The organism is Brachybacterium sp. GCM10030268 (assembly GCF_042666305.1).
Lineage (GTDB): Bacteria > Actinomycetota > Actinomycetes > Actinomycetales > Dermabacteraceae > Brachybacterium.
Window position 1 is genome coordinate 1 of sequence record NZ_JBHTCW010000008.1, and the last position, 56157, is coordinate 56157.

Here is a 56157-nt window from a genome sequence, read left to right on the forward strand (position 1 = left end):
CCCCGTTAGTATCCCGAATCACCCACCTCGACCCACAAACCTCCAGGTCAACGGGTTGATAGCTCGCCAGCGACATCACCGTGCATCAAGTCAGGTCTAAAATGGGGGAGTTTCCGGGTCCTCCTGCCGCACCCGAGGAGGCTTGGTTTTCCATTGCTTCCAGATCTCCGCCAGTTCCGGATCGTTCACAAGCGCCTCGTCCATGATTTTCTCTTTATAGTCGCTTAAGAGTCGCCGCCGCCGCCTCGGATGGAGGGTGTTGCTCTCAAAGGCGGGATCCAAGTAGTAGGGGTTCTCTTCGTCAAACTCGTCCGGGATAGGTATTCCAATTGTTCCAGCGAGTGATACCTCTACTGCCTCGTACGCTTTGGCAAGCTTATCTCGAATCGCAAGCTCTTGATCTCGTTCCTCCGATATGCCAGCTAGGTCGAAGTCGAATAGCATGTCAAAAGGGCGAAGGATATCGTCGATCCTGCCGCTGTTATCAATCAAGTGCTTGATGGCGGTGACATGTTCAGGCTTGTATCGCCTACGTAAGGTTGTAGGTGATATTGACTGAGCTTTGGCTAATTCCTTCATTGAAGGTCTCGGATCTGCGATCTCGCGTAAGAATGCGGTCAGCAGTGAGCGTGCGTCCGAAAGTGCTCGGATGGAAAGCGTTGATTCGTCGACCGCCGAGATTGCCCAGTCGTAGCCGATGTCGGCAGGTACTGGGATGCGGAATTGTCGGCTGTGCTCGATGAGGCGGATTGCGGCCTGCGCCACTGCTGGCGGGACCGCTCCGTGGAGCTCGCGAAGCTCGTCGAAGTAGTCGCTTGGTTCCATCTGGCCATGCTACTGGCGGGCGATGGGGTGCTCGTGGGCACGCGATGCTTGCCAAATGGCACGCATCGTGGAACGCTTGCAACCACGACACCGGAAGGGGTGGTTGAGATGGCGACGTTCGCCGTGGACAGCAGCAAGCAGCAGATGATTGGCACGGGTGTGGTGGAGCCCGTCATGGAGTGGGTCGAGGTCGACGGCAAGCGTCGGCCTGGCGACAACCAGGCTCGTCACGAGGACACGGGGATGCCACTGTGGGCGGTGGAGTGCGTCTACCGGTCGGAGGAGTGGGGGCGAGCGTCGACCCTCTCTGAGAAGGTGACGGTCGGTGCGATGAGCAAGCCGAGCGTGCAGCCATTCCGTCCGGTCTCGTTCGATGGCTTGTCGGTATCGGTCCGTGTGGACCGTCGCACGAACTCGATCGCGTGCTCGTGGTCGGCTGAGTCCATCGCCGGTAGTGAGGATGCCAAGAAGGCGGCCGCCTGATGTCGGCCCGGAAGGACGACGACTGGGCGGCGGCTCTCGCCGGTGGATGCCTGGCGGTGCTCTTCATCTCCGCGTCCTGGGTGTTCCGGCGATTCTGGGTCACGCTCGCCTGGTTGACGGCGTTCGCCATGGCTTGGTCGGCGGATGCTGATGCCTACGCGTCATGGCCCGTGCGCACCGTCGTAGTTGCGGGCGTGCTCGTGATTCTGGCGGTGCTGTCGCGGCGTTTCCCCTGGCTGACGAAGGCGCTGCCGGTCGCGTCGGAACTGAGACGGCGCCGTGAGTCTCGGGAGCGCAGTGCGGGAAACCGACTGCTTCGGAAGTTCGGTTTCGTCACGTCCGATGACCCCACTCTCTATCGGACGAGCTTCGCGCGGGGAGTGTGGATGATCGATGCTCCGTTGGCCTCGTTGACGGACCCTCATGCGGTGGAGGTCGTCCTGTGGGATCGGCTCGCGGTCATCGACGGGGCGCAGGACGTGCGCGTGGAGCAGACTGCCGTGGGTGGGCACTTCCGAATCACGTTCTTGAGTGAGCCTAGACGTGACGCGCGGGCTGACCTTGCGCCTCTCGACCGGCCGTTGCCGTGGTCCGGTGACTGGGACGCAGTTCCCTACGGTGTTCGGGCTGACGGAAGTCTCGCCACCCACAGGCTGCGAGAGTGCAGCGGGACGGTCGTTGGCGGGCTTCCTGGTGGAGGGAAGACCGGTGGTCTGACGACTCTTCTGAGCGGGCTCGTCTCGTCTCCTGCGGTGCAGTTCCTGGTCTGGGATGGCAAGGGTGGGCACGACTGGGGGTGGCTCGAGCCGCGGGCAGCTCTCTACAACCGCGACGACGAGGACCGCGAGCGAGTGGCCCTTGAACTCGAGGCGGTGGTGCAGGTGATGCGTTCCCGGCTGGACGGGATGGTCCAGATGCGTGGAGGTCCCTCGATCTGGGAAACGGGCGGGCCCTCGCCGAACATCCCGCTGCTAGTGGTGGTCGTTGACGAGTGCCAGACCGTGCTGGACAAGGAGATGATCCCGAGGGTCGACAAGGACGCCCTGGCGTACCGGCAGCGCACGGAGGCGGCGCTCTCGGTTCTCGTGCGGAAGGGGCGCTCGGTCGGGATCTGGGTCATACCGACGACTCAGAAGCCGACAAGCGATTCGCTCCCGACGACCATCGGTGCGAATGCCGCCAGCGCCATCGCTTTCCGCGTGAAGACCCATGAGGCGGAGCGCGCGATTCTGGGCACGGCGCCGGGGCCGGATGAGCCGTCAGCAACCTCGTTGCCTGCCGTTCCCGGGTATGCGGTGGTCGCGTCCGAGAACGGAGACCGCGAGGTTGTGCGATTCGGCTACCTGTCCAGTGAGGCGGCCGGGCAGATTGCCACCGAACATGCGCATCTTCGTCGGTCGGTGATTGGACCGATTGTCCGTGAGCCGAAGAAGGACCAGGAAGAGAACACGGACTCACCGTCGCCGCCGCGACGCATGGAGGGCTCCTCACGGTCGCGAAGTTCGAGGAGCTCGCGGAAGCCACGGAACGAGGCAGCGTGATGACGCAGACGTGCGGGCAGGCGGTGGCTCGCCATGGATGAGGCCCTGCTCGGTGGATACGTCTCGTCTCGTATGCCGGGTGCGGGTGTGCTTCCGGACCTCGACTTAGCAGACCTCCCTCCGGCGGCTCGTCAGGCTGCGGAACGGTGTGCGCGGAGGGGTCGATGGGCTGAGTGGAGCGAGGCGGCATCGCGCGTCGGGTGGTGTTCGCATCCGGTTCGCCTGCGGGGATCCTCCACAGCAGTGGACACCCGGACTGGACTTGTCGAAAGGTTCAGCTCCTCGAAGGCGCACGATGGAGTGGTCCGGGTCCCCTGTGGGAATCGACGCGCGGACAAGTGCCCGGCCTGCTCTCGCATCTACGCGCGGGACACCTTCGAGCTGATCCGGACGGGCCTGCTGGGTGGCAAGCAGGTTCCCAAGGCGGTGGCGACCAATCCACTGGTGTTCGCGACCATGACCGCTCCCTCATTCGGCCACGTGCATGGGCTGCGAGGCGAAGGGCGCTGCCGTCCTCGGAGCGACGCAGAGGCCTGCCCCCACGGTCGTCTGCGGGGCTGCCATGCATCGCACCCGGAAGGGGATCGCCTGCTGGGCTCGCCGTTGTGCTGGGAGTGCTACGACTGGACATCGGCGGTGGTCTGGCAGTGGCATGCTCCCGAGCTGTGGCGCCGAGCCACTATCGCGCTGCGGCGCGTTCTTGCCGCACACCTGGGAATGACGAGCGCGGGTCTGCGGAAGGTCGCGACGGTGCAGTACGCGAAGGTCGCGGAGTTCCAGGCTCGAGGGCTCGTGCACTTCCATGCGCTGATCCGCCTGGACGGTCCGGATGGTCCCGGTTCCCCATCACCCATTGACGGGCGGATGCTGGCGGTCCTGGTGGAGAAAGCCGTGCGGGGTGTGCGAGTGGAGGCACCTCCCGTGGACGGTGATGACGTGCTGCGGGTTCTGCGCTTCGGGAACCAGTTCGACGCCAAGGTCGTCCGTGCGGGGAGCTCGGGGGACATGCTCGATGACGCACAGAGCAGCGATGAACTGCACGCGGGCCAGGTCGCGGGCTACCTGGCGAAGTACGCAACAAAGTCCACCAGTGGAGATGGGGTGCCGAGTCCCCACCACCAGCGGATGGAGCGGGAGTGCTGGGCACTGTCGAAACGTGCCTATGCCTTCGCGGAGGACTCGCCGTACGTGCTGCTCGGGAAGTGGGCGCGGATGCTCGGATTCCGGGGGCACTTCTCGACCAAGTCACGGGCCTACTCCGTGACCTTGGGGAGGTTGCGCGCGGCGCGGCGCCGGTTCGCTCGGCTGAAGGCTGAGGCAGTGCGCGCGGGTGAACCGCTCGATGTTGCTGATCTGGAGGCGTACCTCCTCTCGGACGAGGAAACGACGTTGGTGGTCGCGTCGTCCTGGGAGTTCGTCGGCAGCGGCTGGGGGAGCCAGGGAGACAAGGAGCTGGCGGAGGCTGCAGCAGCGCGAGCCCGCGAGTATGCACAGCTCAAGGCATCAGCGGTCAGGGCGGAGCAGTGAAGGGAGCGGCACAGCGTGGAGATGGATAAGGAAGACGTTGAGTCTCTAGAACGGGCGTTGATCGTCCAGGCCATGGTCGGCGGCGTGGACGAGGCCGATATCGAGCAGTTGAGCAGAGTGCAGGATCGGAGGCGGAGTCGGTGATGGATGAGTACATGACGAGCGCGGAGGTCGCTCAATGGCTGCGGGTCGACAAATCGACACTGTGCCGGTGGCGTACAGCGGGGATCGGGCCGCGGGTGACCTGGTTGGCGCCGTCGCTTCCTCGGTACGCGCGCGCAGACGTCGAGGCCTGGTTGCGCGAGGTCGCGGCGTGAGCGTGGACAAGCTTCCCTCGGGGAGGTTCCGGGCCCGGGTCAAGCGTGGGCGGCACGTGGTCTCGACGAAGACGTTCGACCGCAAGAAGGACGCTTTGGCGTGGGAAGCTGCTGAGCGCGTGCGTCTTGCTGGAGGGTTCGATCCCCGGCTCGGCAAGAGCACGACCGTTGCCGCTGCGGTGGCAGAGTTCTTGTCCGACCGCGAGGGGCGAGTTGCCGCCTCGACGGTGGCGACGGACCGTCGGTTCCTGAATGCTCTTCCGGTCTCGGTGTCGCGGTCACCGGTGGGGGAGCTGACCCATGCGGAGGTTGAGCGCTACGTTCACCGGCTCCGTGTCTCGGCGGGGACGAAGAGGCGTGCCCTGATCTCGCTCTCGGCGTTCTTCGGGTGGGCCGTACGTCGGGGTTTTCGCATCGACAACCCGGCAAAGGGTGTGAAGATCGCAGGGGAGGCCCCGAATCATGCCGCGACCATGGCGACGTGGGATGACGTGGAGATGATCGCGGCGCAGATCAATGACCCGGGGTACCGCCTGTACGTGCGGGTGATGGCGTACACCGGTCTCCGCCCGGGCGAGATGAGAGCTGTCCGAGTCGGTGACGTGTCCGGGGGCGACTCCGGGTGCTTCGGTCCCATCCTGAGGGGCATCCGGAGAAGGACGTGAAGAACCACCAGGCGCGGTTCGTCCCCGTCGCTGCTGCGGTGCGTGGCGACCTGGAGCAGCACATGTCGGAACGTTCGCCTCGGGAGCGCGTCTTCACAGCGCCCGGGGGAGGTCTGGTCGCATCGCGGAACCTGCGTCGAGACGTGCACTGGTCGGTGATCGCCCCGGAGCTGCGGCTGTACGACCTTCGGCATGTAGCGGTCTCAGAGTGGGTGCGTGCCGGTGTGCCGCTGGCGACGGTACGGACCTGGGCCGGGCACTCTTCGCTGTCGGTCACATCGCGCTACACCCACGTGGCGGGGAGCGAAGATGTCGCGGCGCTGGAGCTGGTGAACGGCAGGGCGGGTGTCACGCGGGGGTCACAGGCGACCCAGGGATCGCAGGAGACCGTCCGATGACGGCCTTCCTCGCTGGTCAGTACGGTGCCCCCGGCAGGATTCGAACCTGCGACACCCGCTTTAGGAGAGCGGTGCTCTATCCCCTGAGCTACGGAGGCGGACCGGCCCCGTGGACCGGTGCCCGCATGTGTCGTCGTGTGGCGCGCTGGTCATCGTCACGACACATGGGCCCGGCCATCGTAGCGCCCCGTGGCAGGATCGACCCATGTCGAGGCACCGTCACGAGATCACCGCCACCGTCACCAGTGTGGTGCTGGCCGGGGGCAGCTCCTCCCGCCTGGGCGGCGAGGACAAGACCCGTCTGCGCATCGCCGGCGCCCCCGTGCTGGAGCGGGTGCTGCGCGCCGCGCCCGCCGGACGGCGCGTCGTCGTCGGGCCGGCGACCGAGGACGGCGCCGACCTCGCGGGCCGCCACGGGGCCCACTTCGTCCGCGAGGATCCTCCGGGGTCCGGCCCGCTGGCCGCACTCGCCCGTGGTGTCGGCGAGCTCACGCGGGCGGACGACGGGGAGTCCGGGGTCGACCACATCGGCACCGCCGGCGTGCAGACGGTGCTGGTGCTCGGCGGGGACATGCCGTTGCTGCGCCCCGAGACCCTCACCGCCCTGTGTGCCGACAGCGCGGCCACCGGGCGCGTGGTGGCGCTCGCCGACAGCGACGGCCGCACCCAGTACCTGTGCGCCGCCTGGCCCCTGGCCAGGCTGCTCGACGCCCTGGCCGCGGTGGAGAACCCGGAGGGCGGTTGGGCGGACGGCAGCCTGCGCAGCCTCTACGCGCAGCTGGGGGAGGGCGAGCTGACGACCCGCGCCGCCATCGGAGCGGAGGCGACCGACGTGGACACCCCCGAGTCTCTCGCCGAGGCGCGTCGCGCCGCCGGCCCGCGCATCGCTCTGGCGCAGATCACCGTCAGTGAGGAGTTCGAGACGACGGCACGCACGGTCCGCCGCGCGGTCGCCGACGCCGCAGCCGCCGGGGCCCACCTGGTGCTGCTGCCCGAGGCGACCCTGACCCCGTTCGGCACGGACCTGCGTCGCGCCGCGGAGGCCCATCACGATGCCTTCGAGTCCCTCCTCCAGGAGCTGGCCGACCAGCACGCCCTCGTCATCGCGGCGGGGTCCTTCACCACCGCCGACGCCGACCGTGTGCACAACACGGTCATCGTCCGCGGCCCCGCTCCGGGCAGCCACGCCACCGCCGCCGCGACCGACGACGCGGGCGGCGCGGCCGACGACCCGATCCATCTCGAGTACCGCAAGATCCACCTCTTCGATGCCTACGGCCACCGCGAGTCCGACACCGTCGCTCCCGGCCGCGAACTCGTGACGATCGACCTCCATGGCACCCGCCTGGGCCTTGCCACCTGCTATGACGTGCGCTTCGCCGAGCAGTTCACGGCCCTGGCCCGTCGCGGCGCCGAGGCGATCCTGCTTCCGCTGGCCTGGGCCGACGGGCCCGGCAAGAGCGAACAGCTGCGGCTGCTGCTGCAGGCCCGTGCGCTGGACTCGACCAGCGTCGTCCTCGCCGCCGACCAGGCACCTCCGACGGATTACTCAGGCCGTGCGGCCCATGGGATCGGCCAGAGCGCCGTCATCGGCCCCCTCGGTCAGATCCGGCAGGAGCTCGGGCGTGAGGAGGGCATGCTCGTGGTCGATCTCGACCTGGCGGAGATCGCCGCCGCCCGCGCCGCCCTGCCCGTCCTGGAGCACGCTGCGGACCTCCCGCCTGCGTGAGCGGGCCCGGCACGTGTGATCGAGGGCATGCTCGGGCTCTCAGAGCTCAGGCGTAGCCTGCTCCCGTGATTTCTCGAGCATCCCGCGACCTGCACACCGTCCCCGCCGCGCTGATCGGGCTGGCCGCCGCCGTGATAGTGGCTCTCACGCTGCTGCCCGCGCCGGCGCACGCCCACGACACGCTGATCTCCACGGATCCGGCCGACGGGGACACGCTGGAGACCTCGCCCGATGACATCACGCTGACCTTCTCCGCCGACGTGCTCGAGGTGAGCCCCGTCGTCCGCATCAGCGACGAGTCCGGCGAGACCCTGAGCGAGATCACGCCGAGCGTCGAGGGGCCGACCGCGACGGCGGAGCTCGAGGAGCCGCTGCCGGCCGGCACGTACACGGTCGAATGGCGGGTCGTCTCCTCGGACGGCCACCCGATCGAGGGCACCTTCGACATCACCGTCGAGCAGGACACCGACGCCGGCGCGGCCGCCGATCCCGCGGCCAGCGACGGTGGCGGCCAGTCGAGCGACGGGGGAGAAGCCGCGTCCAGCGACGCCGGAGGAGCCGCGCAGAGCGATGCCGGCGGGGCCGAGCAGTCCAGCGCAGCATCCCAGGAGGAGCCCGCCGATCAGAACGGGTCGATGATGCCGTGGCTGCTCGGGATCGTCGGTGTCGCCGTCGTCGGCGTGGCCATCGCGGCGTTCTTCACCCTGCGCAAGCGGTCCTGAGGGGGCGTGCGCCGGACGGGAGCGGGGCAGGAGCCGCCCGTCTCCGGGTGATGCCGCCCGCGAACGTCTCGATCCCGTACACAGCCCCCGCGCAGGAAAGAGCCCCCAGTGCTGCAGCACCGGGGGCTCCTCGATCACGACGGGACGGTGATCAGTTCCCGCCCTGGTTCTCGTCGCCGCCGAGGCCCAGCTGATCGCGGGCGGCGTCGGCCCCGCTGTCGACCTGCTCGTCGAACTGATCCGGAGTGCGCTCCTTGATCTGCTCGGCCGCCGCGTCGATACCCTGCTCGGCCTGCTCGGAGTTCTCGCCGGCGAAGTCCTTCGCCTTGTTCAGCGCGTCATCGAAACCCATGATGGTCACCCTTTCGTTCGCGGAACCGCCCCACATCCGGGGCGACGCGGTCAACCTACGTCGCTGTGAAGCGTGACTCAAACGTGACCTTCAAACTGGCCGCGAACTGACCGGTTCTGCCCGAATAACCCCCTCACCGGGACGAGGTGAGCAACAATGGATGCGTGAATCTGCGCAGCTCGCCGGCGGACGGACCCTCCACCCCCTCGAAGCGTCCCCCGCTGCCCAAGGACCGGTCCGCCCGCTGGGACCACGTGCTGAATCTGCTCGCCTCCAGCAAGCGGCTGAGCGTCTCGGAGGTCGCCGCCGAGCTCGGGATCAGCGAATCCACGGTGCGCCGCGACTTCATGGAGATGGAGCGCGCCCAGCTCGTGCGTCGCACCCACGGCGGGATCGTGGCGATCGACGTCGCCTACTCTCTCGCCACCGTCCCCCGGGCCACGGACGAGAACTCGGCGCAGCGCGAGGCGGTGGCCGACTTCGCCGCGTCCCTGGTCGAGCCGGGTCAGATCATCGGCTTCAACGGCGGGCGCACCACCACGGCGACCTCCCGCCGCGCCGTCGCCCGTCCCGACATCGACTCCCGCGACGGCAGCCCGGGCCTGACGGTCGTCTGCGCGGCGCTGAACATCGCCACCGAGGCGGTGCTGCGGCCCTCCGTGCGCACCGTCGTCCTCGGCGGGGTCGCCGAGCCCTACTCCTTCGAGCTGACGGGCCCGCTGGCCACGGCGACCATGCGGGACCTGTGGCTGGACACGATGTTCGTCGGCACCGTCGGGCTCGACATCGATGCCGGCCTGACCTGCAACTCCGACTCGGAGGCCGGCGTCACCCGGATCATGATCGGCCACTCCCGGCGGGTCGTGGGGCTTGCGACGGCCGACAAGATCGGCCACCGCGCCCTCGCCGGCATCTGCCCGGTCTCGGTGCTGACCGACCTGATCATCGCCGGGCCGGTCCCGGACGAGCTGCGAGCCCATCTCGCCGAGGCCTCGGTGCGGCTGCACGAGGTGTGAACCGGCCAGGGCCCGGCCGGACCCGCCGGCCGATGCCGGGGCGCGGGCCGATGTGAGCAGGACCAGCGATGCGCCCGGCACGCCTGCGCGAGCGGAGGCCCCTGTCCCGGTAGCGTGAGCAACCATGTGGAGACTCCTGCGCGGCAAGAACCGCCCGGACGGCACGGCACAGGACGCGGACCCCCGCGACGACGCCCTGTCGGCCCTGGCTCGCGAGCATCGGGCCGCCGGGAAGCCCGCCCGCAGCGGCGACGACCGGCCGGAGACCGCCGCCTCCCGCCGTTCCCAGCGCACCGCATCGGCGAGTACCCAGGACAGGCCCGAGAGTACCGGTGGCGTGGACATCGTCGTGGATCGGCACCTCGACGAGGTCGGGGCCGGGATCGCGCCCGAGCAGGACGAGGACGACCTGCCCGCACCGCCGCGCGAGCATCGCCCGCTCAGCCGGGACGACCTGGTCGCCGACGCCCTGGACCGTTGGGCCCAGCAGATCACCGGCGGCGTCACCGCGCCCTCGTTCCTGACCCAGATCCGGGCCGGTGCGACCGTCCTGGACCTCAGCCACTCCCACCCCTCGGGCCTGGCACAGCTGCTCGCCGGTCGCGGCCCGACCCGACTGTCCTCCCTGGTCCGCGAGGTCGGCGCCCTGGCCGACGCCCGTGCGCACGCCCGCACCATCCGCGAGGTGGCCGAGCGCCACGCGGAAGAGGTGGGCCTGACCACCTGCCATCTCGGCATCGGAGAGGCCACCTGGATCCCGGAGGACGGCTCCGAGCCGATCCACGCTCCCGTCCTGGTGCGCCCCATCACCCTGCGCCTGCGCGGCAACGCCCGCGAGGACGTCGACCTCGAGGTGGACACCACCGCCGACCTGAACCCGGTGCTGCTGCGCTCCCTGCGCGAGGCCGGCGTCGCCGTCGACGCCCGCGCACTGCTGGCGACCACCGACAGCACGCACGGCTTCGACCCCAATCCGGTGCTCGACGCCTTCCGCTCCCTCGGCCAGCCGTTGCCCGGCTTCCGCGTCACCCACGCTCTCGTGGTCGGCAATCTCATGGACGCCGCCGGGTCGGTCGCCGAGGACCTCGCCATCGATCGCAGCGACTGGTCCTCCTCCCCGCTGATCGCCGCGCTCGCCGGTGACGCCGAGGCCCAGGCCGTGGTGCGCCCCGATCCGGGCGAGCGTGACGGCGACGAAGCAGCCCACGCCGGCCGCGCAGACACCCCAGGCACCGCAGACACCGCGGATCACGCCGTTCCCGAGGTCCCCGAGGACGAACTGGTCGCGGCGGTGGACCCCGATCACCGCAAGGTGCTCGCGCGGGTGCTCGCCGGCCAGGACCTCGCTGTGGCGACACCGCCGGGAACCGGCAGCCTCGACCTCGTCGTCGACCTCGCCGAGGAGCTCAACGCCCGCGGCCGCAGCGTGCTGGTGGTCTCCCAGCGCCGCCGCAATCTGGCCCAGCTGGTCCAGCTCGCGCGCGGGCGGGGACTGGAGGAGCTCGTCTTCGATCTCTCCCCGGACCCGTCGTTGCAGCGCAACGCCTCCGCTGCGCTGCTGCGCAGCCTGCGACGCGCCGGCTCCTACGGTCTGGGCGCCGGTGACACCGCCCCGGCGGAACTGGGCGAGACGCGCGAGACCCTGGTCGGCCACGTGGAGGCGATGCATCGCATCCAGCACCCGTGGGGAGCCTCCGCCCACGACGCGATCTCCGCGCTCGCCGCCCTGACCCGGCTGCGTCCGGCGCCCCGCACGCAGGTGCGCCTGCGCGCCGATGTCGCGGCCCAGATGGTCGGCGCCGACCGTGATCGCTTCGCGGCTGCTCTGCGCGAGGCCGCAGAGGTCGGGATCCTCTCCAGCGGGCCGGAGGAGTCCGCCTGGTACGGCGCGCCCATCAGCTCGGACACGCAGGCCGCCCGCGCCGAGGAGCTCGTCTCCGTGCTGCGCGAGGAGATCCTGCCGCAGCTGCGCAGGGCGTGCGACGTGACCGGCGGGAAGCTCGGCCTCGCCGAGCCCACCAGCCTCCGGCAGCTGACCCAGCGGCTGAGCCTGCTGGACCGTGTGCAGGCACTGCTGTCGACCTTCCAGGCCGCGGTGTTCGTCTCCCCGCTGGCCGATCTCGAAGCTGCGACGGCCGACAAGGCCTGGCGCATCGAGCACGGCGTGACCATGGGGTGGGGCACGCGGCGCCGACTGCGCAAGGAGGCCGCCTCCCTGCAGCGCCCCTCCTCCCTGTCCCCGGACCTCCACCGCGACCTCACCGAGGCCCGCCGCGTCGCCGAGGACTGGCGGCGGGTCACGGCTGAGCGCGAGGCCGACGGCGGATCGAGCGCTGCCGCCTCTGCCTCGTCGGCCCCGCAGTCGCCGTCGGACGCCGACTCCTCTTCGGATGCCGTCTCGCCCGCCGGCTCCGGTTCGCCCACCGGCTCGGCCTCGTCCGCGGGCCCCAGGCGGTCCCGGTCGGCCCCCGGCTCCAAGCCGTCCCTCCCGCCGGATCTCGCCGCCGTGCACCGCACCGCGGACCGCGCCCAGAAGGTGCTCGACGAGCTGGCGGTGCTGCTGGATGGCACCGAGGCCGGCAGCGACCTCGCCCGCACCGACCTCGACGAGCTCGAGCGCCGCTTCGAGGCGCTGCACCGCGACCGTGCAGATCTCGAGAATCTGCCGCGCCGCACCGAGCTGCTGCGGCGCCTGTCCTTCGACGGGCTCGGCGAGCTGGTCGAGGATCTCCGCATGCGGCGCGTGCCGATCGACCAGGTCGAGGCGGAGCTGGAGCTGTGCTGGTGGCGCACCGTGCTGGAGCTGATCGCCGGGGCGGAGCCCACCATCTCCCAGTACGACGGCACCTCGCTCTCGCAGGTCGCCGAACGCTTCCGGCGCCTGGACGCCGAATACCTCGCCAGCGCCTCCGCACGGGTCCACGCCGCGGCCGACGAGGCCCGCGTGGAGACCATGAAGACCTACCCGGACACCTCCCGCGCGGCGATCGCGGAGCTGGCCCGCTCCTCGACCGTCTCGATCCGCGACCTGGCCGCGAAATACGAGGACATCCTCTTCGCCGCCCGGCCCACCTGGCTGGCCTCCCCGTACCTGGTCCCGCAGGTGATCCCGCGTGGCCGCCACTTCGACGTGGTGATCGTGGCCGACGGAGGCCGCCTGCCCACTGCCGCCGCCCTGCCCTCGATCGTGCGCGCCGAACAGACCGTCGTCGTCGGCGATCCGCTCGAGTACGGCGGCGACGGCGCTCCCAGCCTGCTGGACGACATGCTGCGCATCGCCCCGCACGTCGAGCTGCTGCGCGACAAGCACCCGGCCACCGACGGGCTGCGCACCTTCGCCCAGCGCCGAGCCCTAGTGGGTGAGGTGGTCGCCGTGCCCAGCCCCATCGCCCCCGAGCAGGACCGCCTGGTGCGGGTGGAGAACGGCCGCGGCGCGGTCACCGAGGGCATGGAGTACGTCGAGAGCACCGAGGCCGAGCTGCGCCGCGTGACCGACCTCGTCATCGAGCACGCCCGCACCCGCCCCGAGCGCTCCCTCGCGGTGCTGACATTCACCGAGGACCATGCCCGGCGCCTGATGGACCGCATCATGAACACCGTCTCGGTGATCCCCGCGCTGCGCGACTACTTCGACCCCGGCGCCCGCGAGGTGTTCACGGTGCTGCCCGCCGCCCAGGCGACCTCGATCCTGCGCGACGACATCATCGTCTCGGTCGGGTTCGGCAAGACGCCGCACGGCCGGCTCCTGCACCGCTTCGGTCCCCTATCCGAGCCCGACGGCCGCAAGGCCCTGGCCACGGTCATCACGCGCGCCCGCGGCCGCACCACCGTCGTCTCCTCGATCGACGTCCAGGACCTCGACCACACCCGCCTGCGCAGCGAAGGCGCCCGTGACCTGCGGGCGATGCTGTGGGTGCTGCGCGGCGGGCCCGACGTCCCCGTGCTGCCCCACGTCGCGGCGCTGACCGGACGCGAGGAGCTCAGCGCCCCGCCGGAGACCGAGGCGCCGCGCCGATCGCCGGCCGCCCCGGGCGAGGACGCCGAGGACACCGCCGCCGCACGTGGCGCCTCGCCGGCATCGGCCGCTCAGACATCCGGCAGCAGCCCCGAATCGGAACTGTCGGACGAGGACCTCGACGCGGCCATCGAGGCGGCCCTGGCCCGGAAATCCGCTGATTCCGCGGGTGGCGGCGACACGGAGCAGCAGGCGAGCGCAGCCGATGCCGCGGAGGCGGGAGCTCCCTCACCGAGCGATCCTGAGCCGGTCGGCGAACAGAGCGTCGAGGATGACGGGGCCGGCGGCACGGCGACCACCGCGGCGGTGACGGACCCTGATGCATCAGGGGACGCAGCGCGCGGCCCCGATGCCGAGGCGACCGCCCAGGCCGACCAGGGCGCGCAGGCTGACGAGGCTGCGGAGCCCGCCGCCCCGCGCGAGCTGGAGACCGATGCACTCGTGCGCGACCTCGCCGACCGTCTGTGGCGACTGGGACTGCTGGTCGAGAGCAACTTCGGCCTGACCTCGGACCGCATCGAGCTCGCCCTGGGGCACCCCGAGATGCCCGGCCGCCTCCTGCTCGCGGTGGACACCGACGGCGCCCGCTACGTGGCCACCTCCAGCCAGCGCGAGCGCGACCGTCTGCGCGCCGAACGCCTCGAGGCCGCCGGCTGGGCGACCGAGCGGGTGTGGTCATGGGCGCTGTTCATCGATCCCGACGGGGAGGCCGAACGCATCCGCCGCGCGGTGGACCGGGCCCTGCGACTGGTCCAGGCCGAGGAGCGCTCCGATTCGCCCAGCGGCGTCGGCACCATCCGCCATCGCCTGCCGCGCCCGCAGATCCCCGCCGGGCATCCGCTGTCCTTCTACTCCAGCGAGGATTTCGACGCCGTGGTGGAGTACATCTGCTCCGACGGCCGGGCCCGCCTCGAGGAGCACCTGGCCACCGAGGTGCGCAGCTTCCTCGGCTTCGAGCACCGGTCCGTGCTGCTGGACGTGTCGGTCTCCAGCGCGATCCGCCGCTACCAGGAACGGCAATGACCCACCGGGAGCGGCGATGAGCCAGCAGGAACAGCGATGAGCCGCCGAGTCGTGATCTCCTCGGTGACGGGCAAGCCCATCGCCTGGGACGAGCCCCAGGACGACGAGCCCGGCGAGTCCGAGCCGGAGCGTCGCCCGATCGTGCCGGACCGCCTGGCCGAGGAGACCCCGGAGCCCGGGACCGACGAATCCAACGATCACCGCATCGCCGGAGACGTCCCGCCCCACTGGGGACCCGGGCGCTGAAGCGCTCGATCCCGACCCCGACACCACCGGGATCTCGCGCGACATGACGGGGCTCGAGACCGGCATTGACCGAGGCCCCAGCAAGCGCCCCGTACGCTAGCGGCCATGACGGACCCCGCCTCTGCCCCCTCGGAGAACGCCGCCTCGGAGAACGCCGCCTCGGCGGAGCCTGGCCGGGAGCCGGCTCTGCCGCAGCACCGCAACCCCCTGGGGAACCTGCTGCGCGGAGCGCTCATCGGTCTGGTCGAGACCATCCCCGGAGTCAGCGGCGGCACGGTCGCCCTGGTCACCGGGATCTATGACGAGCTGATCGACTCCGGCCACCACGTCACCGCTGCCGCCCGCCGGCTGGTCACCGGCCCGGATCGCCTCACCTCGATGCGCCGGGAGCTGCGGGCCGTCTCCTGGATCCTGGTGATCCCGCTGCTGATCGGCATGGGCGCCGCCGTGCTGACCCTGGCCGGCCCGGTCTCACACCTCGTCGAGACCTTCCCGCAGACCATGCGTGCGCTGTTCTTCGGACTGGTGCTCGGCTCGGTCATGGTCCCTGTCCGTCTCTCCGGCGGGGCCTGGCGGGGCGCGGAGTACCTCCGCTTCGCCGGGGGAGCGGTCATCGCGTTCGCGCTGACCTCGCTGCCCGCCGCCAACCTCGAGCCGAGCCTGTGGATCATCGCGCCCGCGGCCGCCCTAGCGGTCAGCGCCCTCGTGCTGCCCGGCCTGTCGGGCTCCTTCATCCTGCTCAGCCTGGGGCTCTACCAGCCTGTGCTGCAGGCCGTCGACCAGCGGGACCTCGGCTTCATCGCCTGGTTCGGACTGTGGGCCTGCGTGGGCCTGGTGGTGATGGTCAAGCTGCTGCGCTACGTGCTGACCCGCTACCACCGCAGCACCATGGTGGTCCTCGCCGGGCTGATGGTCGGCGCCCTGCGCAGCCTGTGGCCGTGGCAGGACGAAGCCGGATCCCTGCAGGCGCCCGACGCCGACTGGCTCGCGCTGCTGGGTCTGGCGGTGCTCGGTGTGGTCGCCGTGCAGCTGCTGATCCTGCTGGAGAAGCGCACCGTCTCCGAGCACAGCTGAGCCCGCGGCGACGGGGCGGGAGGCCGTTCGCTCCCTCCCTGTTCGGGCAGCCGCCGTACCCTGGTCGTCATGACTGCATCCTCCTCGCACCCCGCCGCCCACACCTCTGCCGAGCAGTCCGGTCCGGACCTCTCCGGAGTGCGGATCGCGCTGATCGGAGCCGGCAACATGGGCGGCCCCGTCGCCCGTGCCTTCCTCAGCGCGGGCGTGACCGCCGAGAATCTGCAGATCGTCAACTCGACCTCCGCCAGCAGCGAGCGGGCCGCCGCGGAGCTCGGCGCCACCGCCGCCTCCCGCTCCGAGGCGCTCGAGGGGGCCGACGTCGTCGTCCTCGGGGTCAAGCCGTACCAGGTCCTGGATCTGCTCTCCAAGATCCGCGACTCCCTGCCCGCCGGCGCCGTGGTGATCTCCCTGGCCGCCGGCGTCACGATCGCCGCTATGGAGGCCGCCCTCCCGGCCGGCATGCCCGTCGAGCGGGCGATGCCCAACACGCCGATCGCGGTGGGGGAGGGCGTCGTCGGCCTCATGCGTGGCACCAGTGTCGAGGACGCTCAGCACGCCCTGGTCCACGCCCTGTTCGCCCGCGCCGGCGTCGCCGTGGACATCACTGAGGAGCAGGTGCATGCCTTCATCGGCGCCGCCGGGTCTCTTCCCGCCTTCACCTACCTGATCATCGAGGCGATGACCGACGAGGCCGTCCGCCTGGGCCTCAAGCGCGATCTGGCCGCCTCCCTGATCCAGCAGACCGTCCGCGGCGCCGCGACCGTGCTGAGCGATACCGGTGCCCATCCGGCGGCGGCCAAGAACGCGGTCAGCTCTCCGGGCGGGACCACCGTCCAGGGCCTGGCCGCGATGGAACGCGCCGGGGTCCGTGCGGGCGTGGCCGGTGCGATGGCCGCCGCCGCCGACCACTCCCGGCAGATGGCCGGCGACTGACAGGCGCGCTCAGGGCCGGTTGGAGAACTTCTCGATCAGGTCCGTGTGCCCGGAGACGATCACCAGGTCGTGGGGGTCCACCATGGTGTCCGGCGCCGCGTAGGTGAAGTCCTTGCCCGGGGACTTCACGCCCACCACGGTCACGCCGAAGGTGGCCCGGATATCGGATTCGGCGAGAGTCTTGCCCTGCACCTCGCGCGGCGGCCGCATCTTGACGATGGCGAAGTCGTCGTCGAACTCGATGAAATCCATCAGGCGCCCGTTGACCAGGTGCGCGACCCGCTTGCCGGCGTCGGCCTCCGGATAGACCACGTGGTGGGCGCCGATGCGCTGGAGGATGCGGCCGTGCGCTGTGGAGATGGCCTTCGCCCAGATGATGGGCTTGCCGAGATCGACCAGGTTCGCGGCGATCAGCACGCTGGATTCGATGGAGGTGCCCACGCCGACCACGGCGACGGAGAAGTCCGAGGCGCCCACCTGGTCGAGGACCTCGGGCTGGGTGGCGTCGGCGCGGACGACATGGGTGAGCTGGCCGGAGTACTTCTGGACCAGGTCCTCGTGCTCGTCGATCGCGAGGACCTGGGTTCCCAGCCCTTCCAGCGTGACGGCGATGGCGGCGCCGAAACGGCCCAGGCCGATCACCAGCACTCCCTCATCGCGTGCGCGGCGCGCCATGTCTCCTCCTCGTCCCCGGCAGGTCGCCGCGGGGTCCCGCGGGCCGGGCGGGCACAGTCTACGAGGTCCGCGGTCGGGCCCGCCGGGGATCAGCCGACGATCGGCCGCTCCTCGGGGAACTGGACCATCCGGCGGCGGTGACGCAGGGCGAGGGCGGCGCCGAGGGTCGTCGGCCCCAGACGGCCGACGTACATGCACGCGATGATCACGTACTTCGCCTCGGTGGGCAGCTGCGAGGTGATGCCGGTGGACAGGCCCACGGTGCCGAAGGCGGACAGCGACTCGAACAGTGATTCGTCCAGCGTGAACGTGGTCATCCGCAGCAGCAGGAACGTCGCCATGAACACCCCGGCGGCGCTGAGGACCAGGACGCCGATGGCCTGACGGATGGTCTCCTGGGGAATGCGTCGGCCGAACGCCTCGACGTCGGGATTGCCTCGCAGCTCCGCCCAGATCGACAGCATCAGCAGGGCGAACGTCGTCACGCGGATGCCGCCCGCGGTGGACCCCGAGCCGCCGCCGATGAACATCAGCAGTTCGGTCAGCAGGTGCGACTCGGCGGTCATCTGCCCCACGTCCAACGTGGCGAAGCCGCCCGAACGGGGCATGATCGAGGCGAACCCGGAGGCGAGGATCTTGGTGCCCAGCGGCTGGCCGCCCAGCGTGGCGGGATTGGTCCACTCCAGGATCAGGAAACCGAGCCAGCCGATCACCAGCAGCAGACCGGTGGTCGCCAGGGTGAGCTTGGCGTGCAGGCTCCACATGTGCGGGATGCGGAGCTTCTTGACCACCGCCAGGATCACCGGGAAGCCGAGCGAGCCCGCCAGCACGGCCAGGCCCACCGGCACCGAGAAGAACGGGTCCCCGAGGTACTGGCCGACTCCTTGGGCCTCGGGCACGAAACCGGCGTTGTTGAAGGCGCTGACGGCGTAGAACAGGCCCAGGAACAGGGCCTCGCGGACACCGTGATCGTTGAGGATCATGTACGGGGTCAGCGCGATGAACGTGGCGATCTCGAAGGCGGTCGAGGTGATCACGATGATGCGCAGCACCCCGCCGACCTCCGCCAGGCGCTCGGCCCTGGTCTCCTGCGCGGTGATCATCCGCTGGGCGAGGCCGAGGCGATGCATCACCGACAGGCTCAGCAGCGAGGCCAGCGTCAGCAGCCCCAGGCCGCCCATCTTCATCGCCACGATGATGATGCTCAGGCCCAGCGTCGACCAGTTCGACCCGGTGTCCACCGAGACCAGGCCCGTCACGCAGATGGCCGAGGTGGCGGTGAACAGGGCGTCGACGAAGGCGGTGCGCTGGCCGTCCGCGGAGGCGGCGGGCAGCGACAGCAGGCCCGTGAACAGCGCGATCATCAGCGTGAACACACCGAGGGCGGCTCGTGCCGGCGTGAGCTTGAACAGGGGAGCCAGGCGCTTCCACCAGTCGTCGACCGGGATTCCGAGCGGTCCGAGCACGCGCCGCAGCGCGGCTCTGGCCTGCCGTCCGGTCATCGCTCCCCGTCTCGTCATCGTGCGGCCGGCCGCAGGCCGGCTCCGCTGGCGTCCTCCCGCGGCAGGTCGCCGCGCTCGGGGCAGTCTATGAGACCGCGCCGGGCATCCGGCCGCACCGGGCCGCTCGTGGGTACGCTTCGACGCATGCCCGATGCCGCGCCCCTGTCCGCCCCGACTCCGCACGCCGGCCCCGCCTCCGTCCCGGACGCCACCGGCCTGGTGCGAGACGATGCCCTGTCCGAGTACGACTTCGGTCCCTACCATCCGATGTCCCCGGTGCGGCTGTCGCTGACCTTCGAGCTCGCCCGCTGCGCAGGGCTCCTGGATCGGCCCGGCGTGGAGTTCCTCGAGGCGCCCGTGGCCACCGACGAGCAGCTCGGTGCCGTGCATGAGGCCGCCTATATCGCGGCGGTGAAGCAGGCGTCGCTGCCCCAGGACCTCGGTGCGGCCGACGAGCTGATCCACTTCGGCATCGGCGGGGACGACGTGCCGGCCTTCCCCGGGATGCACACGGCCTCCGCCCGCATCGCCGGAGGCTCGGTCGCGGCGGTCGACGCGATCCGCTCCGGCCGGGTGCGTCGCGCGGTCAACATTGCCGGGGGCCTCCACCATGCCCGGCCCGGCAGCGCCTCTGGGTTCTGCGTGTACAACGACGCGGCCGTCGCGATCCAACACGCCCTGGCCCAGGGGGAGGAGCGGGTGCTGTACGTGGACGTCGACGTCCACCACGGCGACGGCGTCGAACTGGCCCTGTGGGACGAGCCCCGCGCCGTCACCCTGTCGATCCACGAGACCGGCGAGCGCCTGTTCCCCGGCAGCGGCTTCATCCAGGACACCGGGGGAGCGGGCGCGCAGGGATCGGCCATCAACGTACCGCTGCCGCCGCGCACCACGGCCGACGGGTGGGTGCGCGCGATCCGCGCCACGGTGCCCGCCCTGGTGCGGGCCATCCGCCCGACGCTCCTGGTCACCCAGCATGGGGCCGACACCCATCGCGTCGACCCCCTGGGGGACTTCAGCGTCTCCCTCGAGGCCCAGCGCGAGGTGATGATCATGCTGCGCGAGCTGGCCGACGAGGTCTGCGACGGCCGCTGGCTGGCGCTGGGAGGTGGCGGCTATGCGGTGATCGACGTGGTGCCCCGCTCCTGGGCGCAGCTGATCGCGGTGGCCACCGGGGACCCGCTCGAGCCGGACGCCGCGCTGCCGGCCTCCTACCTCGAGGCCGAGGGACGGGCCCGCAGCGCGCACGGGCTGTCCCCGGATCCCGGGATCCGTACCTTCGGCGACGGGCGCGCGCTCTGGGCTCGCGACTGGGCGACGGGCTACGACCCGGCCGACGAGCTGGACCGCGCGGTGCAGGCGGCCCGGCGCGCCGCGTTCCCCGAGTGGGGACTGGACCCGTACCTCGACTGAACCGGCTGGACCAACTGAACCGGCTGGACCGAACCGCCTGAACCGGCCGAACCAGCTGGACCGTCTGCATCAGCCCTGGCCGGGTGACCGCGCGTGCTCTCGCCGCCGGCCCTGCTGCCGGCGTCGCTGCGGGCCCCCCATTCGCGGGGTCCGATCCTGCGACAATGTCGCCACGGCGGCCCGGCACCGGGTCGTGCGCGCACAGCCTTCGGGGAGAACGATGACGACGAAGCCCACCGCGGTGCTCGACACCTTCGCCGAGCACCTGGCCACCGTGGATCTCCCGCTGCCCGTCGACGGCGCCGAGCAGGCCCGCGGGCAGGTCAACTCCGCCCGGTCCCAGCTCGCCGACCACGTCGTCCCGCGGCTGGAATCGCTGGACGCCCCGCTGCTGGTGGTCATCGGCGGCTCCACCGGCGCCGGCAAGTCGACCCTGGTCAACGCCCTCGTGGGCGAGACCGCCAGCCGCTCCGGCGCGATCCGGCCCACCACGCGCCAGCCCGTGCTGCTGCACAATCCGGCCGACGAACCCTGGTTCACCGGCACCCGCATCCTGCCGGGGCTGGCCCGGGTCCGCGCCGGCGGGGAGGCCGGTGGCCGTGGCGCCACGACCGGCGCCGTCGCCGACACTGCGATCGCCGGTGGGCCCGTGCCGGGCGGACCTGCGCCGGTGGCGAGGTCGGGCCCCGATGAGGAGGCTGCCGGCGATGTCCATCCCGCCACCAGCCTCGAGCTGAGCGCGCAGGCCCGCGTCCCCCAGGGCCTCGCCCTGCTCGATGCTCCCGACATCGACTCGGTGGCCGCCGGGAACCGTGAGCTGGCGCGGCAGCTCCTGCGCGCCGCGGACCTGTGGCTGTTCGTGACCACGGCCAACCGGTATGCCGACGCGGTGCCGTGGGAGGTCCTGCGCACCGCCGCCGAGCGCGACGTGAGGGTCGACGTGGTCATGAACCGCATCCCCGACCGGGAGGGCGTCTCCGAGGAACTGGCCACCGACCTGCGAGAGATGCTCGAGCGCCACGGCATCGACGTCACCCACCTCTTCCTGGTCCACGAGACCGAGCTCGACGAGCAGGGGATGCTGCCCCTGGCCGCGATCGCCGAGCTCCAACAGCACTTCTCCGCGCTCGCCGCCGACGCCGGCGGCCGGGGCCGGATCGCCCGCCGCACCCTCGCCGGCGCCATCGCCGGGCTCGCCGGGTCCGCGCGGGAGATCGCGGAGCACGCCCGCGCCCAGGAGGCCGAGCGGCAACGGCTGCGCGACGAGGCCCTGGCGGCGTTCACCGGCGCCCGAGAACGGATCGACGAGGCCCTCGGCGACGGCTCTCTGCTGCGCGGCGAGGTCCTCGCCCGCTGGCAGGACGTCGTCGGCACCGGCGAGTTCTTCCGCGGCGTCGAGAACCTCGTCTCGCGGGTGCGCGACCGCATCGGCCTCGCCATCAGCGGCAGACCGGCCCCCTCGGTCGCCGCCGAGCAGGCCCTGGGCACCGGTCTGGTCCATGTCGTGATCGACGAGAGCGCCCGCGGGGCGGAACGGGCCGACGCCGCCTGGCGCGCCACCCCGGCGGGCCGCTACCTCGCCGAGGGCCGGGGTCTCTCCCGGATCCCGGAGGGGTACCGCGAGCAGGTCTCCACCGCCATCCGCGCCTGGCAGGGCGACGTGCTGGAGCTCGTGCGCTCCGAGGGCGCCGACCGCCGCACCAAGGCCCGCCTGCTCTCCCTCGGTGTGAACGCCGTGGGCGTCGCGCTCATGGTCGTCGTGTTCGCCTCCACCGCCTTCGTGCCGACGGGGCTGGAGGTCGGCGCGGGTGCCGCGACCGCTGTCGTCGGCCAGAAGCTGCTGGAGACGATCTTCGGGGAGGAGGCGGTGCGCCGGATGGCGCGGGTGGCCCGGGAGCGTCTCAGCTCCCGACTCGACGCACTGGTCGCCGAACGCTCCGGACCCTTCCTCGACCTGCTCGACGAGCTCGGCGATCACGGCTCCGCCGACCTCCTGGAGGCCGACGCCGACGCCCTCGACCAGCTCGCCGGAACCATCCGGGAGGATGCATGAGCCGCCGTCCCGATCGCACCGGCCGCCCCGACCGCACCCCGGGTCGCAGGCGTGGCCCGGCCCCGCTCGCCGAGCGCATCGACGCCCTCGAGCGCTCCGCGGATGCCCTCGAGGGCATCGCCCCCGGCGCCGACGTCGAGGCCGTCCGTGACCTGCTGGACCGCATCGACCGGCGTCGGGCGCTGTCCGCCGAGCACACGGTGATCGGCGTCTTCGGCGCTACCGGCTCGGGGAAGTCCACGCTCGTCAACGCCCTGGTCGGCTCGGAGATATCTCGGGCCGCCGTGCGCCGGCCGACCACCGCCCGCCCGGTCGCAGCGGTGCTCGGCGCCGCCGGCAGCGACCCCCTGCTGGACTGGCTCGAGGTCGAGGAGCGCCATCACCTCGACGGCACCGGCGTCACCCTGGAGGCCGCGGCCGCCCCGGTGCCCTCCCGTCGGTGCCGGAGGCGCAGGGTCCGTGGCGCGGACCCTGACGGGGCGCAGAGCAGGGCCGCGAACGGGGACGGCGCCGACGACGGGACCCCCGGGATCGTGCTGCTGGACCTGCCGGATCTCGATTCCGTCCAGGCCGACCACCGCGCCATCGCCGAGCGCATGACGGGCATGGTCGACGTGATCGTGTGGGTCACCGACCCCCAGAAGTACGCCGACGCCGTCCTCCACCACGACTTCGTGCGCCCCTACGCCGGTCACGACGCCGTCACCGTGCTCGTGCTGAACCAGATCGACCGGATCCGCGAGAGCGAGCGCGAGGAGGTCCTGGCCTCCCTGTCGGGCATCGCCCGGGCCGACGGACTGGATCAGGCGCCCGTAATGGGGACTTCCGCGAGCACCGGCGAGGGCGTGGATCAGCTGCGCGAGCAGCTGGTTGCCATCGCCCGCACCCGCGAGGCCGCCGCCGCCCGTCAGCGCGCCGATGTCCGAGGCGGCGCCGAGCGGCTGCTGGAGGCCGCCGACCCGTCCGGGATGCCCGGGCAGGTCCCGCACGCAGAGGTCTCCACGCTGGTCGAGGACCTGGCCACTGCGGCCCGGGTCGAGCCGGTGGCCCAGGCCGTCGGCGCCTCCTACCGCTACCGCGCCGCCGGGCAGGTGGGCTGGCCGCCGCTGCGCTGGGTGCGCCGGCTGCGCCCGGATCCGCTGGGCCGGCTGGGCATCGGCCGCCGCCGTGACGGTGAGGGGCTGGAGCGCACCTCGCTGCCCGAGCCCGATGCGGCCACCCGGGCCCGCGCCTCCGGCGGGGTGCGCCGGTTCGCCGATGCCGCCTCGGTGGGCGGCAGCGATCCCTGGCGGGCCGCGGTGCGCCAGGCAGCCCGCTCTCGGGAGGAGGAGCTGCCCGACGCCCTGGACCAGGCTTTCGCCGGTGCCGATCTGCGCACCACGACGGCCTCGTGGTGGTGGCCCGTGCTGAACATCCTGCAGTGGCTGGCCGTGCTCACCTGGGTGGTGGGCTTGGGCTGGCTGGTGCTGAACGCCGCGCTCGCCTTCTTCGCCATCCCTCCGCCGCCGATGCCCATGATCGAGGAGCTGTGGATCCCGATCCCCGTGCCTACCGCGCTGATCGTGCTGGGGATCGCGGCCGGCGTTCTCCTGGCTCTGGCCGGGGGAGCGATTGCCGCGCTCGCCGGCGCCGGCCACCGCCGCCGGGCCCGCACGGTGCTCACCGCCCAGGTGCGCGAGGTCGCCCTCAGGCACGTGGTGGCGGGCGTCGACGCCGAGCTCGACCGCGCCGAGCGGGCGGCCGGGGACCTCGCGCTCGCGCGCGGCTAGCTGACTGCGTGCGATCTCGCTCACGCGCGCGAGCACGTGCGAGCGATATCGCTCACCCGCGGAGGGATCTGCAGGCTCGCTGTGTAGAATGGCTGGTCGACCGTGGCGGCGGACCGCGCACCACCTCTGTGGAGACCCCGCGGGCCGCGCACTCCTGATCCGCTGCATCATCCCGCAGGCGTGGCCTGCAGAACAGAGGCAACCTATGGGTTCTGTCGTCAAGAAGCGACGCAAGCGCATGTCCAAGAAGAAGCACCGCAAGCAGCTTCGCAGGACTCGTCACCAGCGTCGCAACAAGAAGTGAGCACTGTGTGATGCACGACGGCCCCCGTCCTCGGACGGGGGCCGTCGTCGTCTGCAGGCGTCTTCGGGCGCGCCCTGTAGAGCTCTCAGGCCCGTCCGGTCAGGCGCCGCCACCACGGACGCTTGCGCAGTGTGGCGCGCAGCTGATCAGCCTCGACGCGGTACTTCGCGAACACGGAGCCGTCCACGATCACCACGGGGACGTCGTAGTCCCAGTCGCGGCGGAGGGTCTCGTCCTCATCGATGTCGCGCACCTCGACCGCTGTGCCGGCGCGATCGGCCTCGGCCCGCACCACCGGCAGGGCCTCCTCGCACAGGTGGCAGCCGTCCCGGGTGAGGTACAGGATCCGGGCGTGCGGATCGGCAGGGGAGGGAACGCGCGGCGTGTTCATGGCTGGCACCTTATCGAGCGGACCGGGGACCCGGTGCCGGGGGTGGTGGCACGAACATGTAGCTCAGCGGACCGTGCCCTGCTCTGAGAGGGGGCACGGTCCGCTCAGCTACACCTTTGTGCCAGGCCGTCCCGGGACGAGAGCGCCCGCCCCGCGACGAGGACGGGCCGCCCGCACGAAGCGGACGGCCCGTCATGCACGTCTCGTACATCATTCGCAGGAGGTGCCGGTGCCGGGGTGCCGGTGCCGGCGCCGCCGGCTTCGGGCGGGAATGCTCCTGCGGCCGATGGCTCGGACGCGGCGGATCAGGCGGCGGTCGGTGCCGTGAACTCCGCCTCGATGCTGATCTTGACCTCGTCACCGACCAGCACTCCGCCGGCGGCGAGGGCGGCGTTCCAGGTCAGCCCGAACTCCTTGCGGGAGATGGTGGTCTCGCCGGTGAAGCCCGCGCGGTAGGTGCCGAACGGGTCGGTGGCGGCACCCTCGTAGGAGAAGTCGAGGACGACCGGCTTGGTGACGTCGCGGATGGTGAGATCGCCGTGGAGCTTGTCGCCCTCGAGCTTGGTGGAGACGAACTTGATGTCGGGGTAGGTCTCGGCATCGAAGAAGTCGGCGCTGCGCAGGTGGTTGTCGCGGTCCTCCTGCGAGGTGTCGATCGAGGCCGTCTTCAGGGTGGCCTGGAAGGACAGGTCCTCGGAGTTCTCGCCGACGACGAGGCTGCCCTCGATGTCGGTGAACTGGCCGCGCGCCTTGGAGATGCCGGCGTGGCGCACCATGAAGCTGGCGGAGGTGTGGCCGGGGTCGAGGGTCCAGGTGCCGGGGGTGAGGTCGTTCATGCTTCGTCTCCTTGGGATCGAGGCTGACAAGAGATTCGGGCGTTCACCGAACTCGTGCTTGAAAGATAAACTATACTCGGGCGAGCGGCAACAGCAGTGCCCTCGGAAGAAGGAGACAGTGATGCAGGACATACAGTCAAGCGGTGCGGATCGGGCGTCGACGCCCGAGGAGCTCTGGCTGACCCACGAAGAGCAGGCGGCATGGCGCAGCTTCCTCTACGCCACGGCGCTGCTGAGCGACCGGCTCTCCGAAGCGCTGCAGGCGGATCCGGAGATCGACCTGACCCTCGGCGAGTACGAGATCCTGGTGCGCCTGTCCGAGGCGCAGGACCGCTTCCTGCGGATGTCGGAGCTCGCCGACCAGGTCGTCCACTCCCGCTCCCGCCTCACCCACACCATCGGCCGGATGGAGAAGCGCGGCCTGGTCGAACGGGTGCGATGCTCGGCCGACGGTCGCGGCCGGCAGGCTCAGCTGACCGAGGCGGGGCAGGCGCTGCTGGAGCGCGCGGCGCCGACCCACGTGCGCTCGGTGCGGGATCTGCTGCTGGACGTGATCGGCCACGACGACTTCCTGGAGCTGGGCCGGATCCTGGGCCGCGCGGTGCCCGAGGGGGCGCCCATCGCCCTGGGATGTCCGGCGCCTCACCCGCAGGAGCCGCCGCAGAGCTGATTCGGAGAAACGGTTGGTACCGTGAAGCGGCTCGGAGTAGGGAGGACCTCGCTCTCATGACCACCACCACCGTTCACCTCGTCCGTCACGGCGAGGTGCACAACCCGGATCGCATCCTGTACGGACGCATGCCCGGGTACCGCCTCAGCGAGCGCGGCGCACAGATGGCCGAACGCGTCGCCGGCCACCTGGCCGACTCCGACGTCGCCGTGGTGCGCTCCTCCCCGCTGCTGCGTGCCCAGCAGACGGCCGCGCCCATCGCCGCCGCTCACGACCTCGAGGTCACCTCCGACCAGCGGCTCATCGAATCGGGCAACCACTTCGAGGGCCACCGGATGGGCCACGGCCAGGCGCGGCTGAGGGACCCGCGCAACTGGCGCTGGTTCGTCAACCCGGCCCGACCCTCCTGGGGCGAGCCCTTCCGTGAGCAGCTCCAGCGCGTGATCGCCGCGGTGCACGACGTCCGCGCCGAGGCCGAAGGGCACGAAGCGGTGCTCGTCCTCCACCAGCTGCCCATCTGGCTGATCCGCCGGAGCGCCGAGGGCAAACCGCTCTTCCACGATCCGCGCCGGCGCCAGTGCGCGCTGTGCTCGGTGACCAGCCTGCGTTTCGTCGGCCCCCACCTGGCCGGCGTGGACTACGCCGAGCCGGCCGCCGAGCTCTACGCGGGGGCGGTCGATGCGACCGGAGGTCGCCTGACGTGAGTCCGCGCTCCCTGCCGTCCCCGTTCTCCGAGGAGTCCCGGCCGGCCCTCTTCGCTCTGCCTCCCCGTGCTGTCCACTCTCCCGCGAGTGCTCCGGCTGCCCGCGCGGCGCGGACCGTCCGGCCCTCCCGCCGCGGCCTGCTCGCGGCCGCCGGCGTCCTCTCGGCGGCGGCGCTGTCCGGGTGCGGGAACGACACCAGTGACCGCTACGAATCCGGCTACGTCTCCGGCGACGGCGTGACCACCGAGATCACCCCCGATCAGCGCACCGAGCCCCTCAAGTTCTCCGGCACCACGTACGACGGGGAGGAGTTCTCCGCCGCGGACCAGCGCGGCGAGGTCCTCGTGGTCAACGTCTGGTACGCCTCGTGCCCGCCGTGCCGCAAGGAGGCCCCGGAGCTGCAGAAGATCCACGAGGACTACGCCGACCAGGGCGTGCAGTTCGTCGGGGTCAACGTGCGCGATTCCGAGGGTCCTGCCAGGGCGTTCGAGGAGAACTACGGGATCACCTACCCCTCGATGCCCGACCAGGACGCCCAGATCATGTACGAGCTGCGCGGCCAGGTCGCGCCCAACGCCGTCCCCTCCACCCTGGTGCTGGACCGTGAGGGCCGCGTCGCCGCGCGCATCTCCGGCGCCGCGGATCCCTCCGTGCTGCGCAGCATGCTCGATGGGGTGCTCGCCGAATGATCCTCGCCGAGATCGGAGCGGCCTTCCAGGCGACCGCGCTGTCCGGATCCTTGCTGCTGGCCATCGCCGTGGCCGCCGCCGCCGGACTGGTCGCCTTCCTCTCCCCGTGCGTGCTGCCCGTCGTCCCCGGCTATCTCGGGTATGTCTCGGGACTGGCAGGCCAGAGCGGTGTCGTCGCCGGCACGCGGGGGCGGACCTCGCCGGCCCGGAAGGGCGCCAAGCCCGGCACCGGGCGCATGCTCGCCGGCAGCCTCCTGTTCGTCGCCGGCTTCGCAGCGGTGTTCATGGTGCTCGGCGGCTTCGCCGGCGCTCTGGGGTACCTGCTGCAGGAGTACAGCGTGTGGATCGACCGTGTCGCCGGCGCCATCGTCATCCTCATGGGCCTGGTCTTCCTGGGAGTCTTCCCCGGTCTCGGCGCCAACCGACCCGTCTCCAGCAAGCGCCCCGACGCGGGCCTGCTGGGCGCCCCGCTGATGGGTCTCGTCTTCGGTCTCAGCTGGACCCCGTGCATCGGGCCCACCTATGCCGCGATCGTCGCCCTGTCCCTGAACGGCGGTGGCGACGGCGCCGCGCTGCGCGGCGGCGTGCTGGCCCTCGCGTACTCCCTGGGTCTGGGCATCCCGTTCGTGCTGTTCGCCCTGCTGTTCGAGCGCGCCCTGGGGCTGAGCAAGAAGCTCTCCCGTCACCGCCGCAGCATCGGCCTGGTCTCCGGGGCGCTGCTGATCACGATCGGCGTGCTGCTGATGACGGGGCAGTGGTCGGCCTGGATGGGTGACCTGCAGAGCGTGATCTCGACCTTCGAGCCGGTGGTCTGATGGCCGGCGACGACGATGCGGAGAAGAACCTGAGCACCTCACCACGCCCCGGGGACGAGAAGGGCGGGGCCCCGAGCGCCGCGAAGAGCGCGAGAGCGGACGGCAGCTCGTCCGAGGACGCCGCTTCGCCGGATCCCTGGAGCAGCAAGCGCGACAAGAACGGCCCGCGCGGCGGCACCACCCTGCCCTCGCTGGGACTGCGCGGCACCCTGCTGTTCCTGTGGCGCCAGCTGACCAGCATGCAGACGGCGCTGATCCTGCTGATGCTGCTGGCGATCGCCGCCGTCCCGGGGTCGTTGTACCCGCAGCGCAGCGTGAACCCGGCTCTGACCGACCAGTTCCTCGAGGAGAACGGGCGCTGGGGCGAGCTGTTGGACACCCTCGGGTTCTTCGAGGTGTTCTCCTCGCCGTGGTTCTCGGCGATCTACCTGCTGCTGTTCATCTCCTTGATCGGCTGCATCGTCCCGCGGGTGGGCGTGCATCTCGCCCAGCTGCGCTCGAAGCCGCCTCGCACCCCCTCGCGGCTGACCCGTTTCACGGGCTATACCCGCACCGAATTGCCCGGCGCCGACGCCGATCAGCTCCTGCAGACCGCGCAGCGCTCCCTGCGTCGCTCCCGCTACCGCACCCAGCGCCGCGAGGAGACGGCCGCCGCCTCCGTCAGCGCCGAGCGCGGGTTGCTGCGCGAGACCGGGAACCTGCTGTTCCACATCGCCCTGGTCGGCGTCCTGATCTGCGTCGCCGGCGGCCAGCTGACCAGCTACCGCGGTCAGATCACCGTGGTCGAGGGCTCGGGCTTCTCCAACTCCCTGACCCAGTACGACTCCTTCGACTCCGGGCCCTGGTTCGACCCCTCGAGCCTGCCCCCGTTCCGTTTCACGCTCGAGGACTTCCGCGCCGAGTACGTCCAGGAGGGCCCCGAGGACCGCGTGGGCCAGCCGCTGTCCTTCGAGGCCGACGTCCACGTCGACACCCCGGGGCAGACGGAGGAGGACCGCACCCTGCAGGTGAACAAGCCCCTGCATGTCGACGGCTCCTCGATGTACCTGCTGGGCAACGGCTACGCCCCCGAGGTGACCGTCACCGATCCGGAGGGCACGGTCGTGGCCGAGGGCCCGGTCATCACCGTGCCCTCCGGTGATGTCGGCTACACCTCGCAGCTGGTGATCAAGGCGCCCGATGCGAAGCCGAAGCAGACGGCCGTGGTCGGCTATTTCCTTCCCACCGGGGTGATCGACGAGCAGGGACCGCACTCGATCTACCCGGACCTCGTGGATCCGCAGCTCGCGCTGACCGTCCACCAGGGAGACCTCGGGCTCGACGAGGGGGTGCCGACCAATGCCTACGAGGTCGACGTCTCCTCGCTGGAGCCGGTGGCCGACGAGGACGGCTCGCCGGTGCTGGTGCGCCTGTACCCGAACCAGGAGTACGAGCTGCCCGACGGCACCACCATCAGCTTCGACGGAGTCAAGCGCTACGCCGCGTTCGACGTCGCCCACGACCCGTTCGAGCGCTGGGTCCTGGTCAGTGCTCTGGTCGCCGCCGGCGGGCTCATCCTCTCCCTCTTCGTGCCGCGACGGCGGCTCTGGGTGCGCGTGGGCGAACGGGACGGCACCGCCGTGCTGGAGGTCGCCGGCCTCGCCCGCAGCGACGACCCGGCCCTGCCGGATGATGTGCAGGCACTGGCCGACACGATCATCTCGGCGCAGGATGGGGGCGCGGCCACCGAGCAGACGGCGGCCGGCCGGACGGCGACCGATCAGTCGGCGCCGGATCGCACGGCGCAGGATGGCACGGCGCAGGATGGGACGGCGCAGGATGGGACCGGGTCGCGCGCCGAGCGTGACCCGGCGGCTCCGGAGACGGCAGCCGATGACGATGACACCCCTGGAGGTAGTGCACAGTGATTGACCAGCAGCTGGCGGAGATCTCGAATCTCGCCATCGTGGTGACGATCGTGCTGTACGTGCTCGCACTGATCGGCTTCGCCGCCGACCTCGCGTCCATGTCCCAGCGCCGCAGCGATGCGCGGCTGGCCGCACAGGAGAGCCGCACCTCCGGTGCCGTGCCGGCCGCTGAGCCCGCGACCGTCGGCTCCGGGGCCGGCTCGCGGGCCGAGACCGCCGAGGCGGCGGTTCCCGGCGCCGGGTCCGGGGCCACCACATCGCGGAGAGGATCCGGCGGGACCGCGGGCACCGGTGTCAGCGACGAGGCCGCCGGCTCGGGCCCGCCGGCGGGCCGGGTCTCCGGCACGATGACCGCACAGTCCTTCGCCTTCCTGCTCTCCGGCGCGGCGACGGTGCTGCACATCGCGGGTGTCGCCACCCGGGCCGCCGCCACCCAGCGGGTGCCGTGGGCGAACATGTACGAGTTCGCCACCACCAGCACCGCCGTGGTGATGGCGGCGTTCCTGATCTTCTCGATCAAGCGTGCCGAGCTGCGGGCGCTGGGCACCTTCGTCGTCGGCCCGGTGCTGCTGGTGATGCTGCTGGCGCAGACCTTCTGGATCGTGCCCGCCGCCGAGCTGACCCCGAGCCTGCAGAACTCCCACTGGATCTACATCCACATCGCCGTCGCGATCCTGGCCACCGCCCTGTCCATCCTCGGAGCCGTGGTCGCCGCCCTGCAGCTGCTGCAGTCTCGCCACGAGCGCGCCCTGGTGGTCAAGGCCGAGGCGGGCGAGGAGCTGCCGGAGCACTGGGGCCGCTTCGGGCACGTCCTGGACCGGCTGCCCAGCTCCACCGTGCTGGAGGCGCTGAGCTTCCGGATCCATTCCGTCGCGTTCGTGTGCTGGACCTTCACGCTGATGTTCGGCGCGATCTGGGCGCGCGAGGCGTGGGGCCGCTACTGGGGCTGGGACCCCAAGGAGGTGTGGACGTTCATCATCTGGGTGATTTACGCCGCCTACCTCCACGCCCGCGCCACCGGCGGATTCCGTGGCAGTCGCGCCGCCGGGCTCGCCCTGGCGGGGTTCGTGGCCGTGGTCTTCAACTACACGATCGTCAACACGGTCATCAACGGCCTGCACTCGTACTCGGGGCTGTGACCCGGGGCAGTCCTGCTCGGTCCTGCTGCGGGCTCGTGCGGATCCTTACTCGGAGTTCTGGTCGCCGTCCTGATCGCGGTGACGGCGCTCCCGCCGCTCGCGGCGGATGTCCTCGTCGAGCCGGCGCAGGAAGTCGGGATCCTCGTCGGGCGCCGTGGGCCGGGTCCGGCGCGACCCGCCGCTGCCGCCGTTGCTGCGGTCCTTGCCGACGATCAGCCAGGTGATCGGCCCCACCCACGGCAGCAGCACGATGAGCACCACCCACGCCCACTTCGGGATGCCGCGGACCTTGTCGTTCGTGGTCTGGACGCAGTCAGCGAGCGCGAAGACGGTCAGGGCGATGGATACGAGAGCGAGGATCGCGCGGGGCATGGCGGGAGTCTAGGCAACGCGCCTGATCATTGCGGTGATCGGCGTCATGTCGGTGACCGGGCTCATGGCCATGATCGGCCCATTCCCATGCGGGCGCTCTACTCTGATCCCATGCGAGAAATGGCCCTGTTCGCCGTCATCCGCCTGGCCCTGTGGGTCGGGATCTGGTGGGTACTGACCCTGTTCGACATCGGGGTGATGCTGGCAGGCGTGCTCGCGGCGCTGCTGGCGATGCTGATCTCGATCCTATTCCTGCACCGGATCCGAGAAGCCGCGGCCATGCGCTGGAAGGCTGCCGATGATCGCCGCCGCGCCCGCAAGGGCGAGCCGGTCGACGAGGACGCCGTCGAGGAGGACGCGCTGCTGGACGACTACGGCCGGGCGACCGACGCCGACGGGAAGGACATCGACGGGGATCGCGCCGACGAGCACGCCGCCGACGGGGATGATGCCGACGGGGACGGCGCCGACGCCGACGGCGCCGACGGGGACCGCGCCGACGGGATCACACGGCCAGAGAGATGAGCAGCAGCAGCGCGTAGACCAGCTCGAGCCGACCCGTGGCTCCGAGCACCGGAATCAGGTCCCGGCCGCTCGCGCCGCGCAGCACGGTGCGCAGCGGCGCGATCGCCAGCGGCAGCGCGACCAGCACCGCCACGGTGGGCCAGTGGACGATCATCACCGGCACCAGCAGCGCGAAGGGGGCCAGCATGGTCCCCGCGAACAGCACGCGGGTGCCACGCTCACCCAGCCGCACCGCCAGGGTCTGCTTGCCGGAGACGGAGTCGGTGGGGATGTCGCGCAGATTGTTGGTCAGCAGGATCGCCACCGCCAGCAGCCCGACCCCGACGGAGGCGAGCACGGACACCCATCCCAGCTGCACCGTGATCGCGTAGGCGGTGCCGTTGACGGCGACCAGGCCGAAGAAGAGGAAGACGAACACTTCACCGAGGCCGCGATAGCCGTACGGATTCTTGCCCCCGGTGTAGAACCAGGCGGCGGCGATGGCGGCGGCTCCGACGATCAGCATCCACCAGATCTGGGCGAGGACGATCAGCACCACCCCGAACAGCGCGCCGGCGGCGAGCGCGGCGATGGCGGCTGTCCTGACCTGCCGCGGGGCAGCGGCGCGCGAACCAGTCAGCCGGAACGGCCCCACTCGGTCCTCGTCCGTGCCGCGGATCCCGTCGGAATAGTCGTTGGCGTAGTTGACCCCGACCTGGAGGCACAGGGCCACCGCGAGCGCGAGCAGCGCCCGGGGGATCACCACGGCCCAGTCGACGCCGCCGGTCTGCGTCTCCAGCTGCCAGATCGCGGCACCTGTGCCGGCGGCGACCGGGGACAGGGCGGCCGGAAGGGTGCGGGGTCGGGCGCCCTGGACCCACTGCGACAGGCTGGCCATCGTGCTCCTCGAGGAATCGACAGGCCACCCCGGTGGTGGCCCCGCAGAAGCATACGCCCAGGCCGGAGGGGAAAGAGGCGCCGTGGCCCACGGCACAGCGACGCCGAGCCCGGCGGCCGCGCTCAGCCGGCTGCGAGGCGCCGGGCCGCGGCCCGATCCACCTTCCCGATCCCCAGCAGGGGCAGCTCCTCGACCACATGGACCCGCTTGGGGACCATGTGCGCCGGGACATCGCTGGTACGCAGGGCGGAGCGCACGAGCGACGGCGCTTCTGCGGGCTCCGCACCCGCCTCGAGGGTGACCAGGGCTTCGACCCGCTGGCCCCACTCGGGATCATCCACCCCCACCACGACACAGGAGCGCACCAGCCCGCGCAGCATGAGGGAGCGGTCGATGGCGCGCTCGACATCCTGCGGTAGGACCTTCCGGCCGCCGGTGTTGATGACGTCGTCGGCACGGCCCAGCACGGTCAGCGCGCCGTCCGGGTCGAGCTCGGCGAGGTCCGACGTGCTGAAGGCGCGGGGCTCGTCCTGCGAGAACGCCGCGGTGTCGGTGCCGCCGTCCGCGGTGAGGTAGCCCAGCGCCAGGGTTGGGGAGATGATCGCCAGCCGCCCCGCGCCGTCGCTGTCGGGCGCCTGCACCCGCAACTGCACGCCCGGCAGCGACCGACGGTCGTAGACGCAGCCGCCCGCGGTCTCGGAGGACCCGTAGGTCGTGACCACGCGGATCCGCTGGGCGCGGGCTCGTGCGAGCACGTCACCTCTGGTCGCGGCGCCACCGACGAGCACGGCGTCGAAGCGCTTGAGGACCGCGCGGGCGCGGGCGTCGGCCCCGGAGCCCCCGGTGACGATCCGGGTGAGCTGGGTGGGAACGAGCGAGGTGAACGCGGGCAGCCCGGCCGCAGCGGCCTGCTCGAGCGCGGGCTCGGCCAGCGCGACGAAGGCGGCGGCGCCGAAGTGTCCTCGCAGGTCCGGCAGCGGGTCCGGCAGGGCGGCCTCGGGCAGGCCCAGCACCTGGGCGGTGCGGTGGGCGCGGGCGATGACCTGCACTCCGGCGATGTGGGTCGGCGGGAGCAGCGGGAGCCAGATCCCGTGCCCCCCGGATCCGGCCACAGCGCTCCGGGACGGCGTGGAGGCGCCGGCTCCCGCCGAGACGTCCGCCGCCAGATGGGCGGCCGTGGCGTCATGGGAGGCCAGCAGCGCCTGGCGGGTCAGGGCCACCGCCTTGGCGGTCCCGGTCGACCCGGAGGTCGGGACCACCAGCGCGGTCTCCTCGAACCCCGCGGGCAGAGCCGGCGGAGGATCGAAGGGGCCCAGCCACAGCCTCCCGGTGCCGGCCATGACCTCGCCGATGGCGCGGGCGTGCGCGTCCAGGGAGGCGGCGGAGGCATCGTCGCGGGGCGGGATGAGCCAGGGACGCTCGGGCGGGGGAGCCGCTGCGCGCTGGGACGGGGGAGTCACGGCGCGCTCAGCCCTGGGGGTGGGGGAACGGCGACCAGTCGGGGGAGCGCTTCTCGAGGAAGGCGTCACGGCCCTCGGCGGCCTCGTCGGTCATGTAGGCCAGTCGGGTGGCCTCACCGGCGAAGACCTGCTGGCCCATGAGCCCGTCGTCGGCCAGGTTGAAGGCGAACTTCAGCATCCGGATCGCCTGCGGGGACTTGGTGGCGATCACCGCGGCCTGCCGCAGCGCCTCCTCCTCGAGGTCCGCATGGTCCACCACCCGGTTCACCGCGCCCCAGTCGAGGGCGTCCTGGGCGGAGTACTCCTCGGCGAGGAAGAAGATCTCCCGCGCCCGCTTCTGGCCCACCTGCTTGGCGAGGTAGGCCGAGCCGTAGCCGCCGTCGAAGGAACCCACATCGGCGTCGGTCTGCTTGAAGCGCGCGTGCTCGCGGGAAGCGATGCTCAGATCGGCGACCACATGCAGGGAGTGCCCGCCGCCGGCCGCCCATCCGTTGACCACGGCGATGACGACCTTGCCCATCGTGCGGATCAGACGCTGGACCTCGAGGATGTGCAGCCGCCCGCTGGAGCCGGCGCGCACCTGCGAGGTCTCGCCCAGCTCCTCCTGCTCGGCGTACTCGTAGCCGGAGCGGCCTCGGATGCGCTGGTCACCGCCGGAGCAGAAGGCGCGGCCGCCGTCCTTGGGCGAGGGGCCGTTGCCGGTGAGGAGGATGACGCCGACGCCGGGATCCAGGCGGGCATGATCCAGCGCCCGGTACAGCTCATCGACCGTTCGGGGACGGAAGGCATTGCGCACCTCGGGCCGATCGAAGGCGACCCGGACGCAGGGCAGGTCGCGGATGGTCGCCTCCCCGTCCGGGCTCTCGATGCGCTCGACGGCCCGGTGATAGGTGACATCGCTGAGGGCCTGCCCACCGTGCTCTGCCGGCGTCACCTCCCGCCACCGACGGGGATCGAAGGTCTCGGAGACCGACGGGGGCAATGACGAAGCAGCGGCGGCGGAGGTCATGGGACTCAGGGTAGTCCGGGCTCGCCTCGGACATCAGCGCCCCGTACCTCAGCGCCGCGGAGGACGGGCCCGCGGCTTCGGCCGGCGGCCCTCGTCCCGTTAACCTCGAGGGATGCGCATCCCCACCGCTCTGCGCGAGCGCGGCATCGATCGTGTCCTCGCCTGGTCGATCCCCCTGACCACACGCTTCCGCGGCATCACCGAACGGGACGGACTGCTCCTGCACGGACCCGCCGGCTGGGCCGAGTTCTCCCCGTTCTGGGACTACGACGCCGACGAGTCGGCGACCTGGCTGCGTGCGGCGCTCGCCGACGCCACCGATCCCCGCCCGGCTCCGCGTCGCGAGCAGATCGAGGTCAATGCCACCATCCCCGTGGTCCCCGCCGTGCTGGCCCACCGCATCGCCACCGTCGGCGGCGCCCGCACCGCCAAGGTCAAGGTCGCCGATCCCGCCTCGACCCTGGCCGAGGACGCCGCGCGGCTGGAGGCCGTGCGCGACGCGATGGGACCGGATGCCCGGCTCCGCATCGACGCCAACGCCGCCTGGACCCTGGAGGAGGCGCTGGCCGCCCTGCCGGTGCTGGACCGGGCCGCCGGTGGCCTCGAGTACGCCGAGCAGCCCTGCGCGAGCATCGAGGATCTCGCCTCGGTGCGCCGCGCCCTCGACATCCCGATCGCGGCCGACGAATCGGTGCGGAGGGCCGAGGACCCGCTGCGCGTGGCGCGGGCCGAGGCGGCCGACGTGCTGGTGCTGAAGGTGCAGCCGCTCGGGGGCGTGGCACGGTGCCTGGACCTCGCCGAGCAGGCAGGCCTGCCCGTGGTGGTCTCCTCCGCCCTGGAGTCCAGCGTCGGTCTCAGCGCCGGCCTCGCGTTCGCCGCCGCCCTGCCCGAGCTCACCCATGCCTGTGGCCTCGCCACCGCCGCCCTGCTCACCGGGGATCTGATCACCGAACCGCTGCATGCAGCCGGCGGCACGATCCCCGTCGGCCGTCCCGAGCCCGAGCCGGAGCTGCTGGAGCGGCATGCGGCGCCGCCCGAGCTCGCCGCCCGGTGGCAGGAGCGCCTGGAGGCCTGCGCCGAGCGCTTGTGACGGCTGTGCCGAACTACTCTGGCAGCATGCACCAGACCGCCCTTCCCGCGCCGCCCTCGTCGATCAGCGCACCCCGTCCCGCAGGATCCGGCGCGGTCGAGGAAGCGGTCGCGATCTGGGATGCGCTGGCAGCGCTCGGCGTCCGGGACGCCGTCCTCGCCCCGGGCTCGCGCTCCGCCCCGCTCGTCTATGGGCTCTGCGAGCCTCGTCCGGCCGCAGAGATCCGCTCTCACGTGCGTATCGACGAGCGTGCCGCCGCCTTCACCGCCCTGGGGCTCTCGCGCCACGACCGCGCGCATCCGGCGGTCGTGGCCACCACCTCCGGCACCGCGACGGCGCACCTGCTGGCGGCCGTGATGGAATCCCACCACTCGCGCGTGCCGCTGCTGGTGCTGACCGCGGATCGACCCGCCGAGCTGCGCGACGTCGGCGCGAACCAGACCACGCGGCAGGCGGGCATGTTCCGCTCGCTGGTGCGCTTCGACGCCGATCTGCCCGCCCCCACGGCCACCGGCGCCACGCCGGCCGAACTGCGCACCGCCGTCTCGGTGGCCGCCCGCGCGTTCGCCGTCGCGACGGGCGAGCATCCCGGCCCGGTCCACCTCAACCTCGGGTTCCGCGACCCTCTCGTACCCCGGGCCCCTGCCGCCGACATCCCCGCGGGGGAGCGCGAGCGGATCGTGCTCACCCACCGCCCGGCGCCCGTGCCGCCGCCGGCGCATCCCGTGCCGGTCAGCGCGCGCACCGTCGTCGTCGCCGGTGACGCCGGCGCGGCTGCGCGCGGATTCGCCGAGCGCCACCACCTGCCGCTGCTGGCCGAACCCAGCTCCGGCGCGCGCGGCGGCGCGACGCTCGTACCCGGCTACCCCGCACTGCTCGCGGAGATCATGGCCGACCCGGACCACCCGCTGCGGCCGGAGCGGGCCATCGTGTTCGGGCACCCGACCCTCTCGCGGCCCGTGATCGGCCAGCTGCTCGGCGCCGAGGACGTCGAGGTGATCGTGGTCGACCAGCATCCCGACTGGGCCGACGCCGCACGCCGTGCTCGCCTCGTCGTCCCCGCGGCCGCGGGGGAGGACCCGGCCCTGGCCGGCAGCATCCGATCCGGCACCGGGACTGGCGCTGGGACTGGCGTTGGCACCGGCACCGGCACCGGCACCGGCACCGGCACCGGCGAGGACGAGCAGCAGGACCGGTCCGGGAACCAGCAGGACCGCCGCGAGATCGCGGCGCGCCAGGAGCGCCTGGAGGCGTGGCGCCGCGCCGCCGCGGACCGCACGGCGCAGCTGACGGCTGCCTGGCAGCAGCGGGCCGCCCTCGCCGTCTGGAACGCGACCGGTGAGGACGACCTGCTCGTGCTCGGCTCCTCGAGCCTGATCCGCGACCTCGAGCAGCACGCGGGCGCCACCGCAGGGCGCATCATCGCCAACCGCGGTCTGGCCGGGATCGACGGCACCCTCTCGATGGCCGGCGGCATCGCCCTGGCCCTTCGCGGCTCCGGCGACGTGCCGGGGGCGGGAACCGAGGCCGGGGCCGCACCGGGCCGGGTGCGGGTGCTGGCCGGCGACCTCACGGCTCTGCACGACCTCACCGGGCTGGTCATCGGTCCCCACGAGCAGACCCCCGACCTCGATGTGATCGTCGTCGACGACGGGGGTGGCCGGATCTTCTCCGGCCTCGAGCACGCCGCCGCCCCTCCCGAGCTGCTGCGGCGGTTCTTCACCACTCCGCACGGCGTGGACATCGCCGGCGCCGTGACTGCTCTGGGCGCCGCCGTGCAGCGCGTGGACGCGGACAGCCTGCCCGCAGCACTGGCACAGTCGGGATCCGGGCTACGGGCGTTCCTCGTCCAGGAAGGGTCCAGCTCGCAATCGTCGAATTCGGCAGCAGAGGTGGTCCCATGAATGACATGAAGGACGAGCGCGAACCGTACGAGAACCACGACGACGCCGCGTCGACCCCCGACCATGCCGCCCCGTTCTTCGGGTACGGGGGCCCGGGGGACCCGAACCTTCCCGGCGGGTACCGCGGCGCCCAGGACACTCCGCCGACCGAGCAGTTCGAGCCGACCCCGGACCACGCCGGGTCCGGGCCCGGCGACGACTCCGCGTACCCACCGGCAGCGGAGGACGCAGCCGCGTGGGGTCCCGCGGCCGGCACGTACTCCGACCCCTTCGCCTCCCCGGCCTCATCCGCTCCGGCCGCGACCCCGGCGGCCGGCTCGGCTCCGGCCGCGACCCCGGCGGCCGGCTCGGCTCCGTCCGCGGTCCCGCCGGCCGGCTCGGCTCCGTCCGCGGTCCCGCCGGCCGGCTCGGCACCACGGCGACGCGGCCCCGGCTGGGGCGGGGTGACGGCGCTGGTGGCACTGGGGATGCTGTTCTCCAGCGGCGCGACCCTCGGCGGCGTCGTCGCCTACGACGAGTTCATCGATCCGGAGGCGCCGGCGACGGAGCAGTCGACCCCGTCTCCTGGCACGACGGCCAGCCCCACCGCGGTGTCCTCCACCGAGGATCCGGACTGGACGGCGGTCGCCGATCAGGTCGCGCCGAGCGCCGTCGCGATCCAGGTCTCCTCGGGGGCCGGGACCAGCCAGGGCACCGGCGTGATCCTCGACGAGCAGGGGGCGATCCTGACCAACAACCACGTCGTCACCGACGCGGAGTCCGCGCAGGTGACCACCAGCGACGGCCTGTCCTACTCCGCCTCCGTCGTCGGCACCGACCCCACCACGGACCTCGCGGTGATCCGCCTGGACTCCCCGCCGGAGGGTCTCCAGCCGGCCACCTTCGCCGATTCCTCGACCGTCACGGTGGGTCAGTCGGTGATGGCCTTCGGGACTCCCTTGGGACTGGAGAACACGGTGACCACCGGCATCGTCTCGGCGCTGGATCGGCCGGTCACGGCCTCGGGGGACGAGACGGACGGCTCCGACGCCACGTACACCTCCGCGATCCAGACCGACGCGGCCATCAACCCCGGCAACTCCGGGGGCCCGCTCGTGGACGCCGCCGGCCAGGTGATCGGCATCAACACCGCCATCGCCGGGATCCCCAACGCCTCCGGTCAGGCCGGAAGCATCGGCCTCGGCTTCGCGATCCCCTCGAACACGGCCGCGATGATCGCCGGTCAGCTCCAGGCCGACGGCACGGCCGACCACGCGTACGTCGGTGTGACCAGCACCGACGGGGCGCAGACCGTCGGCGATGTCACCCACCGGGGCGCAGAGGTGGTCAGTGTCGAGCCCGGGAGCCCTGCGGAGCAGGCCGGGCTGCAGGAGGGTGATCTGATCACCGCGGTGGACGAGACGCCCGTGGGCAGCGCAGCCGCCCTGACCGGGGTGGTGCGCGGACTGCCGGTGGACTCCGAGCACACGCTGACCGTGGTCCGCGACCAGGACGTCCAGGAACTCCAGATCACGCTGGGCCAGGCACCCTCCTGAGCGCTGCCTCCTGAGCATTCACTCCTGAGCCGGGCCGCGAGTCCCCGGCTGCGCCCCGGTCAGGTCAGGCGCGCCCGGCAGGATCCTGAGTCGGCTCGCCGCGCAGAGCGCGCAGCATCGGGCGGCACTTGGCGAGGACCTCAGCGTGTTCCGAGACCGGATCCGAGGCGGCCACCAGCCCGCCGCCCGCGTGCAGTCGTGCCGTGTGCTCATCGACCAGATGGGCCATCCGCAGCGCGATCGCCCACTGTCCATCGCCGTGGGCGTCCATCCACCCCACGGGTGCCGCATATCCGCCGCGGTCGTGCGTCTCCAGACGGGAGATGATCTCGTCGGCCGCGTCCCGGGGCGTGCCCGAGACAGCCGCCGAGGGGTGCAGCCGGGAGGCGACATCCAGGCTCGTCACGCCCTCGAGCAGCCTCGCGGAGACGTCGGAGGCCAGATGCTCCAGCCCCGGCAGACGCAGCACGAACGGCTCCGAGGAGACCTCGATGTCCTCGGCCAGGCCGGCGAGACGCTCGACCACGGACTCCGCGGCGAACGCGTGCTCGGAGAGCTCCTTGGCGTCGGCGCGGAAGGCACGACGGTCGGCCTCGTCCAGCTCGCCGTTGTCGGCCACCGGCCGGGTGCCCGCGAGCACGCGGGAGAAGACCCGGCCGTGCTCGGTCTGGGCGAGCATCTCCGGGCTCGCCCCGACCACGTCGTCCAGGTGGTACACCCAGGTGCTGGGATAGTCGCGGGCCAGTCGCGTCAGCAGCACCGCCGGCTCGATCGGGGTCCCGGAACGAACCGTCGTGCGCTCGGACAGCACGACCTTCGCGGCCCCGCCCTGCCGGATCTCCTCGACGGCGTCGCGGACCAGCCACTGGTACTCGTCCGGCGTGTGCTCCGCCTCCACCTCGAGGGCTCCCGGCGTCGCGGACACGACGGGGGAGGAGGGGAACAGATCCCGCCAGGAGGCCGGCATGAGCGGGTCCTCGTCGACCCCGACCACGGTCAGGAACGACTCCCCGTCATGGACCCCCAGCACGGCCCGCGGCACCATCAGCACGGACGACCTCGCCGAGGAATCCGCGTAGGAGAAGCTGCCCAGTGCGAGCAGCCCGCTGGTACGGGTGCGCACCTCATCATCGACGCGGGCACGGGCGGCGACCGCTCGGAAGGCGGCGCTGGCGGCGGCGAAGCGATGCGGGCCGGCCGTGCGCACCGACCATGCCGAGCCGAGCGCGACCATGCCCTGACCGTGCCGCAGCCATGCCGCACTGACCCCGACCGGGATATGGCCCAGCAGGTCGACCGGCTCCTCGATGCGGACTGTGCGGGCGGAGAGCGTCACCGGTTCGGCGGCGGCCTCAGGGCTGGGATTCGGGGCGGACATCCGTGTCATTATGCGGCACCCGCCGCGCCCCGCGCCGTGACCTGTGTCCCCTCCCCGGATGCACGGCCCGGCCGCGCCGAGGTGCGACTATGGACCGGCGACCCCGACCTCGGGGTGCCGGCCCCGGAGCCCCCTCGGCTCCGCTTCCCCGTCGTGACCCGCCCAAGGAGCATCCCGTGAGCAGCAACGGCGACAGCATCGCGACGCCCGTGGCCCGTGGCGCGATCGCCGCGATCCTCTCCCTCGGGACGGCGCTCGCCGTGGTGGTGGTCCCTGCGCTGGCCGCCCAGGTCGCCGGCACCCGGTCCTCCGCGACCGTGCTGGACGCGGTGATCATCGCTCTGAACCTGCTGGTCCTCGGCCACGGCGGCGGGATCGTGCTGAGCACAGGGGTCGTCGAGGGCGCCGTCACCCTGACCCCGTTCGGGCTGCTCATCGTGCTGCTGGCGATCTCGTTGCTGGGCATGCGCCGGGTAGGACGGGCCCTGCGGCTGGTCCGCGACGACGGCGTGCTGCGCGCCCGCGCCCTGCGCGACGCCGGCGGGGCGCTGGGCTCCTATGCGTTCGTCTACGCCGTCGGGCTGGCGGTGCTGGCCGGGATCGGGCGCAGCGCCGAGGCCAGCCCCGTGGTGACCTCGGCGCTGGTCTCCGGCGCGATGATCGCCGTCCTCGGCGGCCTGGCCGGGGTGCTGTTCTCCCTGCGCCGTGACGCCACCTCGACGGTTCCCGGGGTGCGCGTGCTCGACCTCCTGCCCAGCCCGTACGGCGACATCGCCCGGGCCGCGCTGATCGCCGTGGTGGGCCTGCTCGGGCTCGGGATGCTGGTGACCGTGGTGATGCTGCTGGTCTCCCTGCCCGCGCAGTCCTCGCTGTTCGAGTCCCTCTCGCCCGGGATCGTCGGTGGCATCGTGCTGACCCTGATCCAGCTCGCACTGCTGCCGCTGCTGGCTCTGTGGGCGCTGGTGGTCGTCGCCGGCGGCACCATCGGTGTGGGCACCTCGACGGGGATCTCGCTGGCCGGCGCCGAGACCGGCGTGATGCCGGCGCTGCCCATGCTGGGTGCGCTGCCGGGCCCCGGGGACTTCCCCGGCTGGATGTGGGCGCTGCTGGTCCTTCCCGCGATCCCCGTCGCGGCCGGCGCCGTCAACCTCGTCGGCAACGTCGCGGACCTCGAGCTGCGCGACCGCGTCACCGCCTGGATCGCCTACCCCGCGTCGGTGATCCTCGCGGTGCTGCTGCTGGCGGGCCTGTCCACCGGTGGCATCGGAGACGGCCGCCTCGTCCACCTGGGCCCGCAGATGGACAGCCTGGTGCTCCCGCTGACGGGCATCGTGGCGGTCTCCACCGCTGTGGTGCTGGTGGTGATGGCCACCCCGCTGATCGACTGGTCCCGCGCCCTGGTCGCCGCGCTGCGCGAGAAGGTGGAAGGCGCCGAGAAGGCCGAGCGCTCGGAGACGACCCACCTTCGGGGACGCACCGCCCAGAACGACGCGCACCGGCACACCCCGTCGCAGAACGGGTCCGACACGCAACGGGACGTGCCGGAGTCGGAGCCCGGCCCGCGCACCGGCGGGGCCGGCGCTGGCGACGACGACCCGAGCGATGGACAGAGCGAGGCCGACGCTGACGGCGGTGCCGGCGAGGCACCGGGCTCGGCCGACGGACGAAGCGCGACCGACGGAGCGAGCGAGGCCGACGGACGAAGCGCGACCGGCGAAGGGGCCGAGGGCGAGGCCGAGGGCGCCTTCGGTCTCAGCCGCCCAGAAGACCGCTGAGCCATTCGGCCATCGAGTCCTGCGCCTCGACATCGCACTGCGACTGCGCCTGCTCGGTGATCGCCGTCGCGCGGCACTCCTGGATCTCCGCCATCGGCCCGTAGAACAGCAGCGAGAGCAGCGAGCCGGTGATGATCATCAGCGTGGCCGGCACGCCGATCACGGCCGCCATGATCGCCATGCCGCGGCGCCCCTCCCGGAAGGACTGCACGACCAGCAGGATCAGCAGCACCAGCGCGGCCAGGCCCGCCACCCCGGCGAACAGGGAGAACGGCAGGGGAGCGAGCGTCAGCAGCCAGGACGCCAGCAGCGCGAGCGTCAGCCCGCCCAGCAGACGACGGTGCCGCGCCGACCCCCTGCCGCCCGACGCCGTGCCCCGATCGCTGTTCTGTTCGCTGCTCATCGGTCCCATTGTGCCCGCTTCGCCGGGACTGATCCTGATCAGCCCAGCCCAGCCCAGCCCCTCGCCGCAGATCGAGCCGGACAGGCCTCGGCCGGATGGGCGTGGAGCGTCGCGGTCGGTGCCCGCATTACGCTGACCCGGTGATGCGACATCCGGTGACCCGAACCCCCGTGGCCGTCCTCATCTCCGGCACCGGCTCCAATCTCGCCGCCCTGCTGCGCGCCGCCCAGGACCAGGACTGCCCGTACACCGTGGTCGGCGTCATCGCCGATCGCGACGCCTCCGGCCTCGAGCACGCCCGCGCCGAGGGGATCCCCACCGAGGTGGTGCGGCTCGGCGACCATCCGGACCGTCCGGCGTGGGATCAGGCCCTCGCGCGCGCCATGGCCCGCCTGGACCCGCAGCTGGTCGTGCTGGCGGGATTCATGAAACTCGTCGGCCCCCCGCTGCTGGAGGCCTACGGCGGACGCATCATCAACACCCACCCGGCCCTGCTCCCGTCCTTCCCCGGCGCCCACGGCGTCCGCGACGCCCTCGCCCACGGGGTGAAGGTCACCGGCGTCAGCGTCATCGAGGTGGACGCCGGTGTCGACACCGGCCGCATCCTCGCCCAGGCCCCGGTCGAGGTGCTGGACACGGACACGGAGGAGTCCCTCCACGAGCGCATCAAGCGTGCCGAGCAGCCGCTCCTGGTCGACGTCGTGCGGCGGCTGACCGCCGCGTCCTGACCCGGGCCGACTGATCCTGACCGAGCCGGGCACCGCCCGCGAGGTCCGGATACAGTGGCCTCACACGACTGGCGAAGGTGGGAGACCACCGGGGAGTGACGTCTGTGGGCATCGACCGCCTGGGTGCCCGCGGCAAGGAACAGATCCGAACAGGAGCACGCCACGTGAACACCGCTGCACGCCGCCCGATTCGCCGCGCCCTCATCTCCGTCTTCGACAAGACGGGCATCACCGAGCTCGCCCGCACCCTGGCCGATAACGGCGCCGAGATCGTCTCCACCGGCTCCACCGCCGCCACCATCCGCGAGGCCGGCACCCCGGTCACCGACGTCGAGACCGTCACCGGGTTCCCGGAGATGCTCGACGGACGCGTGAAGACCCTCCATCCCCGCGTCCACGCCGGGATCCTCGCCGACCAGCGGCTCGATTCGCACCGCGAACAGCTCAGCACCCACGAGATCGAGGCCTTCGACCTGGTCGTGGTGAACCTCTACCCCTTCAGCGAGACCGTCGCCGCCGGCGGCAGCTTCGAGGAGATCATCGAGAAGATCGACATCGGCGGGCCGTCCATGGTGCGCGGGGCCGCCAAGAACTTCGCCTCCCTCGCCGTGGTCGTCGATCCCCAGGACTACTCCCGGGCCGCCGACGCCGCCGCAGCGGGCGGGTTCACCCAGGCCGAGCGCCAGGAGCTGGCGACCATCGCGTTCACCCGCACTGCCGAGTACGACGAGGCCATCAGCGACTGGATGCTGAGCCGGCTCACCGAGGATGCCGACGAGGGCCAGGGCGCCGGCCCCGGCCGCGCGAGCGAGGACGAGGCCGACGGGCCCAGCGGCTCCGCCGCCTTCGTGCTGGACATGGCCGACGAGGAGGCCGCCGCCTCCGGCTTCCGCACCCTGCGCTACGGCGAGAACCCCCACCAGCGCGCCCGCGTCGCCGTCATCGACGACGACCAGCCCGGTATCGCCGGCGCCGAGCAGCTCGGCGGCAAGGAGATGAGCTACAACAACTACGTCGATGCGGACGCCGCCGTGCGCGCCGCCTTCGACCATGAGCGCCCGTGCGTGGCCGTGGTCAAGCACAACAACCCCTGCGGCATCGCCGTCACGGCCGAGGGCGAGGACATCGCCGGCGCCCATCGGCGTGCCCATGGCACCGACCCGGTCTCCGCCTACGGCGGCGTCATCGCCACCAACCGTCCGGTCACCCTCGCCATGGCCCAGCAGGTCAAGCCCGTCTTCACCGAGGTCATCCTGGCCCCGGCCTACGACGACGAGGCGCTCGACCTGCTGCGCACCAAGAAGAACCTCCGCATCCTCCGGCTCCAGGGCGCCTACCAGCGGCCCGTCGAGATCCATGAGATCTGGGGCGGCTCCCTGGTCCAGGATGCCGACCGCCTCGACGCGGAGGGCGATGATCCCGGCAACTGGACCCTCGCCGCCGGGGAGGCCGCCGACGAGGCCACCCTCGCCGACCTCGCCTTCGCCTGGCGCTCCGTGCGCGCGGTGAAGTCCAACGCCATCCTGCTGGCCGCTGACGGCGCGGCCGTCGGCATCGGGATGGGCCAGGTCAACCGCCTGGACTCCTGCCGCCTGGCTGTCACCCGTGCCAACACGCTCGGCGAGCACGCCGAGGGCGAGGCCGCCCCGGAGCGCGCCCGCGGCGCCGTGGCGGCCTCGGACGCGTTCTTCCCCTTCGCCGACGGCGCCCAGATCCTGCTTGACGCGGGGGTGAAGGCGATCGTCCAGCCCGGCGGCTCCATCCGCGACGAGGACGTGATCGAGGCCTGCCGCGCCGCCGGCGCCACGCTCTATCTCACCGGGACCCGCCACTTCGCCCACTGAGGCCCACGACCGCGTCCGAGCCCCTGCCCTCGGCAGCTCTTGCCTGCGCACATCCGCCCGTCGCGCCGGTGGGTCGTCCCGGTTTGTTCACCGCTCGGTCACGATGGAGACCTAGGGTGGGGTGCATAGACCAGCGACCGAAGGAGCGACCGTGAGGATCCCGGACAACCAGAGCCTGCGCGAGTACATCGAACATCTGCGCGAGGAGGGGTACACGGTCGCGGACGGGCACACCCCCGACCCCGACCTGATCGACCCCCAGGGCAACCCCGTCTACACCTGGCAGGAGGGGTACCCGTACGACACGCGCATGGACCGCGACGAGTACGAGCTCGAGAAGTACCGCCTCCAGGTGGAGCTGCTGAAGTACCAGTACTGGCTGGAGGACAACGACCAGAAGGCCATCATCATCTTCGAGGGGCGGGACGCGGCCGGCAAGGGCGGCACCATCAAGCGCTTCACCGAGCACCTCAACCCCCGCACCGCCCGCGTCGTCGCGCTGAACAAGCCCAGCGACCGCGAGCGCGGCCAGTGGTACTTCCAGCGCTACGTCCAGCACCTGCCCACCGAGGGCGAGATCGTGCTGTTCGACCGCTCCTGGTACAACCGCGCCGGTGTGGAGCGCGTGATGGGCTTCGCCACCCCGGAGCAGTACGAGACCTTCATGAACCAGGTGCCCTACTTCGAGCGCATGCTCGTCGACTCCGGTATCCACCTCACCAAGTTCTGGTTCTCGGTCTCGCAGAAGGAGCAGCGCACCCGCTTCGCGATCCGCCAGCTGGACCCGGTGCGCCGCTGGAAGCTGTCCCCGATGGACCTCGAGTCCCTGGACCGCTGGGAGGCCTACACCCAGGCCAAGGAGGAGATGTTCCGCCGGACGGACAAGAAGTACGCGCCGTGGACGATCATCCGCTCCAACGACAAGAAGCGTGCGCGCCTGAACGCGATGCGCTACTTCCTCTCCCAGTTCGAGTACGAGGACAAGGACCACGAAGTCGTCGGGAAGCCGGATCCGAAGCTGGTGATGCGCGGCAAGATGGAAGAGGCCGACGAGTGAGCTGAGCGCCGCCTCTGCCCGGGGTCAGTCGCCGCTGGACTCCGTGGGCAGGCGGGTGATCTCCCCGGAATCCAGCTTCGCGTTCTCCGGCGCGGGGAACGTGCCGGTGGAGGTGGCCCGCACCGGGGCGGTCATCGAGGCGGGGGAGAGCAGGCTCTGCAGGCGGCGCTCGTCGACCAGGCCGCGCTCCAGGACGAGATCGGCGACCGGGCGTCCCGTCTCCAGCGCGGTGGCGGCCACGTCCGTCGCGGCGGCGTAGCCGATCACCGGGACCAGGGCCGTGATCACTCCGATCGAGCGTCGCAGGTAGCTGTCCAGGACGTGCTCGTTCAGGGTGATCCCCGCGATGCAGCGATCGGCCAGGGTGTTCATGGCACGGATCATGATGCGCGTGGACTCGAGGATGTTGAAGCAGATCACGGGCTCGAACGCGTTCAGCTGGAGCTGCCCGCCCTCGGCCGCGAAGGTCACCGTGAGGTCGTTGCCGATCACCTCGAAGGCGACCTGGTTGACGACCTCGGGAATCACCGGATTCACCTTGCCCGGCATGATCGAGCTGCCCGGCTGCACGGCCGGCAGGATGATCTCCGCCAGGCCCGCCCGCGGCCCCGAGGACAGCAGCCGCAGGTCGTTGCAGATCTTGGAGATCTTCACCGCGATCCGCTTGAGGACCCCCGAGAACGTCACGAAGGCGCCGGTGTCGCTGGTGGCCTCGACCAGGTCCGCGGAGACGGTGAAGGGCACACCGGTGAGCTCAGCGAGCTCCTGCGTGGCCAACTGGGCGTAGCCCGGATCGGAGGTGATGCCGGTCCCGATCGCGGTCGCGCCGAGGTTGATCTCCTGGAAGAGGGTCGCGGTGCGGGTGAGGCGCTCGACGTCCTCGGCGATCGTCGTCGCCCAGCCGTTGAACTCCTGGCCGACCGTCATCGGCACGGCGTCCTGCATCTGGGTGCGGCCCACCTTCAGCACCGAGGAGAATTCCTCGCCCTTGGAGCGCAGCGTCCCGATCAGCGAGTCCATCGCATCCGCCAGCGCGGGGAAGGACAGCATCATCGCCAGACGCACCGCGGTGGGGTACACGTCGTTGGTGGACTGGCCGAGGTTGACGTGATTGTTGGGGTGCAGCCGGTCGTACTCGCCCCGCTGCCGGCCCAGGATCTCCAGCGCCCGGTTGGCGATGACCTCGTTGGCGTTCATGTTGGTGCTGGTACCCGCACCGCCCTGGATCATGTCCACGACGAAATGCTCGTGCAGGGCACCGTCGACGATCTCCGCGCAGGCCTGCTCGATGGCGGCGGCCCGCTCGTCATCGAGCGCCCCGAGCTGGTTGTTCGCGCGGGCCGCGGCCCGCTTGACCTGGGCCAGCGCCTCGATCAGACGGGGGAAGTGACTCAGCGGAACGCCGGTGATGTGGAAGTTCTCCCGCGCCCGCAGGGTCTGGATGCCGTAATAGGCGTCGGCCGGCACATCGCGGTCGCCGAGCAGGTCGTGCTCGCTCCGCGTGCCGGCGTGCTGCGTGGTACCGGGGACGGTCATCGCGGAATCCTCCAGATCGGGCGGACGGCCGACGGCAGTGCCGGCCCCGGCCAGGGTAACCAGCCGCGGCGACTGCCGCGGGCGTATCGAGGCCGTCTCGACGTCGTCGAGCAGTCGGGCAGTCACGTCGTCGAGCAGTCGGCCCCTCGGCCCCTCGGGCAGTCGGGCAGTCGGGCAGTCGGGCAGTCGGGCCGTCGCCCCGCCGGGCCGCCGGCCGATCAGACAGGCAGGCGCGCGGCCGGCGCGTCGGCCGTAGCATGGAGCCGTGCGTGCCGACCGATCCCCGTTCACCCTGCGTGCCGCTTTCCGTCGGCAGGCGGTACTGACGCTCGCCCTGTGCGCGCTCGCCGGGATCCTGGTCGTGGGCACGACGGTATCGACCCCGTGGGCGGGCGCCCTGCTCGCGGCGCTGCTGGGAGTGCTTGCACTGCTGCGCGCTGTGCTGCCGGTGCGCACCGTCGGCGCCCTGGCGGTGCGTTCGCGCGCGCTGGATGTGAGCGTGCTGGCCCTGCTGGCGATCGGGATCGGCGTGCTCTCGAGCGCACCGAATCTCTGACCCGGGTCGGCTCATCGCCGACGCGGGTCGGTCCCGCCGGCTCTCCGGGGGCCAGTCCGGTCGGCTCCCCGGCGGGTCAGCCCCTCGGCTCTCTCGGGGCCGGCCTCGTCGGCTCCGACGGGCTCTGACGCGGGTCAGTCCCGTTCCGGGTGCGCCGTCAGCAGGCGGATGCGGCCGTCGACCAGACCGTAGACCGCGCCGGCGACGGCCAGGCGTCCCTCCTCGTGTGCGCTGCGCACCAGGTCGGAGGAGGCCAGCAGGTCCTCGATCGTGCCGATCACGTGATGGTCCACGCCGTCGGCTGCGGAGCCGTCAGGGTCGAGGTGGCCGCGCACGCCCTCGACCAGCGCGGGCATCGCCCCGGGCAGCTCGCGGCCGTCGGCCAGGTACTGCTGGGCGGCACCGACCGCGCCGCAGGACTCGTGGCCCAGCACCATCGCCGCGGAGACGCCGAGCTGCTCGACGGCGAACTCGATGGAGGCCTGCACCGAGCGGTCCAGCACGTGCCCCGCGGTGCGGACCACGAAGAGGTCTCCGAAGCCCTGGTCGAGGAGGAACTCGACGGTCACCCGGGAATCGGAGCAGGCGAGGACCACGGCGAACGGCTGCTGTCCGCGGGCGAGCGCGCGGCGGTGCTCATCGCTCTGATGAGGGCGCTGCGAACGTCCTTCGGAGAACCGCGTGTTGCCCTCCAGGAGGGCCTCCAGCGCACCGTGAGGAGTATGACGATCGTGGGGGTCGGGCATGGTGTTTTCCACGGCGCCCAGTGTGGCACGATCAGAGCTGTGCCCACCGATTCCGCACGTCTGCATGCCGTATTCGACCTCGCCATGAGGATCGGCGAGGGCCTGCTCACGAACGGGGCCGCGGCCTCGGAGGTCACGGCCACCGTGCTGCGGGTCACCAGCTCCTCCGGCTACCGCAACGTCTCGGTCCAGGTCACTTTCGACGAGGTCACGATCTCCTACCTCGCCGACGAGTCCTCGGCCCCGTTCACCCGGGTCCGCTCGGCGGGCGCCCGGGTCCAGGACTTCGCACGGCTGGCCGCGTTCGAGGACATCACCCACGACTACATCTCCGGTGAGCTGCCGCTGGAGGAAGCCCGCCGCCGGGCCGAGGCGATTCCCCGCGAGGCCCCGGCGTACAAGCTGCCCCTGGTGGTCTCCGGCTTCGCGGTGATGGGCGGATCGGCCGCGCTGAGCTTCGGTGCCGGGGTGCTCGTGGTCGTCGCGGCGACCTTCACCGCCGGGCTGCTGATCGCGGCGGGGGAGTACCTTGCCCGGCTGCACATCCCCCCGTTCTACGGGCAGGCGCTCGGGGGCTTCCTCGGGGTCAGCGCCGCCGTGCTCGTGAACCTGATCGACCCCACCGTGAACTCCTCGATCGTGGTGGTCTCCTGCATCATCGTCCAGCTGGCCGGACTCTCCTCGATCGGCGCGGTCCAGGACGCCGTCACCGGCTGGTACGTCACCGCCGCCGGCCGCATCCTGGAGACGCTGATGATGACCGTGGGCGTCGTGGCCGGGGTGCGCGGCGGCATGCTGCTGGCCGACATGATCGAAGCCGACATCTCGGTCAGCGCCGCCCTGCCGCTCTCTCTGACCACCACCCTCGTCGTCGTCATCTCCGGGATCGGGATGGGTCTGGGCTACGGGGTGGGCACCCAGGTGCCGTGGCGCATGCTGCCCTGGATCTCGCTGGTCGCCGCAGGCTCGGCCAGCATCTCGCACCTGGTCAAGAGCCTCACCCCGGAGGGCGTGTACGCCGTGGCCATCGCAGCCTTCGTCTCCGGTGTCGCCTCGGTCGTCCTCGGTGATCGACTGCGGGCCCCGGGCCTGCTGTTCGTGATGGGCGGGGTCATCCCTCTGGTCCCCGGCAGTCGAATCTACGCGGGCCTGCTCGGGCTCAGCGGGGACATGTCCACCGGAGCGGCCGAGCTGTTCGCCGCCGCCGAGATCGCCGTGGGGATCGCCTCGGGGGCCGTGCTCGGGCAGATGCTGGCCTCCCGCGCGCTGCCCTACTTCCGGCGCAGCGGCATCGCCTACACCCCGAGCATCTCCTCGCCGTTCACCACCCTGCGCCGTCGTCGCCTGACGCTCGGTTCGCGACGCTTCCGCAGGCGCCGCGGGGCGCAGGTGGTCGAACCGTCTACGATGACGGGCGAGATGACAGCGCTGTCTCCCGCGATGTTCGAGGACCTCGAAGATCCCGGGGTCCCGGAGGAGAGCGGGGGCCCGGAGGATCCGCCGGAGAACCACGGGCGGCGCACCGACACCGAGGAGACCCCATGAGCATCCCCGCACTGATCGCCGTCGGCTGCTACTCCCGGAGCGGCACCGGCCGGGGCCCCGGTCTCGAACTGCTCCGGCTGACGACCGAGGGAACCGGCGTCCCCGGCGGAGCGGACGGTGCCCCGGCGCTGACGGTCGAACGCGGGGCGAGTGTGGAGCTGCCGGATCCGTCCTTCGTGCTGTGGAGCCCGGACGGGACGCTCCTGTATGCGGTGCTCGAGACCGATCCGGCCCGCGTGGTGGCGGTGCGCGTAGGGCAGGACGGCCGCAGCGCCGACGTCGTCGCTGATCATCGGCTGGCGGCCGCCGGTGGCTGCCACCTGGCCTTCGGGCGCTCCCCGTCGACCCTGCTGGTGGCCGGCTACGGCTCCGGCACCGTCGAGACCGTGCGCCTGGACGCCGAGGGCCTGCCCGTCGAGTCGGTCGACCGCGATGACCACCATTCCCTGGCCGACGGCGGCCGGCCGCACCCCCACCAGGTGGTGGCGCTTCCCGGCACCGACCTCCTGGCCGTTCCGGATCTCGGCCTGGACCGGGTGTTCCTCTATCGCCAGGACTCCACCGGAGAGGTCGACCTGGCGGGCGAGATCCCCCTGCCGCGCGGCAGCGGCCCGCGCCACCTCGCGCCCGACCATGAGTCCGAGCAGCTGCACATCTCGTGCGAGCGCTCCGGCATGATCGCGACCGCGGTGCGACGGGACGTCCCGGCCGAACGCCCCGGCGCGTCGGCTCCGCAGGGTGCGACGCGCGAGTGGAGCGTGCGCTCGAGCACCGCCGCCAGCGGCCGGGAGGGTGACAACGCGCTCTCGCACGTGGAGCTGTCGGCCGACGAGTCCGTGCTGCTGGTCGCCAATCGCGGGCCGGACACCGTCTCCGCGCTGTCGCTGGCCCAGATGCGGCCGCAGCTCGTCTCGGAGATCGAAGTCGGGGCGCACCCGCGCCACTTCACCCGGCTCGGCGACCTGGTGCTGGTCGCTGCCCAGGAGAGCGACCGCATCGACGTGCTGCGCCTGGAGCGGGACGAGCTCTCCGTGGCCGGGGACCCGATCCCCGCGCCGTCGGTGGCCTGCCTCGCGCTCAGGCCCTGACAGCGGCCGCGGCCGCTGCTCACGCGCGTGAACCTCACGCGCTGACGAGGGCCGCCGACGCCCCGGGGGTTACACTTTCGGTCGCCGTGCCGGGGCCTACCGCGCGGTATGGCCAGTGCCCCGGCCCTCAAGAGTTCCGGAAGGAAGACGATGACCTCTGCCGCAGACGCCGGCACCGCCGAGACCCTGACCGAGGGCGCCCGATCCGTCGGCGCCCGAGCGGCGGACTCCACGGCCGACGGATCCGCCGCGGTCGTGCTGTCCGCCGCCCCCGATCGCACCGAGGCCGCCGAGCGGGCGGAGTCGCTGTTCCTCGAGTCCTTCGGATACCAGCCCGACGGGGTCTGGTCGGCGCCCGGACGCGTGAACATCATCGGCGAGCATGTCGACTACCAGGACGGGCTGTGCCTGCCGATGGCGATCTCGCACCGCTGCTACGCGGCGGCCGCCCGGACGCCCACCGACCGGGTGCGCCTGCGCTCCGCTCAGGACGATCGGGTGCTCGATATCGACGCGCGCGACCTCGAGCCGGGAGCGATCGACGGCTGGCCGGCGTACGTCGCCGGCGTGCTGTGGGCCCTGCGGCCCTACATCTCCGGGGCCACCACCCAGGGCATGGATGTGATGATCGACGGCCAGGTGCCGCTCGGTGCGGGACTGTCCAGTTCCGCCGCGCTCGAATGCGCTGCGGCGGAGGCCATCGAGGCGCTGCTGAGCCTGGGGACCGGTCCGCTGGATCGGGTCAAGGCCGCCATCACCGCCGAGACCTCCTTCGCCGGGGCGTCCACGGGCGGGCTGGATCAGTCCGCCGCGGTGCTCTCCCATGCCGGCCACGCCCTGTTCCTGGACTGCCGTGACTTCTCCACCCGGGCCGTGCCGTGGGACCTCGCCCAGCAGGGCCTCGCGCTGCTGATCACCGACACCCGCGCGGAGCACTCCCATGTCGATGGCGAGTACACCGCGCGCCGCGCGGACAGTGAGCGCGCCGCCGAGGCCCTGGGGGTGGCGACCCTGCGTGAGGCCGATGCCGGTCGGCTCGAAGAGCTGCTGCCGCGCATCGAGGACGAGGTGGTCCGTCGCCGTGCCCGCCACTCCATCACCGAGATCCAGCGGGTCAAGGACTTCGACGCACTGCTCGCCTCCGGCACCGTGCGCGAGAACGTGGCCGAGCTGGGCCGGCTGCTGAATGCCTCCCACGATTCCCTCCGTGAGGACTATGAGGTCACCGTCGCCCAGCTCGATGTCGCGGTCGACGCGGCGCGTGCGGCCGGTGCCCACGGCGCCCGCATGACCGGCGGCGGTTTCGGAGGGTCGACGATCGCCCTGGTCGAGGCCGACGAGGCCCAGAGCGTGGCCGAGGCGATCGCGGCAGCGTTCGCCGAGCGCGGGTTCACCGCCCCGGAGTTCTTCCTGGCCCTGCCGTCCGAGGGCGCCGGCCAGGACCGCTGAGCTCTCCGGGGCCGGCCAGGGCCGCTGAGCTCCCCGGGGCCGGCGGCGCCCGTCTCCCTGCGGGTCCATTGCTCCCCGCGGGCCCATCCCGGTTCTTTCTCCGGGCCTATTCCGGCGGCCGGATGGGTTGGGTTCCGATACGTTCCACTCAGCTGGTACGGATCGGAACCCAACTGGGTCGAGGCCTCGGTCGGGTGGAGGTCAGGCCCGGTCGGGCGGGTCGCCTCCCGGCCAGTCACCCTCCGGCCGTACGCCCTCCAGCCAGTCGCGCACGCCGGCCAGGAGCCGCGTGCGGGTCGCGTCGTCCGCGCCCGAGAGCCTGATGGAGGCGGCGGCGAGATCGGCGAGCTCGGGGTCGGAGAGCCCGACGGCCCGGGCGGTCTCGTACTGGTCCAGGAGGCGGGAGCCGAACAGCAGGGGATCGTCGGCCCCGAGGGCGACCTGCGCTCCGGCGTCGACCAGCTGCCGCAGCGGCACATCGCCGGGCTCGGCGACGACACCGAGCGACGCGTTCGAGGCGGGGCAGACCTCCAGGCCGATATCGGCCTCGACGATGCGCTCGAGCAGGCGAGGGTCCTCGGCCGCACGCACCCCGTGGCCGAGACGATCGGGAGCCAGGTGCTCCACCACCTCCTGGACGTGGTCCGGTCCCAGCAGCTCCCCGCCGTGGGGCACCGAGAGCAGCCCGGCTCCGCGGGCGATGCGGAACGCCGGCCCGTACTCCTCGGTGGTGCCGCGGCGCTCGTCGTTGGAGAGGCCGAAACCGATCACTCTGCCCGCGTGACGCGCGGCGAGGCGCGCGAGGGTTCGGGCGTCCATGGGGTGCCGGGTACGGGAGGCGGCGACGATGATCCCGATGCTCACTCCGGTCGCCGCTTCGGACCGCTCCGCCTGGTCCAGCACGATCTCCATCGCCGCGGTGAGCCCACCGACGAACGGCGCGTAGCTGGTGGGATCGACCTGCAGCTCCAGGCGTCCCGAGCCCTCGGCGGCATCGTCCTGCGCCGCCTCGTGGATGATCCGGCGCATGGCGTCCTCGCCGTCGACGACGGCACGGGCCGCGTCGTACTGCCGCTGGAAGCGGAACCAGCCGCGGTGGGTCGGCTCGACCTGCAGTGCCACCTCATCGGTCAGTGACCGAGGCAGCAGGATCCCGCGCTCGCCGGCGAGGTCCCGCAGGGTCGAGGTGCGCATCGACCCCGTGAAGTGCAGGTGCAGATGCGCCTTCGGCAGAGCGGCGAGGTCGCGCGGGGTGCCCTCGTCCGGGCCCGCGGGGCTCACTCGGACAGCAGCGCGGCCAGACGGTCGATGCCCTCGGCGAGGTCGTCGTCGTTCAGTGCGTAGGAGAAGCGCAGGTGGCCGGGGGCCCCGAAGGCCTCGCCGGGAACGGCGGCGACCTCCGCCTCCTCCAGCATCACGGTCGCCAGCTCGGTGGACGTGGTGACCTGCCTGCCACGGATCTCGCGGCCGAGCACGCCGGAGACGTCCGGGAAGGCGTAGAACGCCCCGGTGGGGGTGGGCACGGTGAAGCCCGGCACGGCCGC

The 56157-nt window shown here is 71.9% G+C and carries 51 protein-coding genes and 1 tRNA gene (1 of these 52 only partly in view); 35 read left to right on the plus strand and 17 right to left on the minus strand.

Translation table 11 applies throughout. The annotated features are described in order from the left end of the window. Nucleotides 1–96: 96 nt before the first annotated feature. A complete protein-coding gene (locus ACFQRD_RS11730) occupies nt 97–825 on the minus strand; it encodes a hypothetical protein (RefSeq protein WP_377804293.1) in 729 nt (242 codons plus the stop codon). A gap of 108 nt (nt 826–933) precedes the next feature. Between ACFQRD_RS11730 and ACFQRD_RS11735 the strand changes: the two genes are divergently transcribed. The 6 genes from ACFQRD_RS11735 (at nt 934) to ACFQRD_RS11760 (ending at nt 5756) form a co-directional block, all read left to right on the plus strand. Further along, nucleotides 934–1308, plus strand: a complete 375-nt coding sequence (locus tag ACFQRD_RS11735) for a hypothetical protein (protein WP_377804295.1) — start codon at nt 934–936, stop codon at nt 1306–1308. Further along, a complete protein-coding gene (locus tag ACFQRD_RS11740) occupies nt 1308–2849 on the plus strand; it encodes a hypothetical protein (RefSeq protein ID WP_377804297.1) in 1542 nt (513 codons plus the stop codon). Before ACFQRD_RS11735 ends, ACFQRD_RS11740 begins: the two co-directional genes overlap by 1 nt. 72 nt (nt 2850–2921) lie before the next feature. Then, nucleotides 2922–4376: a replication initiator gene (locus ACFQRD_RS11745; RefSeq protein ID WP_377804378.1), complete on the plus strand. Its 1455-nt coding sequence runs from the start codon at nt 2922–2924 to the stop codon at nt 4374–4376. A 155-nt stretch (nt 4377–4531) separates the two neighbouring features. Next, a complete protein-coding gene (locus ACFQRD_RS11750) occupies nt 4532–4693 on the plus strand; it encodes a helix-turn-helix transcriptional regulator (protein WP_377804380.1) in 162 nt (53 codons plus the stop codon). Continuing rightward, nucleotides 4690–5358 (plus strand): tyrosine-type recombinase/integrase, encoded by a 669-nt coding sequence (locus ACFQRD_RS11755; RefSeq protein WP_377804299.1) that lies wholly within the window; start codon nt 4690–4692, stop codon nt 5356–5358. The genes ACFQRD_RS11750 and ACFQRD_RS11755 overlap by 4 nt, the downstream gene beginning before the upstream one ends. After that, nucleotides 5355–5756 (plus strand): tyrosine-type recombinase/integrase, encoded by a 402-nt coding sequence (locus ACFQRD_RS11760; RefSeq protein ID WP_377804301.1) that lies wholly within the window; start codon nt 5355–5357, stop codon nt 5754–5756. The genes ACFQRD_RS11755 and ACFQRD_RS11760 overlap by 4 nt, the downstream gene beginning before the upstream one ends. A gap of 25 nt (nt 5757–5781) precedes the next feature. On the opposite strand, the gene ACFQRD_RS11765 is transcribed toward ACFQRD_RS11760, so the two are convergent. Further along, nucleotides 5782–5854: transfer RNA gene (locus ACFQRD_RS11765), tRNA-Arg, on the minus strand. Between the two features lie 107 nt (nt 5855–5961). Here ACFQRD_RS11765 and ACFQRD_RS11770 point away from each other — a divergent pair. Both ACFQRD_RS11770 and ACFQRD_RS11775 read left to right on the plus strand, forming a co-directional pair. Then, nucleotides 5962–7485, plus strand: coding sequence for a nitrilase-related carbon-nitrogen hydrolase (locus tag ACFQRD_RS11770; RefSeq protein WP_377804303.1), 1524 nt, complete (start codon nt 5962–5964; stop codon nt 7483–7485). Between the two features lie 65 nt (nt 7486–7550). Next, a complete protein-coding gene (locus tag ACFQRD_RS11775; protein WP_377804305.1) occupies nt 7551–8207 on the plus strand; it encodes a copper resistance protein CopC in 657 nt (218 codons plus the stop codon). A gap of 151 nt (nt 8208–8358) precedes the next feature. Here ACFQRD_RS11775 and ACFQRD_RS11780 read toward each other — a convergent pair whose 3' ends face one another. Then, nucleotides 8359–8559, minus strand: coding sequence for an antitoxin (locus ACFQRD_RS11780; protein ID WP_377018172.1), 201 nt, complete (start codon nt 8557–8559; stop codon nt 8359–8361). Nucleotides 8560–8723: 164 nt separating this feature from the next. On the opposite strand from ACFQRD_RS11780, the gene ACFQRD_RS11785 reads away from it, so the two are divergent. From ACFQRD_RS11785 to proC, 5 genes are all read left to right on the plus strand, one after another. Continuing rightward, nucleotides 8724–9575 (plus strand): DeoR/GlpR family DNA-binding transcription regulator, encoded by an 852-nt coding sequence (locus ACFQRD_RS11785; protein ID WP_377804307.1) that lies wholly within the window; start codon nt 8724–8726, stop codon nt 9573–9575. A 124-nt stretch (nt 9576–9699) separates the two neighbouring features. Beyond that, nucleotides 9700–14613, plus strand: coding sequence for a hypothetical protein (locus tag ACFQRD_RS11790; protein ID WP_377804309.1), 4914 nt, complete (start codon nt 9700–9702; stop codon nt 14611–14613). Between the two features lie 36 nt (nt 14614–14649). Next, nucleotides 14650–14859, plus strand: coding sequence for a hypothetical protein (locus ACFQRD_RS11795; RefSeq protein WP_377804311.1), 210 nt, complete (start codon nt 14650–14652; stop codon nt 14857–14859). 105 nt (nt 14860–14964) lie between these two features. Beyond that, a complete protein-coding gene (locus tag ACFQRD_RS11800) occupies nt 14965–15933 on the plus strand; it encodes a DUF368 domain-containing protein (RefSeq protein ID WP_377804313.1) in 969 nt (322 codons plus the stop codon). Nucleotides 15934–16002: 69 nt separating this feature from the next. Then, entirely contained in the window at nt 16003–16869 is an 867-nt protein-coding gene (gene proC / locus ACFQRD_RS11805) for a pyrroline-5-carboxylate reductase (protein WP_377804315.1), read from the plus strand. Between the two features lie 9 nt (nt 16870–16878). Here the strand turns inward: proC and ACFQRD_RS11810 are convergent, their stop codons facing one another. Together ACFQRD_RS11810 and ACFQRD_RS11815 are read right to left on the minus strand one after the other, a co-directional pair. After that, nucleotides 16879–17544: a potassium channel family protein gene (locus ACFQRD_RS11810; protein WP_377018166.1), complete on the minus strand. Its 666-nt coding sequence runs from the start codon at nt 17542–17544 to the stop codon at nt 16879–16881. Between the two features lie 89 nt (nt 17545–17633). Beyond that, entirely contained in the window at nt 17634–19046 is a 1413-nt protein-coding gene (locus ACFQRD_RS11815) for a TrkH family potassium uptake protein (RefSeq protein WP_377804317.1), read from the minus strand. Between the two features lie 144 nt (nt 19047–19190). On the opposite strand from ACFQRD_RS11815, the gene ACFQRD_RS11820 reads away from it, so the two are divergent. From ACFQRD_RS11820 to ACFQRD_RS11835, 4 genes are all read left to right on the plus strand, one after another. Next, nucleotides 19191–20459, plus strand: coding sequence for an acetoin utilization protein AcuC (locus tag ACFQRD_RS11820; RefSeq protein ID WP_377804319.1), 1269 nt, complete (start codon nt 19191–19193; stop codon nt 20457–20459). A gap of 220 nt (nt 20460–20679) precedes the next feature. Further along, nucleotides 20680–22512 carry a GTPase gene (locus ACFQRD_RS11825; protein WP_377804321.1) on the plus strand — a complete coding sequence of 611 codons (1833 nt, stop codon included), beginning with the start codon at nt 20680–20682 and terminating at the stop codon, nt 22510–22512. Next, on the plus strand, nt 22509–24281 hold the full coding sequence (locus ACFQRD_RS11830) for a dynamin family protein (RefSeq protein WP_377804323.1): 1773 nt from the start codon (nt 22509–22511) through the stop codon (nt 24279–24281). The genes ACFQRD_RS11825 and ACFQRD_RS11830 overlap by 4 nt, the downstream gene beginning before the upstream one ends. Nucleotides 24282–24486: 205 nt before the next feature. Next, nucleotides 24487–24585 carry a 30S ribosomal protein bS22 gene (locus tag ACFQRD_RS11835; protein ID WP_377018161.1) on the plus strand — a complete coding sequence of 33 codons (99 nt, stop codon included), beginning with the start codon at nt 24487–24489 and terminating at the stop codon, nt 24583–24585. 85 nt (nt 24586–24670) lie between these two features. Here the strand turns inward: ACFQRD_RS11835 and ACFQRD_RS11840 are convergent, their stop codons facing one another. Beyond that, nucleotides 24671–24976, minus strand: coding sequence for a glutaredoxin family protein (locus ACFQRD_RS11840; RefSeq protein ID WP_377018160.1), 306 nt, complete (start codon nt 24974–24976; stop codon nt 24671–24673). Between the two features lie 305 nt (nt 24977–25281). Beyond that, complete coding sequence (locus tag ACFQRD_RS11845; protein ID WP_377018159.1) at nt 25282–25812, minus strand: YceI family protein; 531 nt, start codon at nt 25810–25812, stop codon at nt 25282–25284. A gap of 121 nt (nt 25813–25933) precedes the next feature. Here ACFQRD_RS11845 and ACFQRD_RS11850 point away from each other — a divergent pair, with 121 nt between their 5' ends. The 6 genes from ACFQRD_RS11850 (at nt 25934) to ccsB (ending at nt 31736) form a co-directional block, all read left to right on the plus strand. Further along, nucleotides 25934–26482, plus strand: coding sequence for a MarR family winged helix-turn-helix transcriptional regulator (locus ACFQRD_RS11850; RefSeq protein WP_377793075.1), 549 nt, complete (start codon nt 25934–25936; stop codon nt 26480–26482). 56 nt (nt 26483–26538) lie between these two features. Beyond that, the gene (locus ACFQRD_RS11855) at nt 26539–27186 is read left to right on the plus strand and encodes a histidine phosphatase family protein (RefSeq protein ID WP_377804325.1); all 648 of its coding nucleotides are present in this window, start codon (nt 26539–26541) and stop codon (nt 27184–27186) included. A gap of 137 nt (nt 27187–27323) precedes the next feature. Further along, nucleotides 27324–27875 (plus strand): TlpA family protein disulfide reductase, encoded by a 552-nt coding sequence (locus ACFQRD_RS11860; protein WP_377804382.1) that lies wholly within the window; start codon nt 27324–27326, stop codon nt 27873–27875. Then, nucleotides 27872–28690, plus strand: a complete 819-nt coding sequence (locus tag ACFQRD_RS11865; protein ID WP_377018155.1) for a cytochrome c biogenesis CcdA family protein — start codon at nt 27872–27874, stop codon at nt 28688–28690. The genes ACFQRD_RS11860 and ACFQRD_RS11865 overlap by 4 nt, the downstream gene beginning before the upstream one ends. Beyond that, nucleotides 28690–30597, plus strand: coding sequence for a cytochrome c biogenesis protein ResB (locus ACFQRD_RS11870; RefSeq protein WP_377804327.1), 1908 nt, complete (start codon nt 28690–28692; stop codon nt 30595–30597). The genes ACFQRD_RS11865 and ACFQRD_RS11870 overlap by 1 nt, the downstream gene beginning before the upstream one ends. After that, entirely contained in the window at nt 30594–31736 is a 1143-nt protein-coding gene (gene ccsB, locus ACFQRD_RS11875; protein ID WP_377804329.1) for a c-type cytochrome biogenesis protein CcsB, read from the plus strand. The genes ACFQRD_RS11870 and ccsB overlap by 4 nt, the downstream gene beginning before the upstream one ends. Before the next feature lie 45 nt (nt 31737–31781). On the opposite strand, the gene ACFQRD_RS11880 is transcribed toward ccsB, so the two are convergent. Beyond that, complete coding sequence (locus ACFQRD_RS11880; RefSeq protein WP_377018152.1) at nt 31782–32108, minus strand: PLD nuclease N-terminal domain-containing protein; 327 nt, start codon at nt 32106–32108, stop codon at nt 31782–31784. 111 nt (nt 32109–32219) lie between these two features. Here ACFQRD_RS11880 and ACFQRD_RS11885 point away from each other — a divergent pair, with 111 nt between their 5' ends. Continuing rightward, nucleotides 32220–32633 carry a DUF4229 domain-containing protein gene (locus ACFQRD_RS11885; RefSeq protein WP_377804331.1) on the plus strand — a complete coding sequence of 138 codons (414 nt, stop codon included), beginning with the start codon at nt 32220–32222 and terminating at the stop codon, nt 32631–32633. Here ACFQRD_RS11885 and ACFQRD_RS11890 read toward each other — a convergent pair. The 3 genes from ACFQRD_RS11890 to ACFQRD_RS11900 all read right to left on the minus strand — a co-directional run bounded on the left by ACFQRD_RS11890 (nt 32614) and on the right by ACFQRD_RS11900 (nt 35979). Then, nucleotides 32614–33510, minus strand: coding sequence for a 1,4-dihydroxy-2-naphthoate polyprenyltransferase (locus ACFQRD_RS11890; protein ID WP_377804333.1), 897 nt, complete (start codon nt 33508–33510; stop codon nt 32614–32616). The two genes, ACFQRD_RS11885 and ACFQRD_RS11890, sit on opposite strands and share 20 nt — an antisense overlap. Before the next feature lie 122 nt (nt 33511–33632). Continuing rightward, nucleotides 33633–34970, minus strand: coding sequence for an AMP-binding protein (locus tag ACFQRD_RS11895; protein ID WP_377804335.1), 1338 nt, complete (start codon nt 34968–34970; stop codon nt 33633–33635). 7 nt (nt 34971–34977) lie between these two features. After that, entirely contained in the window at nt 34978–35979 is a 1002-nt protein-coding gene (locus ACFQRD_RS11900; RefSeq protein WP_377018148.1) for a 1,4-dihydroxy-2-naphthoyl-CoA synthase, read from the minus strand. A 112-nt stretch (nt 35980–36091) separates the two neighbouring features. On the opposite strand from ACFQRD_RS11900, the gene ACFQRD_RS11905 reads away from it, so the two are divergent. Genes ACFQRD_RS11905 through ACFQRD_RS11915 form a run of 3 tightly spaced genes read left to right on the plus strand, consistent with a single transcriptional unit; the run spans nt 36092 to nt 40508 of the window. Next, nucleotides 36092–37069 carry an o-succinylbenzoate synthase gene (locus ACFQRD_RS11905; protein WP_377804337.1) on the plus strand — a complete coding sequence of 326 codons (978 nt, stop codon included), beginning with the start codon at nt 36092–36094 and terminating at the stop codon, nt 37067–37069. Nucleotides 37070–37095: 26 nt separating this feature from the next. Further along, nucleotides 37096–38973 (plus strand): 2-succinyl-5-enolpyruvyl-6-hydroxy-3-cyclohexene-1-carboxylic-acid synthase, encoded by a 1878-nt coding sequence (gene menD, locus ACFQRD_RS11910; protein ID WP_377804339.1) that lies wholly within the window; start codon nt 37096–37098, stop codon nt 38971–38973. Then, nucleotides 38970–40508, plus strand: coding sequence for a trypsin-like peptidase domain-containing protein (locus ACFQRD_RS11915; protein ID WP_377804341.1), 1539 nt, complete (start codon nt 38970–38972; stop codon nt 40506–40508). Before menD ends, ACFQRD_RS11915 begins: the two co-directional genes overlap by 4 nt. A gap of 64 nt (nt 40509–40572) precedes the next feature. On the opposite strand, the gene ACFQRD_RS11920 is transcribed toward ACFQRD_RS11915, so the two are convergent. After that, nucleotides 40573–41886 (minus strand): isochorismate synthase MenF, encoded by a 1314-nt coding sequence (locus ACFQRD_RS11920; protein WP_377018144.1) that lies wholly within the window; start codon nt 41884–41886, stop codon nt 40573–40575. Between the two features lie 176 nt (nt 41887–42062). Here ACFQRD_RS11920 and ACFQRD_RS11925 point away from each other — a divergent pair, with 176 nt between their 5' ends. After that, complete coding sequence (locus tag ACFQRD_RS11925) at nt 42063–43661, plus strand: DUF6350 family protein (RefSeq protein WP_377804343.1); 1599 nt, start codon at nt 42063–42065, stop codon at nt 43659–43661. On the opposite strand, the gene ACFQRD_RS11930 is transcribed toward ACFQRD_RS11925, so the two are convergent. Beyond that, nucleotides 43639–44064, minus strand: coding sequence for a hypothetical protein (locus ACFQRD_RS11930; protein ID WP_377018142.1), 426 nt, complete (start codon nt 44062–44064; stop codon nt 43639–43641). The genes ACFQRD_RS11925 and ACFQRD_RS11930 overlap by 23 nt on opposite strands. Before the next feature lie 155 nt (nt 44065–44219). On the opposite strand from ACFQRD_RS11930, the gene purN reads away from it, so the two are divergent. The 3 genes from purN (at nt 44220) to ppk2 (ending at nt 47693) form a co-directional block, all read left to right on the plus strand. Then, nucleotides 44220–44792, plus strand: a complete 573-nt coding sequence (purN, locus tag ACFQRD_RS11935; protein ID WP_377018141.1) for a phosphoribosylglycinamide formyltransferase — start codon at nt 44220–44222, stop codon at nt 44790–44792. Between the two features lie 164 nt (nt 44793–44956). Continuing rightward, a complete protein-coding gene (gene purH / locus ACFQRD_RS11940; protein ID WP_377018140.1) occupies nt 44957–46636 on the plus strand; it encodes a bifunctional phosphoribosylaminoimidazolecarboxamide formyltransferase/IMP cyclohydrolase in 1680 nt (559 codons plus the stop codon). Nucleotides 46637–46787: 151 nt separating this feature from the next. Next, nucleotides 46788–47693: a polyphosphate kinase 2 gene (gene ppk2, locus ACFQRD_RS11945; protein WP_377018139.1), complete on the plus strand. Its 906-nt coding sequence runs from the start codon at nt 46788–46790 to the stop codon at nt 47691–47693. 24 nt (nt 47694–47717) lie between these two features. On the opposite strand, the gene ACFQRD_RS11950 is transcribed toward ppk2, so the two are convergent. Then, a complete protein-coding gene (locus ACFQRD_RS11950) occupies nt 47718–49229 on the minus strand; it encodes an aspartate ammonia-lyase (protein ID WP_377018138.1) in 1512 nt (503 codons plus the stop codon). Nucleotides 49230–49494: 265 nt separating this feature from the next. Here ACFQRD_RS11950 and ACFQRD_RS11955 point away from each other — a divergent pair, with 265 nt between their 5' ends. Next, entirely contained in the window at nt 49495–49785 is a 291-nt protein-coding gene (locus tag ACFQRD_RS11955) for a DUF3017 domain-containing protein (protein ID WP_377018137.1), read from the plus strand. 134 nt (nt 49786–49919) lie between these two features. On the opposite strand, the gene ACFQRD_RS11960 is transcribed toward ACFQRD_RS11955, so the two are convergent. Then, nucleotides 49920–50531 carry a carbonic anhydrase gene (locus tag ACFQRD_RS11960; protein ID WP_377018136.1) on the minus strand — a complete coding sequence of 204 codons (612 nt, stop codon included), beginning with the start codon at nt 50529–50531 and terminating at the stop codon, nt 49920–49922. Nucleotides 50532–50570: 39 nt separating this feature from the next. Here ACFQRD_RS11960 and ACFQRD_RS11965 point away from each other — a divergent pair, with 39 nt between their 5' ends. From ACFQRD_RS11965 to galK, 3 genes are all read left to right on the plus strand, one after another. Next, complete coding sequence (locus ACFQRD_RS11965) at nt 50571–52076, plus strand: threonine/serine exporter ThrE family protein (protein WP_377018135.1); 1506 nt, start codon at nt 50571–50573, stop codon at nt 52074–52076. Beyond that, complete coding sequence (locus tag ACFQRD_RS11970; protein ID WP_377020016.1) at nt 52073–53164, plus strand: lactonase family protein; 1092 nt, start codon at nt 52073–52075, stop codon at nt 53162–53164. Before ACFQRD_RS11965 ends, ACFQRD_RS11970 begins: the two co-directional genes overlap by 4 nt. Before the next feature lie 150 nt (nt 53165–53314). Further along, nucleotides 53315–54613 carry a galactokinase gene (gene galK, locus ACFQRD_RS11975; RefSeq protein ID WP_377020015.1) on the plus strand — a complete coding sequence of 433 codons (1299 nt, stop codon included), beginning with the start codon at nt 53315–53317 and terminating at the stop codon, nt 54611–54613. Between the two features lie 201 nt (nt 54614–54814). On the opposite strand, the gene ACFQRD_RS11980 is transcribed toward galK, so the two are convergent. Beyond that, a complete protein-coding gene (locus ACFQRD_RS11980) occupies nt 54815–55894 on the minus strand; it encodes an adenosine deaminase (protein ID WP_377020014.1) in 1080 nt (359 codons plus the stop codon). Next, on the minus strand, nt 55891–56157 hold the end of the coding sequence (locus ACFQRD_RS11985) for a pyridoxal phosphate-dependent aminotransferase (protein WP_377020013.1). The gene runs 969 nt beyond the window's last position; only the last 267 of its 1236 coding nucleotides appear in the window; its start codon lies off the right edge, out of view — the gene reads right to left on this strand; it ends in the stop codon at nt 55891–55893. The genes ACFQRD_RS11980 and ACFQRD_RS11985 overlap by 4 nt, the downstream gene beginning before the upstream one ends.

What these genes read in the sequence shown, in the direction of transcription:
- ACFQRD_RS11730 (WP_377804293.1), bottom strand. Translation starts at nt 825, where the DNA reads ATGGAACCAAGCGACTACTTCGACGAGCTTCGCGAGCTCCACGGAGCG.
- ACFQRD_RS11735 (WP_377804295.1), top strand. Translation starts at nt 934, where the DNA reads ATGGCGACGTTCGCCGTGGACAGCAGCAAGCAGCAGATGATTGGCACG.
- ACFQRD_RS11740 (WP_377804297.1), top strand. Translation starts at nt 1,308, where the DNA reads ATGTCGGCCCGGAAGGACGACGACTGGGCGGCGGCTCTCGCCGGTGGA.
- ACFQRD_RS11745 (WP_377804378.1), top strand. Translation starts at nt 2,922, where the DNA reads ATGCCGGGTGCGGGTGTGCTTCCGGACCTCGACTTAGCAGACCTCCCT.
- ACFQRD_RS11750 (WP_377804380.1), top strand. Translation starts at nt 4,532, where the DNA reads ATGACGAGCGCGGAGGTCGCTCAATGGCTGCGGGTCGACAAATCGACA.
- ACFQRD_RS11770 (WP_377804303.1), top strand. Translation starts at nt 5,962, where the DNA reads ATGTCGAGGCACCGTCACGAGATCACCGCCACCGTCACCAGTGTGGTG.
- ACFQRD_RS11780 (WP_377018172.1), bottom strand. Translation starts at nt 8,559, where the DNA reads ATGGGTTTCGATGACGCGCTGAACAAGGCGAAGGACTTCGCCGGCGAG.
- ACFQRD_RS11790 (WP_377804309.1), top strand. Translation starts at nt 9,700, where the DNA reads ATGTGGAGACTCCTGCGCGGCAAGAACCGCCCGGACGGCACGGCACAG.
- ACFQRD_RS11795 (WP_377804311.1), top strand. Translation starts at nt 14,650, where the DNA reads ATGAGCCGCCGAGTCGTGATCTCCTCGGTGACGGGCAAGCCCATCGCC.
- ACFQRD_RS11800 (WP_377804313.1), top strand. Translation starts at nt 14,965, where the DNA reads ATGACGGACCCCGCCTCTGCCCCCTCGGAGAACGCCGCCTCGGAGAAC.
- proC (WP_377804315.1), top strand. Translation starts at nt 16,003, where the DNA reads ATGACTGCATCCTCCTCGCACCCCGCCGCCCACACCTCTGCCGAGCAG.
- ACFQRD_RS11810 (WP_377018166.1), bottom strand. Translation starts at nt 17,544, where the DNA reads ATGGCGCGCCGCGCACGCGATGAGGGAGTGCTGGTGATCGGCCTGGGC.
- ACFQRD_RS11815 (WP_377804317.1), bottom strand. Translation starts at nt 19,046, where the DNA reads ATGACCGGACGGCAGGCCAGAGCCGCGCTGCGGCGCGTGCTCGGACCG.
- ACFQRD_RS11820 (WP_377804319.1), top strand. Translation starts at nt 19,191, where the DNA reads ATGCCCGATGCCGCGCCCCTGTCCGCCCCGACTCCGCACGCCGGCCCC.
- ACFQRD_RS11825 (WP_377804321.1), top strand. Translation starts at nt 20,680, where the DNA reads ATGACGACGAAGCCCACCGCGGTGCTCGACACCTTCGCCGAGCACCTG.
- ACFQRD_RS11830 (WP_377804323.1), top strand. Translation starts at nt 22,509, where the DNA reads ATGAGCCGCCGTCCCGATCGCACCGGCCGCCCCGACCGCACCCCGGGT.
- ACFQRD_RS11835 (WP_377018161.1), top strand. Translation starts at nt 24,487, where the DNA reads ATGGGTTCTGTCGTCAAGAAGCGACGCAAGCGCATGTCCAAGAAGAAG.
- ACFQRD_RS11840 (WP_377018160.1), bottom strand. Translation starts at nt 24,976, where the DNA reads ATGAACACGCCGCGCGTTCCCTCCCCTGCCGATCCGCACGCCCGGATC.
- ACFQRD_RS11845 (WP_377018159.1), bottom strand. Translation starts at nt 25,812, where the DNA reads ATGAACGACCTCACCCCCGGCACCTGGACCCTCGACCCCGGCCACACC.
- ACFQRD_RS11850 (WP_377793075.1), top strand. Translation starts at nt 25,934, where the DNA reads ATGCAGGACATACAGTCAAGCGGTGCGGATCGGGCGTCGACGCCCGAG.
- ACFQRD_RS11855 (WP_377804325.1), top strand. Translation starts at nt 26,539, where the DNA reads ATGACCACCACCACCGTTCACCTCGTCCGTCACGGCGAGGTGCACAAC.
- ACFQRD_RS11865 (WP_377018155.1), top strand. Translation starts at nt 27,872, where the DNA reads ATGATCCTCGCCGAGATCGGAGCGGCCTTCCAGGCGACCGCGCTGTCC.
- ACFQRD_RS11870 (WP_377804327.1), top strand. Translation starts at nt 28,690, where the DNA reads ATGGCCGGCGACGACGATGCGGAGAAGAACCTGAGCACCTCACCACGC.
- ACFQRD_RS11880 (WP_377018152.1), bottom strand. Translation starts at nt 32,108, where the DNA reads ATGCCCCGCGCGATCCTCGCTCTCGTATCCATCGCCCTGACCGTCTTC.
- ACFQRD_RS11885 (WP_377804331.1), top strand. Translation starts at nt 32,220, where the DNA reads ATGCGAGAAATGGCCCTGTTCGCCGTCATCCGCCTGGCCCTGTGGGTC.
- ACFQRD_RS11890 (WP_377804333.1), bottom strand. Translation starts at nt 33,510, where the DNA reads ATGGCCAGCCTGTCGCAGTGGGTCCAGGGCGCCCGACCCCGCACCCTT.
- ACFQRD_RS11900 (WP_377018148.1), bottom strand. Translation starts at nt 35,979, where the DNA reads ATGACCTCCGCCGCCGCTGCTTCGTCATTGCCCCCGTCGGTCTCCGAG.
- ACFQRD_RS11905 (WP_377804337.1), top strand. Translation starts at nt 36,092, where the DNA reads ATGCGCATCCCCACCGCTCTGCGCGAGCGCGGCATCGATCGTGTCCTC.
- menD (WP_377804339.1), top strand. Translation starts at nt 37,096, where the DNA reads ATGCACCAGACCGCCCTTCCCGCGCCGCCCTCGTCGATCAGCGCACCC.
- ACFQRD_RS11915 (WP_377804341.1), top strand. Translation starts at nt 38,970, where the DNA reads ATGAATGACATGAAGGACGAGCGCGAACCGTACGAGAACCACGACGAC.
- ACFQRD_RS11920 (WP_377018144.1), bottom strand. Translation starts at nt 41,886, where the DNA reads ATGTCCGCCCCGAATCCCAGCCCTGAGGCCGCCGCCGAACCGGTGACG.
- ACFQRD_RS11930 (WP_377018142.1), bottom strand. Translation starts at nt 44,064, where the DNA reads ATGAGCAGCGAACAGAACAGCGATCGGGGCACGGCGTCGGGCGGCAGG.
- ACFQRD_RS11950 (WP_377018138.1), bottom strand. Translation starts at nt 49,229, where the DNA reads ATGACCGTCCCCGGTACCACGCAGCACGCCGGCACGCGGAGCGAGCAC.
- ACFQRD_RS11960 (WP_377018136.1), bottom strand. Translation starts at nt 50,531, where the DNA reads ATGCCCGACCCCCACGATCGTCATACTCCTCACGGTGCGCTGGAGGCC.
- ACFQRD_RS11970 (WP_377020016.1), top strand. Translation starts at nt 52,073, where the DNA reads ATGAGCATCCCCGCACTGATCGCCGTCGGCTGCTACTCCCGGAGCGGC.
- galK (WP_377020015.1), top strand. Translation starts at nt 53,315, where the DNA reads ATGACCTCTGCCGCAGACGCCGGCACCGCCGAGACCCTGACCGAGGGC.